Here is a 57,671-nt window from a genome sequence, read left to right on the forward strand (position 1 = left end):
AAACCAACAGCAGAAGACAAAAAACATCTCAAGAATGCAGAAGATTGGGCCAAATATGCTTTTGATAATGATAAAAATTACTATGTCACCTTTTTTAAAGGTGGTGAGCCTATAGCATGCGTATTTAATTATTTTGAAACGATAAGTATTGATTTTCTAACTTATCATAATGGTGAATTGTTTATTTATCTTTTTATGGTCTACGATAAAGGTAAAGATTCACATAATAAGGATGTGGATGGAAAGATATTTTTACGTCAGATTAATTTATATGATGAAGATGCAGATAAAAGAATAACTAATGAAATTTTTTTTAAGGATAATGGCATTATGAATGTTGAGACCATTACAAAAACAAAAAGACCGGAGTTTAGAATGGATTATGAAGAAAAAGAAACCCAAGTAAACTTATCACATAATTGGCTAAGAAAACCCCAAAATTATACAGACTACGAATACTTATTTGATTATCAAAACATTTTAAAACCTGAATATTTAGATTTACCATAATATTTTATTGTGCATTCATGTAGTTATTAAAAACCCCGAGCGTAATGCGGAAAAATTTCCAAAGAAGTTTTAAAATGTGCTAAAAAGAATTAAGAAAATCATTATGATAAAAGTGGAAAATTTAATAGGATTATCCATAACGCAGTTTTTCTGTAAAAAATTTGATTCCAATACTACAGATTATATTGAAATAGTAGTGCAAATATCTAACTATTATTTACAAATTACTGTGAATGATGATACCGATGAACTTATCGTTCACATTCCTTCCCTAATAGAAACTAACCAATATTTTATTCCAGATTGGGCAAATAATTTCACAAAAAAATCCCTCATGCAACTTTGGGGCATTGAAAATGAAAAGGGATATTCTGATTTACTCTGTCTAGGTATTAATGGAGTAATACCTAGTATTGTTTTTTCTTCTTTAGCTTCTGAAATAAAAGTCGGATTAGTCAATTATGGGAAATAATAATAAAAATTTAAAAATTGAATCGTTTATTCTTTTACCGGAATATATAGTAAAAGACTTAAATAAGATAGACCAAACAAAATTTATAAATATAAAAAAACAAGAAGATTTAAGAAATCAAAATTTAGATTTCGAACACCTTGAAGGAGCATTAAGCATACAACACCGAGATAAAATGATATTTGGATTTAAATATTGGGATCTTATAGATCAACTCTGGTTTTGTTTAATGACAGCAATTAAAGAACTGATAAATAATACAAAAACTGAATTTTATTTCCCCGATCAACCAACTAAAGTAATTTTGGAGAAGAAAGATAATCATCTTTCAATAATAATAAATAATGATAAAACAAATTTTGATTTTTACGAATTTATTAAAACATCTATAGATGCTTCTCTTGAATTTTATAATGCTTTAATAAAAATATTTCCCGAAGAAAAAGATTTTATTCATCAGGATATTAAATACATAGAAGAGATAAAAAAACTGTATGAATTTAATTAAAGAATTATATAAAGATTATCCAGAAATATTAAAAAGTTTGGGATTATGAAAATAAAATATAGAATTTTAATAAAGAAGAACAAGATAATTTAGAAAGGTTAGGAATTAATGTATCAGAAGGCTGGGATTCATTTGAAATAGATGAACATAATCAAAATTTTGAACGAATCAAAAATATGCTGAATAAGGATTGGGATAATATAACCCAAAAGAAAAGTTATTTTTCAGAAAAAGATAGAACATTAGCCCCGTATTTAAATATATATTCTAATAAAATGTTAGGATATGCAAAACCAGATGTCGAAGCCGTTATAGATAAATATGAATATCCATTTGATTTATACCCTTATTACAAAGGTGTCTTTGAAATAATTAAGACTGACAAACAATTTGGAATATTAAGAGGGAATCAAAACGGCTATTATTTTTTAGAAAATGAACCTAATTGGGGAGGAAATGACATTGCCTCGGCAAATTACATTGAAGATGCTTTTTTTGTAAAACCAGAAGTTTATGAAAAAATATTTAGACCTTTAAATATTAAATCCTTGCCAGTTATAAACTATAAAACCCAAACCAAATTAGAAAATGTTGTACAAATAGTTCAACAAGGAATCAGTAAATCGCACTTAATTATTAATAAAACTCAAATCAAAGAAAAAACATACATTAAAAATTGGAATATTGATAAATATGTATTAAGCGATGATTCTTATTATCCATCTTTTGATTCTTCACCCGGTGAATTTGATTTTTTTTATACTCATGAGTATTTTGGTACAGGAGGATTAACTCAAAGAAATACAATAATTTCAAAAAAACTTTATAACATATTAAAAACTAACAATATTAAAGGTTTAAATTATTATCCTATGAAAGGATGAATAAAGAAGGTACAGCAAGAATAAAAAACGGAAAAAAACAATTTAAATCAAAAAAAGAAGGAAAATGATATGATATAGATTTGGCAGATATGTCCCATAAAGTAGACGCCGTAAGTTGGTGGAACAGAGTAGGACGAAAATTTGGCGCCAAAAGCAAAGAAGTACGCGAATGGATGCTAGACAGTAAAAATTACGAACTCGAATATTATAAAATTAACCGCAGCAAGGGTGGAAAGTTAAATGAAATCTATAAACCTCCGCTAAAATAAAAAAGAGATAAAAATTATGGCAGTATTAGACAAAAAATTACAGGATGAAATAGATTCATTAACTGAACAAGCTTATGAAAAATTTTTAAACAATGAAATTGAACAATCTTTTAAATTGTATGAACAAGCATGGAATTTATACCCCGAACCCAAAGAAAATTGGAACGAAGCCTTTAATACAGCAAGATATATTGTTGACGATTGTTTTAAAATTAGGGATTTTGAGCGGGCAAAAAAGTGGCTTAATAATATGATTATGGTCAATAATAACTTACATTTAGATGATGAATACTTAGGTTTCTATCTTGGCAGGTATTATTTTGAAACCGGCGACTACGTAAAAGCCAAAGAAGAATGGGATAGTATAGTGCCTATAGCAGGTTATAGATATTTTGAAAGTAAAGACCCTAAATATTTAGATTTTTATCGACATCCAGAAAAGTACATAAAAAATTAAACAGCAAAAAGGTATAAATAATATGGAATTATCAGATGAATTATACGATCAAATCGTTTCCAAATTAGAACAAGGAGACCAATATGCCGAAGCAGGAGAATATAACAAAGCGATTGAAAAATACGAATCTGCTTTAAATTTAGTTCCCCTCCAAAAAGAAAACTGGGAAGTCAGTTTACATATTTACACGGCAATGGCAGATAGTTATTTCAATCTAGGCAATTATCAACAAGCCAGTAACAACTACGAACAAGCCTTAAAATGTCCTGACGGATTAGGAAACGGCTATGTGTGGTTAGGACTTGGAGAAACGTATTATGAATTAGAAAATATGGATAAAGCCAAAGATGCGCTTATGAGTGCTTATATGCTGGAAGGAAAAGAAATTTTTGAAGACGAGGACGACAAATATTTCTCCTTGATACAAGATTCTATTGGATAAATATAGAAGCGGAAGTCATTGCAAGAGGAGGAAAAAAATTAGACGGGCAAATGATTTTAGAAGTACCTAGACAAACAGAAAAAATTTCCAAAGAAGTTTTAGAGTACGCGGCAAAACGTAACGTAACAATAAGAGATGTATCAGGTAAAATATATAAATAAATCAAATAAAGGAAATAAACTATGATAGTAAAGTATTTAGGTTTTTTTATGCAGAAAATAAAAGACCAAACAAGTTCAGTAAGCAGATGGGACACATGGAATAGTACCAAATTTAGAAATAAAGTAGAAAAAGGCAAACTCACCTCTGAGGAAGTAGCTAAATATAACCACGAGCATTTATTGGGATATGAGTTTTGCGTACTACACTCCGAAAAATCACTTTACCCCTATTGTTACGTTACGATAGTGCCTAGAAATAAACATGTTGGCGTTTATTTTATCGATAATGAAGGAAGAACATATTTAAAATATCTTTTCGATGAAGTAAAAGAAGACCGCACCCTATTTTTAGAAGAAGTTTGGTTTTATCAATTTATCCCAGGAAACAGCAGCGAAGAGCAAGAGTACCGTATGCACTTTGCATTTGATCAGGACGGAAACTATGCTGCCCGAAAATATATCGATTCTAAGGGGAAATACGAAGATTACGAAGGCAATCAAAAACTTGACTTTTCAGGCTTATACGAAAAATATCCCGAATTTGGACAATACGAAGGCATAATCCAACTTGAACGTCCGGTATTGAATGATATTATTTCTTGATATAATGTAAATACCCCAAACTTAGTACACAACTCACATAGAAAATTATGCTACTTGTTTTTGTGTTTTAAATTCAATCGGTGTCATGTTATTTAATGCCTCATGCGGTCTTTCGGTGTTATAAATCGTTAGCCATTCTTCGGTTATTCTCCTTGCTTGTGCTAAGTTGTTAAAAAGATATAAATCGAGTACTTCAGTACGATAGGTACGATTAAATCGTTCAATATAGCCCTTTTGATAAGGGCTGCCGGGTTTGATGTAATCTATAGTTATACCATGTGTTTTTGCCCAATTAGTAAACGTGTTTCCGGTGAATTCTGGTCCATTATCGACTCATATTTTTAATGGATAACCATGATATTCGGTCAGTTTATCTAAGTTACAGGTAACGCTCCCTGCCGGTAAGCTTACTGTAATATCAATACCTAACACCTCACGATTAAAGTCATCGATGACATTGAATGTCCTAAAGCGATGTTGATTACGGCTACTGTCACTTATAAAATCCATTGACCAACATTCACCTTGTTTATTAGGCACCAATAGCTTTTCTGGGCATCGTGGAGGAATGCGTTTTTTTCGTTTTACTCTGAGATTAAGCTTTAATTCACAATACACCCGATAAACACGCTTATGGTTCTATTGATAGCCGAGCTTTCTGATACGATTAAAACATTTAGGAAAGCCCCAGCGTAAATACCGGTCTGTGATAGCATTCAACACCGAAATAATCACCGAATCATCCGGTAACTTAGGTTGATAATAGTAAGCACAACGGCTTAAGCCAACGATAGCGCAGCTCATAGCTATAGTAACAGAATGATTTTGTTGTCGTTGCTGTGCCCCCGTTTTACGTGCCCCAGTTGGTACTAAAGCTTTTTTATGATTTCTTCCTGAAGCTGGGATTTTAAGCTCAGTTCGGCAAACATCTGCTTAAGCTTGCGGTTTTCAGCTTCAAGTTCTTTTAAACGTTTGCTATCCGACGTTTCCATACCACCGTATTTTTCCCGCCATTTATAAAAAGTTGAATTACCCATGCCATATTTACGGCAGAGTTCCTTGACAGGAATACCCGCTTCAGCTTCTTTTAAAATAGCGACGATTTGATGTTCAGTCATTTTTTTCATCATTAAATCCCCTTTTACTTTTATCATAGAGAATTTTCTACTTTTTTGCTGTACTATTTTAGGGGGGTAGTTACAATAATAAGTTATAATATTGATATGTTTGCAAAAAAATAAATGAAATTTAATTCACAAAAAGTGAATAAAAATTCATTTTATGCTTGTAATAGCCTCATAAATAACCTACTATATGCACATTATTGCATAAAAAATAGATAAGGGTAGGGTATGTTAAAAGCAATTATTGTTGGTGCAAGTGGTTATGCTGGGGCAAAATTAGCTTATTATTTATACAAGCATTCGCATATACAACTTATTGCTTTAACTGTGTCTGAAAACAGCCAAGACGGTGGTAAGCTTATTTCTGATTATGATTTACACCCTCAATTAAAAGGTGTTGTTGAATTACCACTTATTCCCACTGCTGATTATTCTTCCTATATAAATGATCTTGATATTGTTTTTTTAGCTACTGAACATGCTGTCAGCCATAATATAGCTCCTTATTTTTTAGAACATGGTTGTACAGTTTTTGATTTGTCGGGTGCGTTTAGAGTTAATTCGGCTAGTTTTTATACCGACTATTATGGTTTTACCCATCAGTATCCAAAATGGTTAGATAAAGCAGTTTATGGTTTAGCAGAGTGGAATAGTGAACAAATTAAAAAGGCACAACTTATTGCTGTACCAGGATGTTACCCTACAGCATCACAATTACCACTAAAACCATTAATTGAGGAGGGGCTACTAGATAATTCACAATGGCCTGTTATTAATGCTGTAAGTGGGGTGAGTGGATCAGGTCGAAAACCTTCGTATAATAATATATTTTGTGAAGTAAGTTTACATGCTTATGGACTTTTTACGCATCGACACCAACCAGAAATTGCAACACATTTAGGTCAAGAAGTGATCTTTACACCTCATTTAGGCAGTTTTAAACAAGGTATCCACGCCACAATTACTTGTCGAGTAAAAGAAGGTGTAACATCACAAGATATCCTCAAAGCTTTAAATAAATATTACCAAAATAAACCTTTGATTAGAATTTATCAAAAAGATTGGCCAGCGTTAAAATCTGTCATTGGTCTGCCTTATTGTGATATTGGATTTGTATTGAAAGATCGTCATTTAATATTAATTTCTGTTGAAGATAATTTATTAAAAGGCGCAGCAGCACAAGCTGTGCAGTGTATGAACATTCGATATAATTTTGATGAAACCACATCACTATTATAAAAATGAGTAAATTATTTCTAAACTCTGTACAAAAATTTTTAATGAATTAAAAGTAGGTTAAATTAATAGGAAACTAAAATGAAACCATTAATTATAAAGCTTGGTGGTGTATTACTTGATAACAAAGATGCCTTAAGTAAATTATTTGACGTTATTAGTGAGTACAAAAAAAATTTTCAACGATCATTAATTATTGTTCATGGTGGTGGTACGGTAGTTGATTCGTTAATGGATAGGCTTTCTTTACCCGTAGTCCGTCGCAATGGATTACGTGTAACTCCTGCAGATCAAATTGACGTTATTGTTGGTAGCCTTGCTGGCAGTGCCAATACTACTTTATTGTCAGAAGCAAAAAAACAGCAAATAGCAAGTGTAGGACTTTGTTTAGCTGATGGTAATAGTGTAGAAGTTAAACAAATTTCAGAAGATTTAGGCTATGTTGGTGAAGCTAAAGCTGGCGATCCTACATTAATCAATCTACTTATTAATTCGGGTTACCTTCCCATTATTAGCTCGATTGGTATTACTCAAGCGGGACAAATGATGAATGTTAATGCGGATCACGCAGCGGTAGCGCTAGCTAAGACCTTAAATGCTGATTTAATATTATTGTCTGATGTAGTTGGCGTACTTGACGAAAACAAACAACGCATTGAATCATTAACGCAATCGCAAGCGGATCAACTGATTGCTAAAGGTGTTATTACAGACGGTATGGTCGTTAAAGTGAATTCAGCTTTCGAAGCCGCCAAGGCCTTAGGGCGACCAATTGATATTGCTAGTTGGAAAAAATCCCACCAACTCATCGAATTATTTAACGGGCAATCAGGCTCTACAGGCACAAGAATCATTGCTTAGATATTGAGCAACTATTATATTAAGCTAGTTATCTATATTTAATGATTAATAAAAAAGTTTTTAACTCATTTTTTTCGTCAGTTAATTTAGAAAGGGTATAACATGAAAAAAAGTGGAACAAAAAAGGTTGTATTGGCTTATTCGGGTGGCTTGGATACATCGGCGATTATTCCTTGGTTGAAAGAAAATTATGGTGGATGTGAAGTTTATGCCTTTGTTGCTAATGTAGGTCAAGATCCAAAAGAACTAAAAGATGTAGAAAAAAAGGCTAAAGCATCGGGTGCAATTGCTTGTAAAGTTGTTGATTTAAGAGAAGAATTTGTTAAAGATTACGTATATCCGGTCTTAAAAACAGGGGCCTTATACGAAGGAACTTATTATCTTGGTACCTCCATGGCTCGTCCAATTATTGCAAAAGCGCAAGTTGAATATGCATTAGAGGTTGGAGCTGATACACTCTGTCATGGAGCAACTGGTAAAGGTAATGACCAAGTGCGCTTTGAAACAACCTATACTGCGCTTGCTCCACAACTTAAAGTGATTGCACCTTGGCGTGAATGGGATCTGCGTTCACGCGAAGCATTAATTGATTATTTAAAAGTTCGTAAAATTCCAACAACTGCAACCATTGAAAAAATTTACAGCCGTGACGAAAACGCATGGCATATCTCCACTGAAGGTGGTGTGTTAGAAAGCACATGGAACCAAGCTAATACAGATTGCTGGGCTTGGACTGTTTCGCCAGAAGATGCTCCAAACCAACCAGAATTAGTAACCATTGGTATTGAAAAAGGCGAAGTGGTTTCAGTAAATGGGAAAAAATTATCACCATATAACTGTGTTGCAACATTAAATAAAATTGGTGCAAAACATGGTGTTGGTCGAGTTGATATTATTGAAAATCGCTTAGTCGGTATCAAATCGCGTGGTTGTTATGAAACGCCTGGCGGCACAATAATGATGACAGCATTACGTGGTTTAGAACAATTAATATTAGACCGTGACAGCTTTAAATGGCGTGAACAACTAGGTATTGAAATGGCTTATGTTGTTTATGATGGACGCTGGTTTGCACCATATCGTCGATCAATTCAAGCTGCGGCTGAAGTTTTGGCACAAGACATGACGGGGGAAGTAGTGGTTAAACTTTATAAAGGTAATGCAACTGCCGTGCAAAAGAAATCACCAAATAGTTTATATAATGAAGAATTTGCTACATTTGGTGAAGATGAAGTTTATGATCATAGTCATGCAGGTGGATTTATTCGTCTATTTTCATTGTCATCACGCATACGTGCTTTAAATGAGAAACAGCAAAAACAAACTGCTAAAAAAGCGAAAAACTAAACGCCAATTTGCAAATAAAATAGCGTTAATAATAAATATATACAGGCAACGTCCTGTATATATTATTTTTATTCTTGATTAAATTTAATTTTATTATAAAAATAAATATATAAAACAAAATTGAAATTGTATAGTTAATCATTAAGATAACATTCATTTAAGATAATATTGAGGTAATTATGGCATTATGGGGTGGGCGTTTTAGCCAAAAAGCAGATCAACGATTTAAGCATTTTAATGATTCATTGCGCTTTGATTATCGCCTCGCAGAGCAAGATATCATTGGCTCAATTGCTTGGTCAAAAGCATTGGTGACGGTTAACGTTATATCTTATGATGAACAAAAAAAATTAGAAAAAGCCTTAAATGAATTGTTGTTATTGGTTACACAAGATCCTAACCAAATTTTACAAAGTGATGCCGAAGACATACACAGTTGGGTTGAACAAAAACTGATTGAAAAAATTGGCGACTTAGGTAAAAAATTACACACAGGACGAAGCCGTAATGACCAATCAACAACCGACTTAAAATTATGGTGTAAAGACCAAATTCCTCATTTAATTAATGCGATAAATCATTTACGCCAATTACTAGTTACAACCGCTGAACAGCACCAAAAAGCTATTATGCCTGGTTACACCCACTTGCAACGAGCACAACCAATTACATTTGCGCATTGGTGCCTGGCTTATTTTGAAATGCTAAGTCGTGATGTCAGCCGCTTAGAAGATACATTACAACGTTTAGATGTTAGTCCGTTAGGCTCTGGTGCCTTAGCTGGAACTGCCTATCCAATGGATCGTGAGCAATTGGCTCATTGGTTAGGGTTTGCTCAAGCAACGAATAATAGTCTGGATTCGGTGTCTGATCGTGATCACATCCTTGAACTATTAAATAATGCCTCAATAGGTATGGTACACCTATCGCGTTTTGCTGAAGATCTTATTATTTTCAATAGTGGTGAAGCCAATTTTGTTGAACTATCAGATCGAGTGACTTCAGGATCTTCACTTATGCCACAAAAAAAGAATCCTGATGCATTAGAACTAATCCGAGGCAAAGTAGGGCGGGTTGTGGGTGCATTAACGGGTGCCTTAATGACCTTAAAAGGTTTACCGCTTGCTTATAATAAAGATTTACAAGAAGACAAAGAGCACCTATTTGACGCACTTGATACTTGGCAAGAATGCTTAGATATGGCCACACTAGTACTCGAGGATATTAAGATTAACTACACAAATTGCCAAGAAGCTGCCAAACAAGGTTATTCTAATGCAACTGAACTGGCTGATTATTTAGTTGCCAAAGGCATACCGTTTCGTGAGGCTCACCACATTGTTGGCGAAGCAGTTGTTGAGGCTATTGCAAAGCAAAAAGCACTCGAAGAACTTTCGCTTGAAGAACTACAAAAATTTAGCTCAGTTATTGATAATGATGTTTATCCAATATTATCGTTAGAATCATGCCTAGCTAAACGTTGTGCCAAAGGTGGGGTTTCACCACAACAGGTAAAATCAGCGATTGAAGTTGCCAAGCAACAACTTTTATAAACAGCTATATTATTCTAATAACAACTATACCGGCATTAGCCGGTATTTTTATACTGAAACACATAGTTATCTGAAACTTTTTAACAAAAAATATGATTGTATATCTATTCATACAGTGTAAAAATAGAGTTCTTTTTGAATGGATCAAAGTGAATTGCAATGAATAAAAGTTATAATTTTAGTGCCGGCCCAGCAAAATTGCCTGCAGATGTATTAAAACAAGTTCAAATTGAATTATTAAATTGGCATAATACAGGTGCTTCAGTCATGGAATTAAGCCATAGAGGTAAAGATTTTGACGCCTGTGCTATTGAAGCTACCAACGACCTACGAGAAATCTTAAACCTTCCTAACAATTACAAAATTCTCTATTGCCAAGGTGGTGCCAGAGCACAATTTGCTGCAGTTCCATTAAATATTTTAGGGAATAAAACCAGTGCCGACTATATTAATAGTGGTTATTGGAGCCAATGCGCAATCAAAGAAGCCAGCAAATATTGTCAAGTGAATGAACAAAATGTTGTTATCAAACAAAACGGACTAACGGCTGTTAAATCTATGTCAGAATGGCAATTAAATGATAATGCTGCCTATGTACACTATTGTCCAAACGAAACAATTGATGGCGTTCAAATCTTTGAAGAACCCAACTTTGGTGACAAAACCGTTGTAGCTGACTTATCATCGTGTATATTATCGCAACCTATTGACATAAATCGATATGGCATAATTTATGCGGGTGCTCAAAAAAATATTGGTCCATCAGGTATTACCATTATCATTGTGCGAGAAGATCTAATTGGCCATGCAAAAAAAATGTTACCATCAGTACTAGATTACAAAATCTTAATGGACAACGATTCAATGTTTAACACTCCACCTACATTTGCATGGTATTTGTCGGGGCTAGTGTTTAAATGGATAAAAAGTCTTGGTGGACTAAAAGCAATGCAGCAACGAAACCAAGCTAAAGCACAATCACTATATCAATTCATCGACCAATCTAATTTTTATCGAAATACTGTTGCAGTAGCTAATCGGTCAATTATGAATGTTACCTTCTTATCACCAAATGAAGAGTTGGATAAAAAATTTGTAAGCGAAGCAACTCAAGCTAACATTATCGGCATCAAAGGTCACAGAATTGCAGGTGGAATGCGTGCATCTATTTATAATGCGATGGATCAAGAAGGCGTCAATTATTTAATTGATTTTATGCAGCAATTTGAAAAACAACATGGTTAATTTAAGATCATACTAAGAATTATAAATAATAAAACAGGAGGTCAAACCTCCTGTTTTTTTGTTTAGTTACACATCATTTACAACGATAAACCTCACCAACCATAATTGCATCTGTTGGCGCAATATCTGAAATATACTTCATAGACGTATCTTGAGCATTATAAATTACATTGCCCCCCATAGCAGCTGCATTATTCATTAGTTCTGTTGCTGCATCGCGAATAAGTTCACTATGTGTTTTAAGACCAGAAAAGAAGCTACTACGGCGTCCTTCGGCTTTACCCAATAATTGACAAGAAGCAGCAGGTTTAGTATCGATGAATTGAACATGACTACCGGCAGAAGTAAGTTGATGATTAGAGTTGCTACAAGCACTTAAAAGCAAAGTTGCTGATATCGTAACACCAATAACTAGCGATTTTTTAATAAACATAAAATTTCCTCATCCAATATAACAAATAGCTTAACTTATTGTATCAGTTTAGTTAAACAAAGAATATCAGTAATTAAGTTTGCACAAAATCCAATAAAATACAGGTTAATAAATAATCAAACCAACCTATTTTATTAATTAACTATAGCAAATTCGATTTAACTCTATTATAATCGCAAACCTACTAATTCAGTAGCACATCAAAATGGCCCCTTAGCTCAGTTGGTCAGAGCAGTCGACTCATAATCGATTGGTCACTGGTTCAAGTCCAGTAGGGGCCACCATCAATTACATCGTCAATCTCATGATTTTAATATTTAATAAATTTTTAATTTTTTAAGGGTTAAATCATGAAAAAAAATGCAACTGTGATCACTATAGCCGATACTAAAGGCGGTTCTACCAAATCTACTACAGCAGTTAATATTGCTGCTTTTATAGCTCATTCTGGGTTAAAAACTCTATTATTGGATTTCGACCTAGAGCAACCTACCGCCTGTTCATATTTTCCACTGCAGAAAGAAGCTCCGTTCGGGGTTTATGAATTCCTTATAATGCATGAAACAGATTTAAATAAACTAATATCTGCGACAACAACAAAAAAATTAGATGTTATGTCATCAAACAGTGTTAGGCAAGAAATCGTTTCTCATCTAAACGCGTCGGCCGATGGTATTATCCGTCTAAAATCATGCTTAAAACTTCTCAAAAATGAGTATGATGTGATAGTCATTGATACGGTTGGAACAATTGATCCAACTGTTAACATGGCAGTACTTGCTTCTGATGTGGTTTTATCTCCGCTAGATCCTTCCATGCCAGGCGTTCGAGAATATCTACGGGGAACTATTTCTAATTTGTTTAGAAGTTTGATTCCCTTCACTGATTACGGAATAGAATTACCTCCTGTTTATACGTTTTTTAATCGAGTAGAAGAAAATAATGATTGCCGTCGTATAAAAGAACTTTTTAATCAACAAATCAAATCTCTGCCACCATTACCCTTTAAAATTACTGTTTTAGATAAAGATATTAAAAAGAAAAATAGTTACAAAGTTGCCGCATCCCTCGGTATTGCAGCATTTCAACATTATACCGAACCAACAAATAAAGTAGCACATCCGTACAAAATAACAAAAGCTCAAGCTCAAAGTACCAAAGATGATATTTACTATTTGTGTCAACACCTGTTACCTATGTACCAGTCACAATTTGATGCATTTATGAAAACCGAAATTACTCATTAATCATTTTTATTCCTGCTTACAAAATAATAAGGTGATTATATGAATAAGCAATTTTATTCTAATGATACTGAGCGATCAGTACTGGGTGCATTATTAATCGATAATAGTTGTATTGATGATACATTTGAAATAAAAATAGATGATTTTTATATACCGCAGCACAAATTGATTTTTAATTCCATAGTTTCTTTAATTCAAGCGGGTAAGCATGCTGATATTCTGACTGTATCTCAAGCTCTTTCCGAAGAACAACTAAAAAACTGTGGTGGTTTAGCATATTTAGCAGAGTTGAGTAGAGATACACCAAGAGTAACGAATTTTAAACACTACGCATCAATTTTACGTAATTATACAAAAGCTCGCCATGCCAATAATATTGCAAAAACATTGATAAAAAATCTCACAAAAGCGTCATTTAGTAATTCAGACAGCAGCAATCAGATTATAGCACAAACTGAATCCGAGCTTTTTCAACTGGGACATGCTGTAGATAATCAAGATGAGCAACTTATACCAGCAATGTTGAATAATGTTATGACATTTTTGGAAACTGAACACTCTCCATTTATTTCGACTGGTTTTAAGAATTTAGATTCTAAAATAGGTGGGTTAGAACCCAAAGAAATTACGATTATTGCAGCAAGACCGTCTATGGGGAAAACAGCATTTCTTATTTCATTGATTTACAATCACATAGTAGCTCTTAATAATAATCCTAATTTACAGATACAACCTATTTTTGTTTTTAGTCTAGAAATGGATGCACAATCGTTGATGTTGCGATTATTATCAGCATTATCTCATGTACCATTTATCGATATAAAGAATAAAAATCTGGATGATAGTGATTACGGAAAAATTTCTGATGCGATTGCAATTTTATTGAAATTAAAAAATATTCTGATTATTGATGATAATGCGTATTTAACACCCAGCATTTTTAGACGAAAAGTTCAGCGTTATACACGCTTATATGGTCAACCAACATTTGTTGCAGTTGATTATGTGCAGTTAATGTCATCAGGTGAAAAAAACAATGAAAATCGTGCTGTTGAAGTAAGTAATATTAGTAGACAGCTAAAAATTCATTGTAAAGATTTCAATATTCCCTTAGTTCTGCTTTCACAATTAAACCGATCGGTTGAATCTCGTTCTGATAAACATCCTCTTTTGTCTGATTTGAAAGAATCTAGCAGTTTAGAGCAAGATGCGACAACAGTAATATTGTTATATCGGGATGAAGTCTATAACGAAAACAGTGAAGCTAAAGGAACTGGTGAATTAATTGTGGCCAAAGCTCGTAATGCTGCTACAGGTAAAGTAGCAGTCAAATTTGATGGGCCATACATGCATTATCAAAATTTAGTTTAAGGAAAATATTAATATTATGGTAGAACAAAAATCATCAGTTGATGTTATGCGTGAACGTATGTCTACAGGTTTCCCTGATGGTGATAGGGCAACCACTAAAATTACATTGAATGAAATGCCTATGCGAGTAAATCTTGACGAATTAAGACCTAGCCAGGTATTACCACGCTTTAAAAAAAATGAATCATATGAAGATATTAAAGAATCTATTCGAAAAAAAGGGCTCGATCATGCTCCTGCTATTACAAAAATGCCAGGAGAGGAAGGGTATGTAATTTCAGATGGGGGAAATACACGATTACAAATTTTAAAAGAACTGTATGAAGAAACAGGTGATAAAAAATTCTATACTATTAATTGTCTATTTCGTCCGTGGAAAGGGGAGCTTAAATCCATTATAGGTCACTTAACTGAAAATGGGCTGCGTGATGATTATACTTTTATTGAAAAAGCAATCGGTATCACCAAAAGTAAAACACTGTATGAAAGCGAACTTGGAAAAACGTTATCTTCAAGAGAACTTAGCGAACGTTTGAAACTGGATGGTTATCCTATCTCTCATGTTTTATTAAGTAAAATGCTGAATACGATGGAATATCTCTATCCTTATATTCCAGAAATTCTTAAATTAGGATTAAGTCGAAATCTGGTTGAAAAAATTTTAACGCTAAGAAACGTATGTGAAGATTTATATCACCGATCTGGCAAATTTGAGAGTGATACTCCTTTTATTGAAGGGTTTAATTTAGTGCTAAGTGGTTTTGATTTAGAACCAGAGCTATTTAATTATGACCTTTTGCAAGATGAAATATTTGGTTATTTTTCTAGAGAATTAGGCATTCAATACAATGTATTTGAATTTCAACTGCAAGAAAAAACTCAAAAAGGCAAACCATTACCGCCAATTGATGTAAAACCACAGATTACTATTCCACCTAAAGTCGAACATGTAGTAGCGATACAGAAACCAAAACGTGATGAATCGGCAATGCCATCGATTAATTCAGGATCTCAGTCATCAGAGTTTGTTAATACTATTAATGATCCGTCTCTAAGCTCCTCATCTTTACCTACTTTCAATGCTGAGCGTAATAATGATGATTCCCAATTGTCGTATACCATCTCACCAAGTGGAGAGATCATCGCTAAAAATGGTGTTGATATACAAACAGTTATCAGTGAGTACACTAAAAATACCGATTTTACCAAGATGTTCCCGAAAAATTTCAGCTTAACGGCCAATTTAAACACCTTTGGCGATAGTGAAAAAATGCCAATATTAGATGTCTGGAAACTGACAGAAAATATGACTACTCATGAGTATATTTTCAGTGATATTGCCGGTCATGTGTTCGATATTTTAAGAGAGCTTCGTATAGATAATCAAACAATGGCTCCTTTTTCTATTGATAGAGAACAGAGAAAAACGGTTATTGGGTTTAACCCACTTACAGATGAAGATGATACGGATTTAGTTAAACGAACAGCCTACCGAATTCTGGTGGCTATTTTAACTGATGAAATTGAAAGTAATCCTATAAATTTAAAGTACTTAATTACTGAGTTTAGTGATTTTGTGGTCATTAAGTTTTTAAGAATTATTCGACTAAAACGTGTTTATGACCAACTTTTACAGCAATTTATGAAGGATGAACAATATGATTAACAAAAATAGTAACCTGAATTTAGCTATTTTACATATGGTTCATAACTGCATTAATCATGGGAAAATCCAATCGCTGATTGAAATGGGATTTACTACCGAGCAATTACAGCGTATGAAAGATTTAAGCTATTCACAAATAGTACATATTGCTAATTCACAGGTGCTATTGATTAATGTGAGCATTAATACTCAGATGTTTGATGTTATTTTAGCTAGAGCAGGGGAATATGAAGAGCGTATCCGTATTATTGATAAAGCGATTTCACTCGGTGCTTCTATTGAAACTTTAAATAGTTACTTTGGTCTGTCTACTGCTGATATTAGTTGTTCTCGTAAGCTAAAAGATTTAACTACGTCGAAAGGTCGGCTACGAAAACCCAATGAGAATGAGAAAATCATCATCTGGCAAAAATGGGAAGCACAAAAAGCCGACAATCCCAAAATTGAACAGTTTAATGATGAAAACCGTTTACTTGCTTACATGGATATTACTCAGCATGTTTCAATGCTCAGTGATGAACCCGATCCCTTGACATTAACATCGGTAATTAACGAACTTGAGCCATTAATTAATTTAAAAAAGAATGAGCAATAGAGATATAGAAATGTTGGCAGAGCAAAAGGATATTAAACTTAAAGCATTAAGTCTGGCTTTGATTAAACAAAGAGAAATCAGCTCGTCAACTGATGAGCCAATAGCTGTGTTGTTTATGGGGCAACAATTCGATTCGTTTCCACGGGATTTATTACTTGATGATAGTATCACCTCCGTTGATAAATATGCCTGGCAAAGACTTTATATTGAGCTACAACAAAACCGCAATTATTTTCCAACCTATGACCGCTTACAAAAACTATGGGGAAATCTTGGCGGCTTGTTATCTCGTAAAACAGTGAGAGAAATATTATCACGGTTAGTGTTATCAGGCTGGCTTTCTTTTAAAGTAATTCGTGGTGATAACGGTCAGGTAGTCGGTAATGTTTATATGCTTCACAATACTAAATTAGAGCTTATAGATATTATTACGCAAAATGATGAAAGCGTTACACATATATTAACGTCATTGATGAGCAAAAAAAACATATCTCAATCACTAGCTATATTAACCTATAATCAGGTTAAAGCGTATTTAAATAGCAAACAATCTAACAATCTTTTCTTACAAATGAATCAGGGTAAACCAGAAATGGTTATCACGCATAATATTGATGATATTGCCCCTTCACTACTTGGACATTTAGAAAATTTGCTGAGTTCCAAAAATAAACTTAGTAAAAATAAACTTAGTTCCAAAAAGGAACCGCCTATAAAATCAGATAGTTACAATGCCCCTAGTAGTACTAGTAGTATATATAGTAGTAGTACTACTAGCGATGATAGTCAATTAGTCATACCGAGTAACCTGAAAGCCCGTCTCACAGATAAAGGAATGCGTGATATTACTAACACAATTGCCCGAACAGGTATTGCGATCCCTATGTTTAATAAAATCTGTCAGTCTATTTCAGTCAGCGATATTACTCAAATTAAAAATATGACTGCCTATTTGGTAAGAAATATTCAAAAAGCAGCTAAAGGTGAATATAACTTTGAATTCTATCATAGTAGACAAGAAAAATTATCATCAGGTAATACTATGATGAATCAATTTGTGGTTAATGAGCTAGCTGTTCATAAGAAAGAAAAACAAGTAGTAAGTAAAGAACGGTTGGATGAATTATTTAGTCCACTGAAAAACATGTTAAAACATCCATCTAGTTGTGGTTAAAAAATGGGCGCTGTTACGGGGGGTAACAGTGGTTAAAAAATGGGCGCTGTTACGGGGGGTAACAGCGGTTAAAAAACAAACAACGGCTATAGTGTGGCCAAAGACAAGAGGAGTTTTCAAAATGCAACAGAGTGAAAATAATCAAGTTGGTGTATTACGAAGTGATATTAGAATTGAACTTCATACCATTCCAGCGATTCAACTTTGGCATGGCAGAAAAAAAACTGATGATAAGTATCAAATTCCAAGTATGACAAGAGCAATTTCCTATTTAAGAATTATTGAAATTGCAGTACGACTTGATGATCCATATGCCGATCTTCGATTGACTGAGTTTTATCAACAGATCGAAAAGATTAAAAATTTATTAGATGTTGAAAATCGTAGTATTGATGAAGTGCTGAAATCTGTTCCCACTGGTTTCAAAGCAACTAATGCTACATCAGTTAAGCCAATTGATTTAAATCTTTTTATTAATGTGCCAAGTGGCTATCAATTAGTATTTTTACTTTGTGAGTTTGATTTGTTTATTCGAAAAGTACAGTTAGCTAAACATATCTCATTAATAACAGGAAATGATGCATCAGACAGACAAAATGTGATTGCACATGCACTCAGATCATTAATTACTTACACAACTAAATACAAGCGTGTAGGTGTGACACGAAAAGATTTTGTTGAAAACACACCATTGGCGAGTGAAGCAATTGAACAATTTGGACCTATACCTGAAGCAATTTTAAATGCTGATAAGGATCGGGATAGAATTTTAGCCACTACTGATTAAATGAATGAGGGAACCATTTAATGAATGAATTTTATCATGAAGAATATGCGGACACGCTCTCTCCCCGTGATTATATTTTTGTGAAACAAAAAACCTCCCTAAAAGGCCTTTTAAAGCCTTTTAAAGGTAATAGGGAATATGAAACCTTTATGCAAGAAATTGAGTTCAATATTGCTCAGTTGGAAAAAATTGGTTTGCGATTAATTAATGATACCAAAGATAAGTTACCAATTAAGTATTTACCATTTCATTTGAAAAAGAGACGACTTCAAAATGGAGCGGTGTATTTAACGTGGAAACAATCAAAAACAGTGATCCAAAATGGAAAACCTAAACGTAATGAAGTTGAGGGGAAACGGCTTATATTGGAATTGTTGGAACATAGTAATTTGAGTAAAACTGAAAAATCATTTATCAGAGAACTGGAAATTGACCGATTGACATTAAACATTCAGATGACTGTATGTGTTCGATTGAGACAATTATTCCGTGATACATTACCAAAAATTGATGAATTGGATCAGGCAATGTTGTAAGAGTTTTAAAAATTTAGAGTTTTTATATTTGACTAATTAAGGAGTTAAAAATGGCAAATCGGGGTATAAATAAAGTAATTTTAGTGGGTAATTTGGGACTAAATCCTGAAGTTCGTTGTTTACCTAATGGGGGAGTTGTAGCAAATATTAGTATTGCGACTTCTAAAACATGGAAAGATAAACAAACCGGGGAATCAAGAGATAAAACTGAGTGGCACCGTGTTGTGATCTTCGGCAAATTGGCAGAAGTTGCTGGGGAGTACCTGAGAAAAGGCTCACAAGTCTATATTGAAGGTCGATTACAAACACGTAAATGGCAAGATCAGTCAGGTCAGGACCGTTATATAAATGAAGTGATTGTTAGTGATCGGGGAACATTACAAATGCTAGGTAATGGTAATAGTGGGGGGGATAATAATGTTCCACAGCAGAATTTGGGTAAGAACACTAATAATACCACATCACAACAACCTACTCCACCACCACATAATGAGCCACTAATGGACTTTGATGATGACATTCCGTTCTGAATTCCAGATATAGAGTGGAGATTATATGAAATTTTTTTATATCTTTTTGTTTTTATGGGTAATTCTTATATTTATTGGGTTAATGCCGAGGATTATAAAAAATATTAATTATATTTTAAAAAATAGAAAGGAAAAATAAATGGTAAAAAATAATGAGTTTATTGATTTTAATATAAAACGAGTGGCTACATTTAGCTCCATAATCGTATTTGTTATTTTCTTATTGTGCGTTTTATGGGGCGGATGGTACACAGTAGATGCTGGTGAGAAAGGCATTCAATTAAGAAACGGTGCAGTAACTAGAGTTGTTGATGCAGGATTATACTTTAAAATGCCATTTTTCGATTCTGTTACCAGAATTAGTACCCGAACAGATGTGTCTTATTTTAATAATCTATCTAGTTACAGCAAAGATCAACAAGCTGCCAATGTAGTTGCATCAGTAACATTCCGTATTCCTGCGGGTGAAGCTGAGAAAGTATATTTATCATTTAAAACTATTGAGGAGTTGATTTCTTATACATTGGAAAGGCAATTGCCCAATCAGGTTCAAAATGTGTTTGGTAAATATAGTGCTATTGACGCTGTGCAAAAAAGAGAACAATTTGTTATTGATGTTACGGAAAGCTTGCGTGAATCTTTAAAAGAATTTCCTATTATCATTGAATCTGTACAAATTGAAAAAATAGCATATTCAAAAGCTTATGAACAATCTGTCGAAGATAGAATGAGAGCAGAGGTAGAAGTACAAACACAGATACAAAATTTACAACGAGAAAAAATTAGTGCTGAAATTGCTGTAACAAAAGCACAAGCCATTGCGGATAGCACATTAGCTCAGGCTAAAGCTGCAGCTGAGGCTGTGATTTTGAAAGGGGAAGCAGAATCAAAAGCTATTTTAGCTAAAACTGAAGCATTAAAACAAAATGCCGCGTTGATTGAATTAACTAAAGCTGAACGTTGGGATGGGAGGTTACCACAAACCATGCTGCCAAATACAGCTATTCCTTTTATTGATGCAAAAAAATAAAATAATATGCAGGAGAAGATTATGATTTACTATAACCACTATTCAGAATAGGAAATAATTTGAGTGCCGGTTCTCCGGCACGGGGGATAACTCATAGGATAAGAAATGGAACAATTTCAGCAAACAGCATTAATAGTAATATTTTGAGCATAGGTTTTTCTTGTAACACCAAGTTGTTCTGATGCAATTTCTTGACACCAACCGCACCCACGCTGCCAAATTTTCAATTCATAACCAGTCATCGTTATTATTCCAAGAATTAAATAATAATATTTTTAAAATTGGTAAATTCTACTCATTTTTTATTTTAAAAATACTCATAAATCAATTCCTGTGATTTCAATTAAATTCAATAAATGAATGTTGGTTTGTTGCTATTCGCCTTCTATTAGTTTTGTTAGGCTTATTCCAATTAATTTGTTCATGTAAATTTTTGTATCTATTTAAATTTATATTAAAAAGGAATCATTATAATGCGATTATTTATTTGCGAAAAACCCAGTCAAGCAATTAGCTTAAATGCAATTATTGGTACAACCGTTCGTAAAGATGGCTTTAATCAAAGCACTGATGGAAAAACAATAATAACGTGGTGTGTGGGTCATTTACTTGAACAAGCACCGCCAGAGGAATATGGAGAACAGTATAAGTCATGGAATGTGTTACCCATTATTCCTCAAACATGGAAAATGTCTGTTAAGAAAACGACGTCAAAACAGTTCAATGTGATTAAAGGATTGGTAAAAAAAGCGCAAGAAGTCGTTATTGCAACCGATATTGACCGTGAGGGTGAAACCATTGCCTGGGAGCTGCTTAAACTATTTAATTGGCAAGGTAGAACGTTAAGGCTTTGGTCATCATCAAATAATAATGATGCGCTACGTAAAGCAGTTAGCAATATTCAAGAAGCAAGTAAAACTTATCCAATGTATTTGTCGGGCCTCGGACGTTCTCAAGCAGATTGGCTGGTAGGAATTAATTTTACTCGTCTTTATACCACATTAGCTAAACAAAATGGTTTTGCAGGTAAAGTCTTATCGGTTGGTCGGGTGCAAACACCAACATTAAATTTAATTGTAATGCGTGATAGAGAAATCAAAAATTTTGTACCGAAGCCATTTTGGACAATATCGTTAATGTTAGCAAAACAGCAACAATCATTTATCGCTAACTGGCAACCCGATGAGTCACTATGTGATGAAGATGGGCGATGTATCAATCAACCTATTGCTGCTCAAAAATTAACGTTAATGAAACAGCAATCTAGTGCAATGGTTATTTCTGTTGAAACAAAGCTTATTAAGTCACAACAACCGCTTTGTTTATCTCTAAATGAGCTACAAAAACAGTGTAGCCGATTGTATGGTATGGAATTACAGCAAACACTTGATACCGCACAAGCCTTGTATGAAAAACATAAAGTAACAACTTATCCTCGAACTGATTGCGGTTATTTACAAATAGCTATGTTAAACGAAGTGCCTCAGATCATGGCAACGCTAAAAGCTTCAGATCCTGAAATTATTAATACAATAAATGAGCTTGATATGACAATTAAATCAAGAGTATGGAATGATGAGAAGATCACAGCTCACCACGGTATTATCCCTACTACCCAAGCATTTAATATTGGTACATTAAATCAAACGGAACGACAAGTATATGAACTTATCAGGTGCTATTATTTAGCACAGTTTTTACCAGTTTATGAAGTAAATAAAACCGTTGCAATGTTTGAGTGTGCTGGTGAACACTTACAAAGTAGGGGGGAACAACTGGTTACGTTAGGCTGGAAAAAATTATTTACTAAAGCAACAATAGATAATGAAAGTGACGTTGAGCCAGATAATTCACAATCTTTACCAAAATTGGTTCAGGGAGAACAATGTACAATCATTAAAGGTGATATTTCACAAAAACAAACAACACCGCCAAAACCCTATACTGATGGTTCATTGCTTAATGCTATGATAAATATTAATCGATTTGTTGAAGATCCTAAACTCAAAAAACTGCTTAAAGATAATGCTGGTCTTGGAACTGAAGCAACACGTGCATCGATTATTAAAACATTGGAACAGCGAGGTTATATTGAACGCAAGAAAAAAGTATTGGTTTCAACTCCAGTTGGTCAAAGTCTAATTGATACATTACCTGATATTGTAAAACACCCAGGTATGACAGCACTGTGGGAACAAGCCCTAAAAGAAATTGAATTGGGTCAGCAATCACTTGATGTATTCATGGATAAACAAAGTCAGTACATACAGATCGTTATTAATGAGGCTTCTAAACAAACTGTGAATATAGCTCAAGCGAGTGACGCAAAAAAATGTCCTTCATGTGGTGCGTCTATGATTAAGCGTAAAAATGAACATGGTACATTTTTGGGGTGTTCTGCTTATCCAAATTGTAAGCAAGTCATTAATGTTGGTAATAAAAAGAAACGAATTACAACAAAATCCGCAAAAAAAGAGTGAGTTCAGGTTGAGACTGGTTAGATATTGAAATACAACTCAAATTATGCCAGAATTAGACTCATTAGACTCTACTCCGGTGTTTCTTGATTTTGCGGTCATAAAATCAAACCACTCGCCAAGATTAATTTTTCATTAACCCGAATTAATTAAGGCACCCAAAGTCCATAAACTTGATATGGCTGCTTGTAACAACTCCGTGTAAGTTGCAACATATGCATAAGGAAAGAGGGCCTAGTGTATATCGGAGTCGATTATACCATAATAATATTGACATACTTAACCACAAGGAACAAGGTAGTACTTGTTCCTTCCTTATATCATTATTGAATAATTAGGGTAAATATCGTTGTGATGATAAACATGACGGATATGAAAACAACGGTATTTACCTTGATTATTTGAAAATAACGACACCAATGACTGAATGGTAAAAAATCAGGAGCCTTTAGTGCGTTAACGCGTGCCAGAACAAGTTTGTTTTAGTTTGACAAACATTGTTTTTCGGTTCAACTCAGCTAACTATATAGCGAACCGAGGATGAGATAAGAAAATTGCATAATATTATTTTGAGGAATAGAGTGCGTTTTTGACACTATCTATTGAGTCATATTTAATCCTAATTAATTATTTATTTATTATTATACTAAAAAACAAAAAAGTCACTCTGGAGTGGCTTTTTTGTTTTTTGGTTTTTTCAATATTGATTTGTTTATTTACTAAGCCGTTATTCATTGGCATTTTACCTTTCTCTTTCTCAATTTAAGGTAATTGTAATGAAAATTTTTCTATTGGCTATGTTTCCACTGCTTACGCTAACTGCGTGTGCAAATAAATCTGAACCAATTGAGCAAAACAAAAATCCTATACGGTATACCATGCCCAACGGAAAAACTACTCAAACCGTACAGGCTGATCGCTACACGTTAGTTGAACTTGAAGATCCAACGCAAAAATATGTACTGGATCAAATTATTGATACATCACTTCCCAAAAACCTCTCATTAACCGTCAAAGACGGTATGGATTATGTTCTGAATCAATCGGGATTTACATTGTGTAGCAATGCTAAGGTAGATGTTCTGTATGAGAAAAAATTGCCCAAAATTCATTACAAAATAGGACCAGTTAAATTAAGTGACGCTTTACAAATTATGGCTGGTCCAGCGTGGCATCATCTCGTTGATGATGTTGAGCGTATGGTATGTTTTGACTTAAATGAGGGTTATCAAATTAGTTTAAAACCTAGTGTAACAGATGTAACACCAACATTAATGCAAGCAGATAATAACCAGAAAACAGCCGAAACTTACCAATTACCGCCCAAGTCAATAAAATCAGGATTGTTAAATACTAAGAAATTAGTTGAACCACAGCAAACTAAAAACGAAGGAAACGTTCATGAGTAAACTCAATATTAACCAATCAATTATGATAACTAAAAAAAATATCATTATTTTCGGCGTTGTAATTTTATTGCTATTTTTGTTTACCATTATCTCGTTGATTGTCTCATTATCTAATAGTTCAAGAATTAGCAGTAATTATCAAACTATAGTCAGTCATAAAGTTAATGTCAGTAATAATGTCAGTAACATAATGGACAACGTTACTGTATTAGAGCAACGAATTAATTCAGTTGAATTAGAACAAAAGAAAATGACCATTGATTATGACAACCTGAATTTACGTTCAGCTCGTAATGAACAAGACATTGTATTATTGCAAACGGTTGTTAATGATAAAAATCTTGATAGTCGATTAGATAATATTGAAATAAGTATGAAAAATAATGAAATTGATATTGATTCAATTAAAAATATTCAGCGAACTCAACAAATAACATTAGATGATATTGCTAACGCTTTTACTGAGTTTAAGTCTCAAATCATTCAGAAAATCACAACAATGCTATCAGGTAGTAAAAACACTACTCCAAACAATACTAAAAAAAACATTAATGTCAGTAAAGTAGATAATTTTAACTACACATTATCAAGTATTGAATACCGTTCAGGTGAATTATGGGCAGTCGTTTGTCCCAAAAAATTCACCTCATTATCTGAGCTGAAATTTTTAAATGTGGGTGACTCTATCGATGGGTGGAAAGTCATGAATATTGAAAATAATTTAGTGAAATTAATCAATGGTAATCAGGTTTATACTCTGAAACTTACGCAATAAATAACGTAAATTGGGAAACGAAAATGACATTAAAATTATTCAAAACGCTCACAATTTTATTGGTATTGATTCCGCTTTATCAATCTCAGGTTATGGCTAAGAATATGCCATTGACTGATGAAAAACTCACTGAACAAGATACAAAAAACCAAAATACAGATATTTCTCTCCAAAAAGAAGAAACAATCAAAGAAAAAGCCAGTTTTTGGGGCCTTACTGTTGAAGAGTGGCATAAATTTGAAGCAATCAACGAAAAAGGTGGGCGAGGGTACTGGTCCCCCAATCTAGATCCTTTAACAACGTTGGGTGTTGAAGCAGAGACACAAGAAGAGCGAGAGCGTTATGCAATGCTTTTGGCTAAAAAAGAATTTGAACGCACTACGAAAGAGCTCGAATTTCAGCGTACTTATAACCAAATGTTTAAACGTCTCTATCCTGATGTTTTACCTGTTGAACTTGATGATAATCCCAATTTTGTTGCTCCACTTAATTACGAAGGTGAGCGAATGGTTCTATTCCTTGATGTTAATGACAGTGTTAGAGGGGCTAATTTATTAAATAAAGCCTTAAAAACAGGGAAAGAAATGGATATTTATTTGCTAAATACTGCTGATGATAATGCACTTATTCAAAAATGGGCGAATATTAATTATGTCCCAATTGAACGAGTACAAACAGGTTCCATTACGCTTAATCATAACAAGGGGCAGTGGGAACAAATAGGTAAGGGCATTTCACCAATATTAGTGCAAGAACAAAATGACGGTAAATGGCGACAAATTGAATTAGGTGATTAACTATGAAATTATTAAACCGAATACTAACCTTATCTGTTTTTGTTATTTCAATGAGCACAATATGTACGACAAATGCTGAGTTAAATGTTGTTAGTGATTATGGTGGCAATTCAATGGGAGGGTATTATGATATGTTAGATCCTCAAGATGAATATAGCGAGCAAAAACAACAATTTTTAGCTCCAGAGAATATGAGAATTGACGAGGGTACATATTTACCGGTTCATAGTGATCGTCTTTCACCTGCCAGATTCGAATCCTATCAAATTGATTATCCAACATTACAACCGTTTATTATTATTGGCTATGATGAGCTTTCAATCGAGTGGTTAAAAGCTCGATATGATGATTTAGAAGCTATGCCGAGTTTAGTTGGTGTTGCTGTCAATATTGATGATATCAATCAGCTTAATACCTTAAAATCCTTAACACATATTCCTCTATACGCTATGCCTGGCAATGATTTAGCCGATAGATTTTCTATTCACCATTATCCTGCCCTAGTTACGGCAACAGGGGTTGAACAATGAAGGTATCTGACGTTTTTTGTATAGCTAAAAATATTATTAATGATGCATGGAGTTAAGTTATGAGTAACGAACATGGCATTGAAGCTATATTTAGACCAGCATCTGAGATGTACAGTAGTATCACTTCCATAACTTGTGGGGCGATCTGTCTAGTTGCACCGTGGGCGGTAGCACTTTCATCTTCTGTTAATATTGGTGTTGCAGGTGCTTTTTTATTGTTTGGCATTTACAGAGCCAAACAAGGTATTACCATTATTCGTTATAAAAGAAATATAAAACGTTTACCATTCTATTCTCTGACTAGTGAACAAATTCCTGTTAGCCAAAAATTTCTTTTTCTAGGGAAAGGGTTTAAATGGGAACAAAAACATTTACAACGAATTATCTTGTGCCGTCGAGAGGAATATAAGCGTTTTGTTCAACCATCAGCCATATATAGAGCTGCTAGGCAATGGGAACAAAAACATGAAAAAAGCATTATAGCAAAGTGTACCAGTGCAAATCGTTGGTTTAATCCGCTGAAACCATTACCTCCAGTCGGTGGAAACCCATTTTTACATGGTGTCGAAATTAATGAGGTCGATATTATGATGCCATTTGTGGATAGGGGCGGTCATACGTTAGTATTGGGAACTACAGGTGTCGGAAAAACAAGATTATTAGAAGTTCTGGTTACACAAGACATAGCAAGAGGCGATCCAGTTATCGTCATTGATCCCAAAGGAGATGCAGATTTATTAAAAAGAATGTATGCAGAAGCTAAACGTAATGGTAGACAAGACGAATTTTACATATTTCATTTGGGTTACCCTGAAATTTCAGCTAGATATAATGCTATTGGTCGTTTTAGTCGAATTACTGAAGTTGCTCAGCGTGTTTCAGCTCCTCTTGCTGGAGAAGGCAATTCCGCAGCATTTAAAGAGTTCGCGTGGCGATTTGTTAATATCGTTACCAAAGCATTAATTGAACTGGGCCGTCGTCCAGATTACATTCAAATTAATCGTTATACAAACAATATGGATACCTTATTTTTAGAATATGCTCAGCACTATTTTGATAAGCACGATCCAAAAGCTTGGATCACTATTAGCGAAATGGCAACAAAAGTTAATGACAAAAATGTTTCATTAGCAATGCGTGGAAGAGACAAGCTTGTCGTTGCTCTTTATGATTATATTGCTGCTAAAAAAATTCGTGATGATGTTCTAGAAGGTTTACGTTCAGCTATTCAATACGATAAAACGTATTTTGATAAAATTGTTGCCTCATTAATGCCATTTTTAGAGAAGTTAACAACAGGAAAAACAGCACAATTATTAGCACCCGATTATTTGGATATCAATGATGAAAGGCCAATTTTCGATTGGGAACAAGTCATTCGAAAAAAGGGTATTGTTTATATTGGGCTTGATGCTTTGTCCGATGCTGTAGTTGGTGCTGCCGTTGGAAACTCAATGCTAGCAGATCTGGTATCAATAGCTGGGTATATTTATAAATATGGTGTTGATGATGGGTTACCAGGAGAAAATAGATCTAAGATTAATGTGTGTTTGCATACTGATGAAGTAAATGAAATCATGGGAGATGAGTTTATTCCACTTGTGAACAAAGCACGAGGGGCAGGAATAAATGTTACTGCATACACACAAACCATTTCAGATATTGAAGTCAAAGTGGGGAGTGCCGCAAAAGCAGGGCAAGTACAGGGGAATTTTAATAATATAATTATGTTACGTGTTCGTGAAACCAAAACAGCAGAACTTATTACATCACAACTTCCTAAAGTTGATATATACAAAAATACGGTAGTATCAGGTGCAAGCGATACACCGAGTCCAGATACAAAAACGGATTTCACTTCGAGCACTCAAGACAGAATTAGTACTGAGTCAATGCCATTATTAGAGCCTTCGGAACTAATACAACTGCCTAGAGGACAAGCGTTTGTATTAACGAATGGAGGGGTTTTATATAAAGTTCGTATGCCACTTCCGTCCCAAGAGAAAGATATCATGATGCCTGATTCAATCAATACACTTTCTAAAGAAATGGCAAAAAGTTATTCAACAGGTGAACAATGGTGGGTAAATTCAAATTCAGTATGGGAAAAGCCTGAAATAGATAATGATTCAGATATTAATTGTCCTGAGGAAAATGAATTACCTCTTCATCTAGAATTGGACATTGATGATGATGAAAAAGCCTTTTTAAATACTTTACAAGAGGAGAAATATGAATAATGGCCAATGCTGAATCTGATTCAAATTCAAATAAGCCCAAAAAAAAGGGATTTATTTCATCTATACTTTCTACACTTTTTTTTTCACTTCTTATAAGCATTGTTATTGAATGTATTGGCATAACGTTTTTTTGGACTGAACTCGGTGATAGTCATAGCGAAGAAATGCTCAATGTTGAGTTTAGTTATCTTGAACAAGACTTTGTCAATAGCTTTATTTTGTCTGAGCCTGTAGTTTTTGCTGAAAATATTATTACCAATACATATCAATTCATTGCTGTTAAAACGGGATTGATTGAAATAGTAGATGGAACTGTGAACGATGAAAGCTCGACTGTTTATAAATATATTAATTCGGTTGGCGTTTATGTAAAAGCCATTATTAATATTATATTGGTTTTTTTGGTTCGCTTAGTTATTTTGACTCTTTCAATACCGATTTTTATTCTTGCTGCTATTGTTGGTTGTGTAGACGGTCTGGTTCGGCGAGACATTCGGCGATTTGGAGCAGGTCGTGAATCAAGTTTTCTATATTATCATTCTAAAGCATGGATAAAACCCTTATTGATCCTGTCATGGCGATTCTATTTGTCAATTCCCTTTTCCATTCATCCTAATATTGTATTTATTCCAATGGCATTTTTATTTGGATTAAGTGTAAGCATTACCTTCGGTTCGTTTAAGAAATATCTGTAATGATTTTTGGGTACTGAAATTTTTTTGAAAAATTGTAAACAGATTTGATTGATGTTTTTTTAAATTTAATCCCTATAGTAGGAATCCGGTTCAAAAACTGGAGAAAATATATGCGTCAATCGCATTCTAAACTGATTCTTTTGATGGTTGGCTTATCTTTGTTACTAGGCTCCAATTTGAGCGTGGCAACGGAGAAAGATGAGCTTGCGTTAGTGTTAAAGCAATTGACGCAAGTTAAGCAATCCCTGTTGAAAAGTGAGATTGTATCAGGAACCGAACAAACAGAACGCTATCATTTTAATTATCAAACAGCACAAAACGATATTAATCAAATCATAAAGGGTATCGAAAGTTACCTATCTCCAACAAGATCTCAACCTCGTTCACTTGATTTTCCTGTGATTAAAGGTGAATACAGCGACGATATTAGTTATGAGTAATATTGCACAAAAAACCCATGATGCATATTTAGCTGGCGCAACATTCTCAATGGATGATTCGTTTAATCTCTTTGGTGCTATCTGTATTGGTGCCGTTATTTTGCTAGTTGCCTACATCATTTTATGCGTTTTAAAAGGATTAGGGGATGACAGCATAAGAATGGTGGATGCACCTTCCATAATTATTAGAGCTGTCTTGATTGTTCTAGTGCTGAGTTCTTTTTTTTATTTCCAATAATATTTCATATTTCTTTTTTAGGAGAAAAAAGGTCATGTTCAAAATCAAAACTGTAAGTAAATTATTTCAAATAAAAAACACAGTAAAAGGGACGTTAATGTCATTAGTTTTCTTTGGTGGTGAGGTTTTTGCAAAAATGCCTAAAATTGAAGATCCATCACAAGGTAAACAAAATGGGATTATGGCTAATATGCAGGCATATATCTACGATGGTTTTGTGGTCGGTGGATTGGTTGTTGTTGCTGCCTGTCTCTTTGTTGCTGCTAAAAATATTTTAGTTGAATACAACAATATCGGGGAAGGGAAAGGTTCGTGGGCAAAATTTGGTACGTTAGTTGTGATTGGTGTTGTATTAGTGGTTGCTTGTATTTGGTTTGCAACATTAGCGGCAGATACATTATCAAGTTAATCGATTAACTAAAGGTGAATAAGATGAGTGATAACGATACAGATGACAATATTAAGATGTTGCCCGATAGACTAAATCGAATTCCGGTTGTGTATAAAGGGATGACAATTAATGAGTTAGCAATGATGGCCGGACTTGGTACTGTTATTGGGCTTGGCGTTGGACTTATCTTGTTTGTTATATTTGGGAAATGGGTGCTTATTGTGTCAGCAATAGTTTTTATGCCGTTACCCACTCTGTATTTTGGCGGTAATAAAGTGGCTAAACTAAAACGAGGTAAACCGGATGCCTGGTTTGCAAGATATGTTGACTTATTTTTTGCTAAACGAGGGTTTAATGGAAATAAGCTCATTTTTAATGATCAGCCATTCATTGTTAGACGAAAAGAAAAGGTAAAACGTAAATGAGTAAATATTTATATGCACTCACCGGGAGAGATAAACACATTCAGTCGCTTCGATTTGTCATTGTTGTATTGCTTGTGATTATTTTAGCAATGGCCTGGGGGTGGAAGTCAGCGCCAAAAGATTTAACCATTCATATTCCCCCTGATACCAGAACGGGTAGCACAAGACTTTGGTCAGATATTGATCCAAGTAATATTTACAGCTTTGCATTTTATATCTTTCAGCAACTAAATAATTGGCCAACGAATGGTGAAGTTGATTATAAACGTAACATCAATACGCTTACTCCGTTTTTGACACCTCAATGTAAATCACAGTTATTGAATGAATATGAGGAAAGAAGGCAGGGTGGTGAACTAAGAGAACGGGCTCGAAACATTGCTGAAATAGATGGCAGGGGCATTAATTCAGGAATTAAAAATTACGAAACAAATCAACTTGAGCCTCGAGTAAAAATTTTATCAGATAAAGCATGGATTGTGACATTCGATTTATACATTGATGAATATTACAAAGGGGAAGCGGTTAAACGAGCAATAGTTCGTTATCCACTTAGTGTTGTTAAGAGTGATACAAATCCAGAAGAAAATCCCTGGGGTTTAAAGCTTAATTGCTATGCAAGTCAACCACTTAAACTCACCTCAACTATGGGAGCTAATGATGAATAAGGCAATCATAAAGTTAACAAAATGGCTAGTGGCTATGCCTATTTTGATGTTATCGCTTAGCGCCGGCGCAATTGAATTAGTTAATTGGGATAAAACACCGATTAAGATAAGAATTAACCAGGACGATGAACGTATGGTGATTTTAGAGAAAAACATATCAGTTGGATTGCCGACTTCATTGCAAGACAAACTCCGAGTACAGAGTTTAGGTGGTGTTTTGTATCTAAAAAGCAAGGCGCCATTCCCTGAAACAAGGTTAATGTTAAAGGATTTAGAAACTGGTGAGATTATTTTAGTTGATCTAACGGGAAATAGTCCGTCAAAGAAAAAACTGGAAACAATTAAGATTGTTACCGGTCAGATAACAGGGGAAGATCCTTCCACAGTGAATAAACAAACATTACCTGTTCCTGTTTTGCTTACGCGCTATGCCGCACAAAATTATTATGCACCAATGAGGGCTATCGAAAAAGTACCAGGTATCAAACAGATTTCAATGTCTTTACCACAAATGTTAACAAGGTTAGTTCCGCAATTACCTGTGATAGCTATGCCTCAATCGATTTGGCGTTTAAAAAATTATGACGTCGTTGCGGTTAAATTAGTAAACCAGAGTGAGAATTATATCAACCTTGATCCACGGCTATTGCAAGGGCAGTTTTACTCAGCAACATTTCAGCACAACACATTAGGACCTAAAGGGCAATCAACAGATACAACTATGCTCTATATTGTTACTGAAGGTAAAGCACTTAATGCGTTTTTACCTGAACCTGTTATCCCTTCAGTTAAAGCTGATATGAAAACAAGCAAAAAAGAAGGGAAGGGGGAGTAATATGGCCAAGATCAAAGGTAACAAATTACTACCATTAATTGTCGGCGGTGTGATTGTAATCGGGATTATTGTGGTTATTATTGCAAACAAAGGTAAAAAGCAAGAATCGTCGTCAGGTCGTGATGAGATTGTTGAAATTGCTGATCTGAGTGATGACGACCTAGCCGTTTTAGGGATAGCCGGTGATACAGAGAAGGATACTGTACAAACGTTAATTACATTAGTTAAAGCAGTAAGAAAAGAACAAACTGATATAAAAGATGAAATAAAGAAATTGAAATCCGAAAATGAGCAATTGAAAAAAGGTGTTGGACAGCATAAGATTAATCCAGTAAATAAAAATGCTAATGGTACAAACTCTAACGAACCGTCAGCATTAGAACAACAAGTTGCAGTACTATCAGACCAACTTAATAAGTTGGCATCAAAACTACCTACATCAAGCAGTGATAACAGTTCTGTTAATAATTCAGCTTCGATGCCTATTGGTAAAGGTAAAGTATCATCTCATCAAGGTAATATGGCGGATGCCGCTATTGATGAAGTTCTATGGGTAGCACCGTCAGATCAAATCGTGATTTATAGCAAAAATAAAAATAACGCAGGATTTCAGTTTCCAACCAGTTTTAATGGCAATGATCCCATTCATTCTAAGCTAAAAGAGCATAAAGATAATATTAATCAACCTATCTACGAAAAAAATGGAAAAGATCGTGAACCTGTTTATACATTACCGGTTAATTCAACATTAACCGGCTCGGTTTCTATGACGGCATTGCTTGGGAGAATTCCTATCGATGGTGTTGTTTCCGATCCTTATCCCTTTAAAGCCGTAATTGGTCGGGATAATTTAATTGCGAATGGCATTGAGTTACCTCATGTCGAGGGCGCTATCGTTTCAGGTACCGCATCTGGAGATTATGTTCTTTCCTGCGTTAGAGGTACGGTTAACTCTATTACATTTGTTTTTGATGACGGACGAATTACGACCATTCCAGAGCAAAAAAATAATAGCTCTAATGCTAAAGGAGATATTGGTTGGTTATCCGATGAATATGGTATTCCTTGTATTTCAGGTGAAATTAAATCCAACGCCGCACAATATTTAGCATCCGTTATTGGTCTTGGTACCGCTGCCGCTGCTGCTGATGCAATGGCACAGCAAAATACCACAGTGGTGACTGATGGGGGGAATGTCACAAATGCCGTGACGGGTAATAACAGCCAATATGTTTTAGGTAAAGGACTCAGCGGTGGCATTAATCAAACTATTGATTGGTTTAATAAACGTTATGGCCAAACATTTGATGCCGTCTATGTACCGCCAGGTCAAGAAATTGCCATTCATATTACTACGGAACTTGCTATTGATTATTTATTCAATGGTCGGCTTGTGGATTATGAGGTGAACACTAAAAAATTAGGAGTACTTGATTAATGAAAAAGACACATAAACTAGCTGTATTGTTAACAATCACTGCGGTCACTTTGTTATCTGGTTGTAGCACCTCTAAAGATGAGATGTTTCCACACAGCGGTGAGACGATGAACGATATTTACAATAAAAAAGCTGGCAATCGTTTTGAGCTTAGACGAGAAACAGATGATACAACGCAAAGCCTTGAAATTATTACACATACAAGAACAGCTGAAAAAGAAATTAATAATCTTTTTCAGCGTTTACCTAATCCTGATCTAGTGATGTATATCTACCCACACTTAACTGGTGATGGAAAATTACCTGTACCAGGTTATTCAACCGTATTTTGTTTTTATGGTGAAGTACAATATGCGATGCCGGGTGAAAGAGTGGAGCGCTATTAATGGTATTTTGGGGCAAGAAAAAGAACTCACAAACAGAGCATTCTGATCATGTAACTCATGACGAAAGTGTAGTGAGTGAAAAAAAACAAAGACTAAAACGTCAAGGTAATTTAACTAAGCGTGATAAAAACAACTTTCTTTATGACAAAAATGGACAAAAGTCGATTATTGATTATTTGCCTTGGCTTGAATTTGATGATGAGCAACGCTCTATTTTACTTGAAGATGGTCGTTCCGTTGGTGCAGTATTTGAAATTATACCCTATGGTACTGAAGCTAAACCGATGTCAAAATTGCGCTCTATCAGTGACATCGTCACGAATAGTATTCAGGATTCATTTGATGAAAGAGATAACAACCCTTGGGTTCAGCAATATTTCTGCCAAGATGAAGATAATTTAGAAGATTATATCACGCAATTAAGGCAGTATCCAAGGTCACATGCTAAGGGTACAGAGTTTACCGAAAAATGGCTTGATATTATGGAAGAACATCTTCATGGGATCACGAAAGAAAATGGCTTATTTTTTGATAATACGGTTACCAAAACGCCGTGGCGAGGGCAAATAAGGCGAACTCGTATGGTGATCTATCGTTATATTGATGCTAAAGAACGATTTGATGATCTAACGGAGCAAGAACAGCTTGATATTGTATGTAACAATATAGAATTTGCCTTGAAAGGGGCTGGTATTGTTGTAAAGCGACTTGGACGAGACGATGTCACACGTTGGCTGGCACCGATATTTAATCCGCAACCAGTCCAAGGCAGGCGAGCGTTCATGAAACAGTTAAAGATTGCAGAGCAAAATCAAGCTGATGAACTTCCAATTATTAATGATTTTGCAGAGAACCTTTTTTATAACGAGCCTGAAATAAAAGAGGGCTACTGGCATTTTGATAATATTCCTCACGCGGTTGTTATGGTGGATCGATTAAAAACACCACCCCAAATTGGTCATATTACAGGTGAGACAAGTAAAGCGGACGGAATAAATGCACTTTTTGATGTATTGCCTGAATCAACAATGATGAGTTTAACAATTGTAACTCATCCACAGGACAGGTTAGAAGAACATATCAATTTTGTGCGAGGTAAAGCCATCGGTGAGAATGCTGAATCGTTGTCTGTCAAGGAGGATTGTGACGAAGCAATGGAGTATATCAGGCAACGAGAAAAAATGTATTACAGCTCTATTGCATTTTATGTGAAAGATTCAAGTATCAGTGGATTGAAACGTAAAATACAGGGGCTGAGTTCAGTACTTAATAATAATGGGCTTGTTACTGTAGCTGAAGCTAATGAAGTTGCTCCCGCATCGTCATTTTTAAGATGGTTACCTATGAATTATAACCCTCAAAATGACATAAAACGACTGTATGTTAAATTTAATTGGTGCAAGCATTTAGCCAATTTATTACCTGTTTTGGGTCGAAGTAGTGGAACAGGTCATTCTGGTGTGACATTTTTCAACCGAGGTGGAGAGCCGTTGAGTTACGATCCTATGCTCGATAAAGCACAAAATGGTCATAAACTTATTTTAGGGCCAACAGGGGCGGGTAAATCAGCAACTCTGAATATCGAAATAGCACAGCTTGTTGCTATGTACCGTCCTCGAACAATTATTGTTGAAACAGGTAATTCTTTTGGTCTTCTTGTCGATTTTATGGAGCGGTTTGGGGTCAGTGTTCATCGAGTAAGTTTAAAGCCTGAAAGCGGTGTAGTGCTTAATCCTTTAGCTGATTCTCATTTAATTTTACAAAATAAAGATATTCAGTTTGAAATTGATGAAAACAATTTGAGCGATGACATTGTTAATGAAGCACTGGAACAAAATGAGGAAGATGATGCACAACGAGATGTACTCGGTGAAATAGAAATTTCTATACGTTTAATGATTACTGGAGGAGAAGAACGGGAAGATGAATTACTTCGTCGTTCAGATAGAGCAATGATTAGACACGCGATAGTTATGGCTGCTCAAGTTGCGTATGATGAAAGACGGCAAGCTGTTCCCAGTGATGTTCAAGAGGCATTATTTACCTTAAGCAAAGATGCTCATTTACCTGAAGCTAGGCGTGCAAAGGCATATGAAATGGGTGAATCATTAAGTATGTTCACTCAAGGATTTGAAGGTGAAATATTTAATAAACAAGGTACACCTTGGCCAGATGTTGATGTCATTCATGTCGATTTGGCAACTTTTGCAAGGGAGGGTTATGAAGCTCAATTATCAATTGCGTATATTTCTCTTATTAATCATATCAACAATATGGGCGAACAATATCAGCACCACGGCAGAGCTATCGTTAATATTACCGATGAGTCACATATTATTACAGTAAAACCACTAACAGCAGCATACTTAACAAAAGCGTCGAAAATGTGGCGAAAATTGGGCGTCTGGTTGTGGTTAGCTACTCAAAATATGGAAGATTTTCCCGATGCAGCTTCAAAATTATTATCAATGATTGAATGGTGGGAAATGTTAGTAACAGAATCATCTGAAGCAGAAAAAATACGTCGTTTTAAAGCATTAACAGATGAACAAATTTCAATGGTCACTTCTGCGTGTAAAGCTGCTCGTCAGTACACGGAAGGCGTTGTGTTATCAAAAAATGTGGAATGCCTTTTCCGAATTGTTCCCCCAAGTCTATTTTTGGCGTTGGCAATGACAGAAAAAGATGAAAAAGCTGAACGAATGGAGTTGATGAAAGAGCATGGTATAAGTGAGCTTGATGCTGCGATTAAAGTAGCTGAAAAACTGGATAAAGCTCGTGGTATTAAGGTGTTAGGTTAGATAAATAAGGAAAGTGAATAGTGAATGTAATGAATGATAAGACCTTTTTGTTTGATGCAACTTCATTAAGTAAATCCAAGATTAATGTTCACTACCAAGATCAGTTTGAACAATTTTGTTTTGCTCTGTTTAAAAAATTGGGATTTATTGCTTCCAGGCGATTACGCTTATGCCGGGTTCCGACAGATGAGTCATTTGGATTTCCTTATAAACAATATGCTCTAATTGCTTTACAGGGCGAAAAATCAGATTGTTTAATTGAAGTGTCATGCAACACAGCGTTAAAAGAAGTGAAATGGCCACAATTAGCTGAAATTGAAACAGGCAAGCGACTTTGTATTGAAATCGTTGATTGGATAGATGCATCTTTGTTAATTAATCATTTTATGGCTTTAAAAGGAAGTTAAATCATGAAAAAACGATTATTGGGATTGATTGTGTCAGTCATAAGTTTTCAAAGCATTGGCATTGGTGCAGATATTTATCATATTGATGTTTTTGTCAATCATGAGCAAACGAATCAAGTGAAAAATTGTAATGACAATTGTCAGATTTATGATCTGGATAAAGTAGAAGTTCTTTTACAGTCTTTCTTCGGTGAGTTACCGAATGATATTGATGAAGCTTATTTAGTTGCTCAAGAAAAATTAAATTCACCTGAATGGAAAGAGTATGAAACACAAATCGTTGAAGCGCAAAAAACGATTACAACCGCGTTTGAGTTTGGAATTGAAAAATATCCGGCAATTGTTATTAATGGAACAGATGTGAGTTATGGAGCAACGGATGTAATGCAAGCAATCAATGATTTTATTAATAATAAGGAGGGTGAATGATTAAAAAAATAAAAATTAGCTTGATCCTGTTGGCTGTTATGCCAAGTTTTGCCGATACAAGTACAAGCATTAATACTTTACAAATAACGCAATCAGTTCTTTCTCCAAGTTGTATTGAATATAAGACGGTAGGAACGTGTTTTTGGCTTTTTTGCACGTATGGTGGGTGCAAAGTCAGAACTTCCGTAAAAGTTAAACATTATATTCCTGATGTTGTGGTGTCTACATACGCAGAACCATTTAAAAATCCATGGAAAGAGATTAATTCTATAACATCATTAGCCAGCGGATTAGTTGGTTCAAATGTGCAGGGGGGGGGGGATACCAACAATCGGCAAGCAAATAATCGGACCAAAGTACGATTTAAAGATGTTCAGGCAATTGGACATCCCGGTGGAGCGTTATTTTCTCAAATGCTATCTGGAATGGGGTACTACTGTAATAATGGCGTGACACCAATGTTCCCTTATTTTGTGAGTGAACTTGATTTTATTGCTTGGCGACTTGCGTTAATTGAATCTTCTTATCCTGAAGCACTTGTGCCGGGGATGAGAGAAGTCGGTAACCAAGACGGTGCAAATATGTGGGGTAATATTTACCCAAGAGCCGGTGCAGTGACTCAAAATGACGATTACAAAGCTGGCGCTGTTGCTGTTCAGCGTGGTGCTGATGTATTAACAAATAGCAATTCATTTCATATATCACAAAATTACACCAAATCAAAAAGTGATGGGTTTTGGCCTCCTGATCCGGTTAAAGAAAATTCAAGCAATCATAAATGGCAACAACTTGCACCTAATTTAAAAATGTATTGTGGGATTTTCCCCATTCTTAATGATACGCCTAGTGTTGATGGTGCTTATGCGTTTGCATTGTGGCGCCCATACAAGTGTTGTAAGAGACGTGGGCAAAAATTTTTATATAGTATCGATTATGGAGGATGACCATGAAAAATAAAATAATAATGAGTAGAAAAACACTATTATCACCTATTGCCTCAGCAGTTCTGTTGGTTCTTAGTTCATCGAGCCATGCCGATTCAACCTATTTAACTGGTGGTATATCAGATGGACTTTACTATAAAGTGGGTGGTGGTTCAGTGATTGCATCTAATTATATGTTTAGTAGACCAAACTCAATAGGGCTTGGGGTTAAATGGAATGCAAGTGCAAATTTAATGTGCGGAAACTTTGACATTAAATCAACGGTTGCTAATCAACTTAATGGCGTTACAGATGGGTTTAACAACATGATGGATGAGGTGATTAGTAATGCCAAAGGTGCAGTGGCCAGTTTACCCGCATTAATCATTCAGCGAGCTAATCCACAGCTGTATGATCTACTTACCAACGGTGTCTTGCAAGGAAAACTTGATTTTTCAGATATCAAAATGAGCTGTAAACAGATGGCCAACAAAATGGCTGATTATGCCGATGATGCCGGTTTAGTACAGGCAGCGAAAGCTGAAAATTTTTCGAATATGCTTAATAGTAAAGTTGATGCGATTCGTATTGATAAGCAACTTGAAGAAGAGGGGGGTAAATATGGTTTAACTTGGTTAGGCGGAAAGAAAAAAGGTGGCAATAACCAAGAGTCAATTAAAATCACGAGTGATGTAGCACTTGCTGGTTATAACTCATTAATTAATCGAACCGTTACGGACACATCGTCGGTGAGTAATGCCAAAGATAGAGGGGGAATTTATCAAACTTGGCAACGGCCAGCTGATGCACAAACATGGATCATTGATGTTATTGGTGAGCGAGAAATGGTAACATCTGGAAATGCCAGTGGCAATAATAGTGGTAAACCCGGTCGTGGTTTAAATCCAAAAACGCAAGAATACTACGAATTTTATTATGAGAAATTGGTTGATCTCATCAATGGCGCTGCCATTAATGGTAATTCACTTGAATCGTTAAATAATGGTTCATTAAATGTCACTCGTGGAGTGATTGAGACATTAAGAGAGGATAACGAAAGAGGCATCCTTGCTAATCGATTGGCCAGCGAAATGGCGCTATCTCGAATCATTGAGGAAGCACTTATGGCAAGACGTATTCTGTTGGCTGGGCGTAAAGAACCGAATATTGCCGCAAACGAGCAAGCTCAAGCGAAAATATTTGCTCAGATTGCAGAGCTTGATATGGAACTTAGTCAGATTAAATTAGAGTACGATATGCGAAAATCGATTTCAGGCAATACATTATCTGTTATTCATGATCGTAAATTAGAGCGTCAGAAAGGGGTGGTTTTACCTCAAAATAGTAATGAATCTTTTGATGCCAACAAATAAATATAGAGCTAAATCATGAATACAGAAACAATAATAAGCGATGGAACCAAAAAGCTAAGTAAAAAATATTTTGTTTTTAGGGCAACCATTGCAATTATAACGGTGATTGCACTTGGTGTGTTATTCCTTTTGTCAACAGAGCAGCGTATTCATTCTATGAATGAATTTTTATCAGATGGATACTTGTACTTTCTTTTAATGCGCCTGATCATTTATGGGGTTGCCACTGTATTTATTTTGAAGATATCAAGAAAAATCAGATCAACTCTTTACTATAAATCATTTCTTCGAACCTGTTTTGTTTGTATCGTTTTTGTTTGTTTGAACGAAGTAATGCTTTATATCAGGTTAATGGGGTAATAACATGGCAGCAATGAGTTTTTTTGACTATGTTACGTTGAGTTTAGGGTGGCTCATAAATAATGGGCTTTGGAATGTGATTTCTACGTCAGGAATTGTGATTTTGCCCTTTATTTTCAAAATAGTAGGGATATTCATTAAGGTTAGAGAGCAAGGAACATTTGAAGGTAATCATGCGCCGATGATCATAAGTCGGTTAGAGGATTACATTTACATTAGTATGGTTGTGATTTTCTTTGTATGTTATCCCTCACTTCCGTTTGATGTAAGAGTTTTACATTATGAAAATAGCGGTTATTCATCAGTTGTTGAACAGGGCAAGATTGTTAAACAAAGTACCAGTTGTTCTTATGCGGAAGTATCACCAAAAGATTCAAAGTTTCAGCAAGCTAAAGTGATCATTGGTGGGCAACAAATCTATGTTCCAATCTGGTGGTATTTTGTCCATTCTTTATCTTCAGGGATCACACAAGCAGCGGTGACAACAATACCTTGCAACACCGATTTACGAGAAGTTCAAACAACTATTTCAAGTTTAGCTATAACCGATCCTCTGCTTATGAACGAAAGTCAATCATTTTATACATCATGCTTCAATCCTTCAGTTAATAAATTGCAAAGAGAAGCGAGTACTGTGTCAGAAAATTTAATTGATGATGTCACTTGGCCTGGTTCAACGTACTTTTTAGAAACACCAGAATATTACGATACGTTTCGGGCGCAGACCCCACAAAAAGACTGGCCATATGATCCACATCGAGATGTTGGATTATCACCTGGTGAATATAATACAGGCTATCCATCATGCAAATCATGGTGGAGTGATAGTCGCGTGGGATTAAAGAAAAAACTGATCTCAGACATTGAGATGCAAATTAAGCGAGCAGAAAATGAGAAATCACGTACAGGAACTATAAATCCAAATATTAATAAGTTTTCATTTTGGGATCATTTGACAATGAGTAAGGATGAACGAAACGAAATCGTTTTACGTTCTGTTTTAACTCCCCGAAAAATGTTAGGTAATGCAAATTATATGTTTATGGATTATGGTAACAAAGACGCTGGTATCTCTCAACAAGTTGGTAGTTTTATTGCATCAACCGGTGCATTTTTTAATTCACTCTCGACTTTTGTTGAAATGGATGCTGTCAGGCAAGCAGCACCTATGATTCAATCTGTGTTATTGATGAGTATTGTAGTTCTCTTACCTATTATTATTACATTAGGTGGGTTTGAACCAAAAGTTGTGATCACATTAACGTTTGTCATGTTTACGGTAATATTTTTGACGTTTGTGTGGGAGTTAGCTCGTTTCTTAGATTCCAAGCTCATTGAGATTATGTATGAAAACAATGCGGTTGGATTTATGAATAATAAATGGTCAATCGGTAACAAGTCGTTAATCAATATTATTACATCTATTGTATTTATTGGATTTCCAATTCTATTATTGGGTGCCCTATCTTGGGCTGGGTATAGGGTTGGTGCAGGAGTTAATGATATATTAAAACAATCCGCAAGTTCTATGCAACAAGCTGGTAGCGAGGGAATTAATAAAGTTAAACAAGGAGCTTCAGTACTGAAAAAAGTAGCAACAAAAGGAAAGTAGATACTACAAATGGTACTGTTTATTTATAATAACCGGTACCATCTACTTGGCTTTCACCATCAGTTTTTGTAATATCAGTTGAAACAAAATTATCATCATAGTTTACTTTTTTGGAGTTAGTCTCACAAAAAGCAAATAAAACTTTCACAAATACTAATGCAACGGCACCTACTATTTTAAATAAAACGGTCATAAACTTAACTAAAAATTCAAAGCCATCGCTGTTAAATAGCATTTTAGGTTTTGCGTCAGTCTTCAATGATTCATTTTGATTTTTCATATTCACCTAAAACAATAGGGTTTCTCTTGGGAATAATACTGCATATTTTATTCAATGTCAATAAATATGTTGTTTTTTTCAACATAAAGCAGGGGTTAAGTTAAGTACAGTACAATAATATATTGATAGTTAAATAATAAATATAAATTGTTTAAAAATATCTCAATACCAGTGTTTTATAGTAGTTAACCAGTTCTTAGATTTGAATTGGGATGGCATTATGAAGTTGAAGCAATCGCAAGCAAATCATCACTAAACTCAACGAAATGGCTAAAATCTCCTAAATGGCGCACAACAAGGGTAGCAAGTAATAATGGTAAATGTATCAATAGTAAGAATAGTAAGGGGTTATAAGGGTAAAATTTTAATGGTAATGGGCCATAATGGGAATGGCCCTACCTTGAAAAGGCTGAAAAGGCTAAAAGTAAAAAGGGCATAACATAACTAGTTGTTGATTTTTAATTTAATGTTGAATTTAGTGAATAATTTGCATTATAATGAAACCTGTTTCCCGCTACTTTTAGTAGCAAACAACGAGAAGATGATCGTTAATTCTCAGACGTTGCCAATAAAATGGGACGTTCCTTTTTTAAGGTGATCACGCCCTAACAACCAACAAACTCACTGTTTCTTACAGGTTGGTAACATCTATTGGATGTTGAGTTCTTATAAACTTACCTTTTACTCACCCATAGGGGAATTTAATCCCTATTGGGCATAAATTCTCCTTTTTTATTCAACTTTTAATTAGGAGGATATCCATGTTAACTAACGAATACATACTTCTTTCGACAGAATATTTTACAGCTTTAATTAATTACGAAGCAACTATTCCTGAAGATGTATCATTAAGTTCAATCATTCAAGAATACTTACATAAGTCTTAATTTTAATGTCAACCGAGAGGGGGATTTTCACTCCTCTTGAGTGATACCTCCTGATTTTGTTTGAGGAGTTTTATTATTATGAGATGGTATTCAGAGCATAATATTCATACTAAATCTGAGTTAATTAATTTATTAATTGCTCCTGTTAAACGATTATCGAAACATTTTACTGGCAGGTAAATACCGTTACATAAAATGTAATTTGATTAAAAAAATTGATGAGGCTTGGAGCTATTCATATTATTGTGAATTATCTTTTCCTCCTTATTATTCATGTCCACTTAATTACCTTGAATTAGCTAATTTTGAAGTAAATTAAGAATGGCGAACTCAAGTTAGAAATTATCATCAACTACAAAAATAGTTTTCCTATTTCTATTTAAACCAGCTTACTTTATTACGCATAAAGTAGTTGGTTTTTATTTTTACTTTTTATACTGGAGCATTAATATGATTTCAATACCTGGTGAATTAGTCATTACAACCAGAACGGGTAAATACGGTAATTTCAATGTCGCCAAGCTTTTTACGTCCATTGGTGAATTTTCTTTAAAAGATAATAAATTATTGGATCAGTATGAAGCTGGAAAATATGAAGGATCGTTTGTGATTAAACAAATCAAATCTTCTTCATATAGTTATGGCAATCGTGTTGTTATTGAATGTTGTGCTTATATTGAAGATATGGATCTAGTTAATTCATCTAAATTAGATGAAGCAGATTCAGAAAAAATACATGTATCAGAAGACCCTATTTGTCAGACTGAGTCATCTGAAGTTCAGAAAGTTAATACTGAGCATCAACATGAAGAAACTATGGCTACCTTAGATTCAGATGATTCTGAACTGTTTGGTATTTTATGGCCAATAGGTGATCAAGTTAAACTAGATTCAACGGAGGATCGCTTAAAAATACGTTCCCAGAAAAAACGTTTAATCGAACTTGGTTACCATTTTGACTATAAAAGCCAATGTTGGAATAAATTGCCAGAACAATTTTAACTTAACTTATTTATCTCTGGGGAGAAACAGGTCTCCCTAGAGATCGTTTCTCCTTATGTTGATTATTAAGGAGAAACTTTAATGAGTAACATTCTTACATTACAAGATATTCCAGATTTGAAATGTGATTGTTGTATTGCGAATAATGACTCCGAACTGATTTTTTTATCTGTATGGGGGAAAGATACCGCAATGCAGGAGCTTTGTGCAAAACTTACGATCGGTGAAACAACTAAACATGGTTTAACAGATATTAAGTTAAATCATCATCGAGTGTTTTTAGCCGAAGGAAAGCATTATGCAAAGCGCACATTGAAAGTAACTAAAACGTTATTTGGTTCGTTGATTCATGCTTTTATTTTTGATAAACGCATTATTGAGCCAAACCGAGATTCAAATTCAATGATTTCTATTTATAAGGTAGAAGATGTTTCCACTAGACATAATCGTTACTTTGATGCAATTAAAACACTTTCATCTGTACCCATTTTAGAACATTGGGCTGACGAAATTGTATCGATTGCTAAACAACAAGGAATGATTAAGGAGCACAAAGCGATTGTTGGTGATGTTGATGCAACAACAATTATTGTAAATGACACAATATTAACTCAAATCATGAGCCAAAAAATTCGTGATGGTATTTTAACTTTATCATAATCATAAGGAGTATTTATGGTTGCACTTGTATCGCCACGAGTGGCGCATAATTTTGCGAAAAACGGCTATTATCCAACGGATGATGCTACAACAAATGCAATTATTAGTCATTTTGTAAGAACTGATAATACTGTTATTCGGGTTTTAGATCCCTGTATAGGCGAAGCTCGAGCAGCAAGTAATATTGCGTATTCAATTAGCCATAAAGCATGGCTATATGGTATTGAATACAATCGACATCGAGCAGAACTAGCTCAAAAATATTGTGATGTTCTATTAAGAAGTGACTTATTTGATACCGTTATTTCACCTAATTCCTTTGGTTTATTATTTTTAAATCCACCATATGGAAATTTAACTGGTGAACATAATGGAGCAATTACAAATTATCAGAAAGACTACAAACGACTAGAGAAAATATTCTATCGTTTTACGATCCCGTCTCTGCAGTATAACGGTATTTTAGTATTAATAATTCCGTTTACTCAGCTTGATGAGATGCTTTCAAATTGGATTGCACTTCAGTTCACTGATATTTCAATATTTACAGCTTGTGATAAACAATTCAAGCAGATTGTTATTTTTGGAAGAAAAGTTCGACAAAATGATATAGCACTTCAGGAAAAAAATGATGTGAAGGCCAAATTTAAGGCTATTTTTGAAGGAAAGGTTGTTCCTGATGAGATAGCTGTTACAAATAAGCCAATATATCAAATTCCTGAGCCAGAAAGTGAAATTAAATCGTTCTATAAATTATCATTTACAGATGAAGAGTTAGGTCAGGAAGTTCAAAAGATTGGTGGACTATGGAATGACTTTAATCTTTTTTTCAAAAAAAGTTGTGAACGCAAACGCAAACCGTTGTGTAAGATGTCCGACTGGCATTTATCACTAGCATTGGCTGCTGGTGAAATCAATGGTATTGTAAAGTCTAACACAGGTAAAACCTATATTATTAAAGGTGATACTTATAAATCAAAGTCGAAAAATGTTGAAAATACATTGGATGATAATGGATTTATTATTGAATCAAAAACAATTTTGACTGATAAATTTGTTCCTTCAATTAAGGCATGGGATTTCACTCCAAATTCAGAAACATTTGGTTCGTTATTTCTAATTTCGAACCGAGATAATGAACCTGATGAATTGTGTGAAAATGATGGATGTCTTGAAAATAATCAATACAATTTGGTTATCACTGGAGAGATTTATTTTACACAAGGAGTTAAGTCCTTAACAGATAGTGATTTTAATATGGCACTTGCTGTTTCAAAAGCTCTCAGTCGTTATGAAAAAGGTGATTGGGATAATGATATGGATGATAGTGACAAAAAATTAAATGATCGAGTTTTAAGGCAAGGACAAAAAAATGATCGCTTATTTGCAAGTTATAAGCTTTCTGATGATAAAAAACTATGGATTATTACAGAGTGGTATGATTATAAGCAAGCTTTTATGACTACACTAATGCTGCCGAATGAGTATTAATTCTGTATTAATTAAAACATTAACCCATAAGGGATACAATCCCTTGTGGAGCTTGTATCCCTTTTTATTTAAGGATTAAAAATGGAACAAGTAACATCAAATATACAAATTGATTTAAATAGTTTTATTAACGAGTTTAAAGATTCATTATTGGATAGTTTGAATGCATCTAATCCTCCAGTTTACCTTCAGGATGATATGTCATTTGAACGACAATCAATTATGGAACAGTTAAAACGTAAACCATTTAGTGAACAAGCTAATGTTGTACAGGCTGTTACAAAATTGTTATTAGATCAGAATGAACCTGCAGCGATTATCAATGCTGAAATGGGAACAGGAAAGACAATGATGGCAATTGCTGTGGCAGCAGTACTTCACTATGAAGCCCAGTATCGACGTAATCTGATAATTTCGCCACCTCATCTTGTATATAAATGGCGACGAGAAATTTTAGAAACGATACCAGGTGCAAGAGTATGGGTTTTAAATGGCTCAGATACACTTGTGAAGCTATTAAAATTGAGGCAAGAGCTTAAGTTAGGTATTACATCTAATGTGCCTGAATTTTACGTTTTAGGACGTGTTCGAATGCGAATGGGATACAACTGGAAACATGCACTGAAATCAAAACCTATTTACCAAAAGCAAAATATTCATGAACGTGGGGAAGTTAAAACAAAATACATAAAAAAAGACTGTGCTGCTTGTCCCGACTGTTATAATTTTTGTCGTGATGACGAGGGGGAGTTAATTCTTTTTAGCGATTTTGTTTTGAAAGAACATCGAACAACTTGTGTGAATTGTGGCAGTGCTTTATGGACTTTGATTAGACCATTAAATAACTCGAATTCTAGTTTTAGAGACAGAGTTAAAAAATCGATGTGTCAAATTCCGACAGTTGGGCCAGTGAAAGCTGAATCTCTAATTAATAAATTTGGTGACGATTTTCTATCTGATCTGCTTGCGGATAATGCATCAGATTTTGTTAATCTTATGAATGAAAATGGTGAGTTTATTTTCACTGACAGACAAGCAATAAGAATGGAAAAAGCTTTAGCTAAACTTGAATTTGGTTTTGGCGAAGGTGCTTATCAAGCTACCGAATTTATCAAAAGATATTTACCACAAGGATTTTTTGATTTATTGATTGTTGATGAAGGTCATGAGTATAAAAATCAAGGTTCTGCACAAGGGCAGGCGATGGGTGTGCTTGCTAGCCAAGTTAAGAAGATTTTACTTTTAACAGGTACTCTTATGGGAGGATATGCAGATGATCTATTTTTTTTACTTTTTCGTGTATTAACGTCTAAGATGATTGAAGACGGTTATAAACCGAATAGCAGAGGTTCACTTGGTACCGCAGCAATGGAGTTTATGCGAGATCATGGAATCATTAAAGACCTATATACGGAAAGGCATGGAAATAGTCATAAAACAGCCAAAGGTAATCAGATTTCTCATCGAACACAAAAAGCTCCAGGTTTTGGACCAAAGGGTATTTTACGATATGTATTACCGTATACAGTATTTCTAAAGCTTAAAGATATTGGTGATAATATTCTCCCGAATTATACTGAAGAGTATATTGATATTCCAATGTCATATGAGCAAAGAAGTTATTACGATGATTTATCGAATAAACTTAAGAGTGAGTTGAGAAGTGCATTAGTGAAAAGAGATACAACATTACTTGGTGTTGTACTCAATACCTTACTTGCATGGCCAGATTGCTGTTTTAGAGCAGAAACAGTCACTCATCCAAGAACACGAGATAAGTTGGTTTTTGTGCCATCTGTATTTAGTAATGGTGATGAGGGTGATAGTTTTATTGAATGTTCGCCAAAAGAGCAATCTTTAGTTGAACATTGTTTAGCTCAAAAAATAGATGGTCGTAAAGTGTTAGTATATACAACGTATACTGGTACTCGAGACATAACTGGACGGCTTAAGCTTATTTTAGAACAAGCTGGTTTAAAAACAGCTATATTAAAATCAAATGTGTCGCCAGAAAAGAGGGAGGATTGGATCTTAGACAAAGTGGATAAAGATTATGATATTGTCATAACAAATCCAGAACTTGTTAAAACTGGTCTTGATTTACTTGATTTTCCGACCATTATTTTCTTGCAAACTGGTTTTAATGTTTACACATTGCAACAAGCTGCAAAACGCTCGTTTAGAATTGGCCAAAAAAATGATGTAAAAGTGATTTATTTAGGCTATGAAAATTCAGCTCAAACAAGCTGTTTAAAATTGATGGCAAAAAAAATAGCAGTTTCACAAAGTACATCAGGAGATATGCCTGATTCGGGATTAGATATACTTAATTCTGATGAATCAGATGAATCAATTGAAATGGCTTTAGCTAAACAGCTGATTGCATCATAATAAAACAGTTATTCCATAAAAAAACGCAACATTTGTTGCGTTTTTATTGATTTTTAAAGGGTTTTATTACATATTCGGTGACCCAATTAGGTATGTTTTTAGCCTGTTTAACTAGTTTATTTCGAATAATAAGAAGGACTAAATCATGAGGTTTAGCTACATTAGTATTGTCCATGACTTTCAATTGATCGACGACAGAAAAAAGACATTGTATATTGCTTAAACTTTTAAAATATCTTCGTTCAATATCACTTGGATCAATATAATGCCCACCATTTAGTACACGCTCAGCCACTCTTGCCTTGTGTAATTCGCAGTTATCTAGGCCAATAAAATAAGCTTTAATAATATAACCGTGATTTTTTGCACAATGGATTCGTTTAAGCATAGATAAATCAGACAAAGTTCCTTCAAAAAGAAATGAGTTTTTATTTGCTAAACATTGTCGAAATAGTGTAATAGCTTTTTTCCCTGCAGAAACAGAATTTAGAGAAAATTTTTTTGCTATCTGATCTGGATCAATCACTGTAATATTTTTTTCTATATTTAGCTGATAATCTCTTAGTGTTGATTTACCACCGCCATTCACACCCAATATAAAATAAGCATATTTACGAGCATTCTCCATATTTAACAATCCTTTTTATGAATTCACGAGATCCATCAGGCTTAACTCGCCAGATTTCATTTCCGACTTGTTCAACGTAGCTTTGAGTTTTAAATAGCTCTTGAATTCTTCGTTTAGTTAATTCGTTAAATGTATCATCATCAAGTAGACCATGATCAGTATTTTCATAGCGTAAATAATCATCTTCAGAAGGGTTCTTAATTGCCCTTGCTTTAATGTCTGGATAAATTATTAAATGCCTCATTTATTTTTTCCTTAGTCGAAAAACAAAGAATTATAACTTATTTCTTAGTATGTATTACATCATAGTTGTAAAAAAAGCAAGTTTCCTTGTTTTCTTATTGTGAATGATTTAACTAGTTAAGAGACAGATATGATCAATAATTTCACCATCAATACTTAATACAGCTTCGGAATACAAATCAAAATAGGCATTATGGCCTAATTCTTTTAAATGCTCCAAAAAGCAAATCAAAAAACATTGTGTATAATCTCCTGATGATAAAATTTCTTTGTAAGATGAATTGAAACGGCTAGCAATTTTATGATTGAAATCATTTAAATTGTTACATTGCCATTGTTTTATCAACCAATCTTCCATTTCTGATAGATAGAGATTAAATTCAACACCTTCTCCATCAGAGAATGAATTAATCAAATCATATCGTTTAATATTAGATAATATATCGTCATCAATTTTTATAATATCATCTCGAAGATATAATCTATTAATTTTGTGCATAAGTGTTCTCCTATAGTTTAAGTTTAATTGAAGGAGAACCTCCATTAGGAGTATTCTCCTAATGGAAATTTTTCAAATTGTATATAATCTTTATAAGGCTAATTCATAACGAGTTAGATCAATGAGTTTAGCTATTTCAATATTACGAACAATAGGTAATTTGCGTTTCAGATATTCGAGTAAATTAGTTGTTGGGTTTAACTGCCAATGAACTAATACTACATTTACTAAGCCACTAATTACTATGTTCTGGGAATTGTCTACTATTGATGCACGTTTAACTTTACATGGACGATTATTAATTTCACCATCAACCCAAACATTACCAAGAATGTGAGTAATCTCATTTTCAACCTCAATAATTGAATTAAAACTACGCTCAGAAGTGATAATTTCTACCTGATTATTGTCAGTAAAAGTGATCTCTAGTTTAAATCCATAATTATTATTATTTGTAAATAAGTCTTTAATGTAATTAATTGTCATGATAATTCTCCAAAATTAAATCAATAAAAAAGGAGAATTTATGCCCAATAGGGATTAAATTCCCCTATGGGTGAGTAAAGTTGAAGCAACTGATTTAACAATTAAAAAAGCAAGTTTCCTTGCTTTTTTGAGTTGTTAATTGTTATGCAACATTACTGAGTTCTTCTTGAGGTTCACTTTGATTTTCTAAATGTTCGATTTTATCCGAATATTTAAGCTCACCATCAATTTTAATGCTGGAGATTTTTAGTAATCGAGCTTTTAAATTGATTCCAACATCTCCTTTTTTAACCCCAGTGCTGTATACAAATGTTTCAGCATAGATATCACCGACGCAAAAACTGATTAAGATTTTTTTGTTGGCTTTATTTGCTTCAATGCATTTTTCAACTAAGCTTTTTGCTTTTTCACCAGTAACGTTACAGTTAATGTAGGTATATTCGGCGTTTTGGCAATTTCCTCTTAGTGCTGCGATTGTACATGATAAATAAGGTTTACCATTTTTGACTTTAACTTCACGGATTCGGTTTAAATAGCCAATTCCAGTTGTATGTAAATCAAAAAATTGTTTATTTACTGTGTTATTAGTTAAGTTAGTCATAATATTCTCCAAAATTAAGTCAATAAAAAGGAGAATTTATGCCCGATAGGGATAAAATTCCCCTATGGGTGAGTAAAAGGTAAGTTTATAAGAACTCAACATCCAATAGATGTTACCAACCTGTAAGAAACAGTGAGTTTGTTGGTTGTTAGGGCGTGATCACCTTAAAAAAGGAACGTCCCATTTTATTGGCAACGTCTGAGAATTAACGATCATCTTCTCGTTGTTTGCTACTAAAAGTAGCGGAAACAAATTAATTATACTAATTAAGTAAAAATCCGCAATAAAATATTATGATGAATATTTATTTTTTTATATTAAATATGGTTTCCCAAGTTTATATTGATAACTATTGATAAATATACAGGTATCTAAAAATTTTAGTGATTATGTTTCATTTCATAAAAAATTTAATTGTTAAAAATAAACATATCAGTACTAATGAAAACACCTCATCATTAAAAGACTGGTATATTCCAAGATCGGCAACAGAATTGCTTGATACACCTTCTCGAAAAAAGCTGATCTCACTAATTTGGCAACGAGTATCAATTGATCAACAACGGTTTAATAAATTCTATATGGATGTTATCAATAATTATGTTGAAATAGTGCAATTACTGCCCGCTTCGGAGGCACACCATCATTCGTATACAGGTGGTATGATTGATCACGGACTGGAGGTGGCAAATTATGCATTGAAGTTGAGGCAATCTTACTTACTTGGAGCTAACGCAGAAGATATTCCAAGACAAGCTCAGGCTTGGAGTGCCGCAGTTGTATACGGTGCATTGTTACATGACATAGGTAAAGTTGTTGTAGATGTTCATGTTGAAATGAACGATGGCAAAATTTGGTATCCGTGGAAAAGCAATTTAGATTTACCGTATCGGTTTAATTATAAAAAAGATAGGGATTACTCTCTTCATCCGAGTGCTGCAGCATTGATGATTAAACGAATTTTACCAGATGAAAGTATCATTTGGTTATCACAATTCCCTGAATTGTTTAAATCTTTTTTAAGTTTATGTTCAGGTCATACTGAAAAAGCTGGCGTATTATCCGAAATTATACAAAAAGCAGATATGTTTTCTGTATCGAATAATCTAGGTGGAGATCCGACAAAAATACTAAGTAAACCAGTATCACTAATGAGTAAAATGATTGTTTCGATAAGGTATTTAATTGAATCAGAATTAGTGTTGAATGGCCCAAAAGCCTGTGATGGTTGGTTTGATGGAAAAGATGTTTGGGTTATTAGCAAATCATTTACCGATAAAATGAAAGCTAATTTGCTGCAAAACGGTATAACTGATATACCTACTGATAATGCAAAAATATTTAATATACTAAAAGAGCACGGGATAGCAATAGCAAATGAAGATAAAACTATTTGGCCGTGTAAAATTGAATCTGATAGTGGTTGGGTTGCTGAAAAACTAACACTTATCCGTATACCTGCCAATGTGGCTTTTCATAATATTACTAATGCTCCAGAACCATTCAAGGGTTCAATCACTCCACTGTTAACAGAAGCAACAGAAGCAACAGAAGCAACAGAAGCAACAGAAGCAGATAATCTTAACTCCATACCTGATAATATTTCAACGGAGGAGGTTAAAGAAGAGTCTAAATTAAACATTGCGCAAGATACAATATTGAACCTATTTTCTAATGAACAAACAAATACTGAGATATCTGAAACAGATATGGCTGATAATCATGATGATTGCGACAATTCCAAAAAGAACAGTCAGATAGTAAATAATTCAAAAAATAATGATATTTCTATTTCAAATGAGTGTATTTCTAACACATTAGATAATGATGATATCTATAATCACCCATTTTTTAAATGGGTTAGACGTCAAATTATTGATAAAAAATTGCCTGTTAATAACCAAAATGCATGCATTCATACTGTTGACGGTAAAATATTCATGATAACTCCTAAAATTTTTAAAAAATACAGTTTATATATACATGGTAATGATGATGATAGTAACTGGAAACAATATCAACGTGAATTTCAAGAGTTGAAAATTCATACAAAATTCAGTGATGAAGGATTTAATATCTGGAAGTGCCTAATTTCTGGGAAAAGAAAAAGCCATACTTTTATCAAAGGTTATTTAATTGATAACAAACCATTATTTGCTATTGAGAATAATTTCCCTGATAATCCGCATCTAACATTAATTCATGATGTTAGTGTTTACAAAAACAATTAGTCAGAAAATGAGAATCAGGAGTATTTATGGAAATAAAAAAAGAAAAAATGTCTTGGCAGGAATTGCTCATAGTATATTTAGAATTTAAACAATTGCGTAAACAAACTATCTATAATTATAGAAGGTATATTGAAGCATTTACTCGATTTTTTAATAGTGATTTTACAAATATTAACTCAATTAACCATAAAACAGTATCAAATTTTAGACGCCATATTTTGGACTTCAGACAATGTAAACATGTAACGTGGAATAGTTATTGTCGTCATTTTAAAGCGTTAATGGGATTTGGTATAGAACAAGGCTTAGTTATTCAAAAAAAAATCCATTTGATAAAATGTTAATAAAACCAGGTAAGAAAGCCAAAAAGACTATATCACAGGCAGATATTGATATTTGTTTACGTGTTCTTAAAGAAAAACAGCTAAAAGAATCACCACGAGATTTTTGTTATCCAGCCCAATTTTGGATAACACTGATTAAAATTTTGCAATATACAGGTATTCGACGTAATCAATTGTTGCATATTCGTATTTGTGATATTAATGATAAAGATAAAACACTCTTTTTAAGAGAGGCTGGCTCGAAAACTCATAACGAACGAGAAATTCCTCTGATTGACGATGTTTTTCACGATATTGTTGAATTAAAGAAACAATTAAAAATGTTAAATAAAAAACCGACCATGCAGCTATTTAATATTTATCATTTTAAAAATGATAAATGTGATTTTTACAAAGAAATGAATTTTGATCGAATAGATGCATTTTTTCAGCGATTATCAAAAGTTTGCAATGTTAAAGTTAGCCCACATAGGTTCAGGCATACATTAGCAACAAATTTGATGAAACAGCCAGATCGGAATGTAACATTAGTAAAGGAGTTATTAGGGCATTCATCGTTGTCAACAACATTAGAATATATAGTAACAGATCATGATCAATTAAGATCGTGTTTAGATGAGCATTTTAAATTAAAATAATGGTCAAGTAATTAATAATGGCTTACTACTAGTATTCAATGTAATTGATATAGAATACTAGTAGTAATACATACAGTAATTATACAATAATGGATGATTATTAATGTTGACAAAATTTTTAATTTATTTATTATTTGTTAACAATATCTATCCCTCTATTATGAGATTTTGAGATTTATTGTTGGTTGATTCGACTCATAATCGATTGGTCACTGGTTCAAGTCCAGTAGGGGCCACCAAAAAATCGCTAATAAAATCTTTCATAATCACCTTTATAGAGCAAAATAGTTATTGTTTTCTATAGTGCTTTTTATTTTTGTATTAACTTGCACATTGAGATTAATCTAATGGTTCAACCTTTTTTATTGATTAAGTGGTTATGTAAAATGAAAGGCTTTTATTATTATATGGTTTTAGCTAGGTTAAAAGAATAAAATTAAAAGAATCTATAAATAGGTTTAATTTGTCATTTTTTAATTTTTTTATTAAGATAAGTGAAAGTTGTTTTATAATATTATTCAATATGTTTAAATATATTTCTATTATCAAATTCTTGCTCACTCACGATTTAACAAATTTAAAAAATTACTGGGTAGTTGAATATATTCATAAAGATTTCACTTGGATAAGATTATTTCGAAAACTTTTAAGAAAAAATAGCTTTTTAGCTTGGTATCGTCTTGCTTATTTTATGTATAGGTTAGGTGATGAAAGCGAAAGAACATGTGCCAAAAAAATTATTAATAAATTAAATCAAAAGCATTGTCTTGATATTTCAATTAAAGCAGATATTGATATTGGATTACATATTTGGCATTTAGTCGGTATTGTTATTACGCCAAGAGTTAAGATTGGTAAAAACTGTAATATTTCAAGTAATGTTACCATTGGTTTTAAAAGCTATTATCACGATGGTTATTTACAAGTAGGAGATAATGTCACTTTTGGTACAAATAGTATGATGTTTGGGCAGAATACTAAAATTGGTAATAATGTCGTAATAGGGGCGATGACTTTTGTTAATAAAGATATTCCTGATAATTGTACCGTTTATACTCAAAAGACCAATATTGTTATTCAAAGTTAATCTTATTTACTTTGAAATTTAAATTTTTCATTTGGCTATTTTAAGATTTATCTTCTTAAAGTCAGTTTCATCATTAATAATTTTATACTATTCTTTTTGCTATAATTGTCTGCACAAATTATTTGAGCAAGAAATAGGTTCAGGGACCATCATTTAATCGCTCTTTCATTCTTTATTAAAAAGAAATATATGAAAATAATATTCTATTATTTTTTATATATTGTATTTATTTATTCTTTTATATGTTCTCATTTATGGTTTTAAAGACTAATATTTAATAGCTATAATAAATGCATTTAAAAAATAGGAAATTTGAAATAACGAAATCTTATTATTAATAAATTTGTTAGGTCAAGTGGCTTTACAACACCTATTATGTCAATATACACAAAAATGATTTATAAAGGTAAGGGGAAAATCAATAATATTGCTAGTTGTATTTTTTGTAAAACTATAAGAAAAGTGATCTAGGGTTATAAAGTCTTTTTAAGATACTAAATGGTGCCCGGGGCGAGACTTGAACTCGCACGGCCAAAAAGGCCGAGGGATTTTAAATCCCTTGTGTCTACCGATTTCACCACCCGGGCTTGAAATTAATTACTAGAAAGTAATTGTGTTTTGAATGATAGCATTTTACCTATGCTATCTTTTCAGTCAATAAAAATTTGATATTAACTGTGTAATTGTTCAATGTTTAATTAAAATGAAAATTTCTCAAAGCATTTCATTGTACACTAGCTTGCTATTAAATCTGTTTAAAGCTTTTATTTGCTATCTAATAAATCGCTATGAGCAACGAACAAATATTGTAACATTGATATCAAAGTTAAAATGGTTGCAAGTATTAAAGCTGCAAGACCAGCATAAATAACCATATTACATGGTCTCCATAATAACCATGTCAATGCTGTCATTTGGGAAATAGTTTTTATTTTTCCTAGCGATGAAACAGCCACATTATTGCGTTTCCCTATTTCAGCCATCCATTCACGTAGAGCCGATATTATTATTTCACGTGAAATAATGATAATTGCAGGAATAGAGATCCACCAAGCTTGATAGTATTGAGTTATAAGAATAAGTGCTATAGTTACCATAATTTTATCTGCTACAGGATCAAGAAATGCACCAAATTTAGTAGTTTGTTTCAACCTGCGAGCAAGATAACCATCAAAGACGTCTGTAACAGCGGCTATTAGAAATAATAGTGCAGAAAAAAAACCTGACCATTCATAAGGTAAGAGATAGAACGCCAACACAAAAAAGGGGATTAAAATGACTCTAAATAATGTTAAAAATGTAGGGATATTGATTTTCATGTGACATCAGCTCTTTTTTGTTTTATTAATCAAATAATTAGTGATAATTAAAAAAAACAGGTTTTCTTAACGCTTATGTTGCCTCAAATATTTTAATTTTTCAATGCGTTATTGCCGTAAATTTAAATAAATTTTTTCGGCTAAAGATTTAGAAATACTTTGCACTTGTGCGATCTCATCAATACTAGCATTTT

At 33.8% G+C, this 57,671-nt stretch carries 62 protein-coding genes, 3 tRNA genes and 1 pseudogene (1 of these 66 running past the window's edge); 54 read left to right on the forward strand and 12 right to left on the reverse strand.

All coding sequences use genetic code 11. The annotated features are described in order from the left end of the window. From A9G48_RS11550 to A9G48_RS04650, 8 genes are all read left to right on the forward strand, one after another. Positions 1-510 (forward strand): hypothetical protein (locus A9G48_RS11550; RefSeq protein WP_176701991.1); only part of this gene is annotated, 510 nt, incomplete at its 5' end. Positions 511-613: 103 nt separating this feature from the next. Next, the gene (locus A9G48_RS04620) at positions 614-982 is read left to right on the forward strand and encodes a DUF6334 family protein (RefSeq protein WP_037408490.1); all 369 of its coding nucleotides are present in this window, start codon (positions 614-616) and stop codon (positions 980-982) included. Beyond that, complete coding sequence (locus A9G48_RS04625; protein WP_065575824.1) at positions 972-1,490, forward strand: hypothetical protein; 519 nt, start codon at positions 972-974, stop codon at positions 1,488-1,490. Before A9G48_RS04620 ends, A9G48_RS04625 begins: the two co-directional genes overlap by 11 nt. 176 nt (positions 1,491-1,666) lie before the next feature. After that, on the forward strand, positions 1,667-2,374 hold the full coding sequence (locus A9G48_RS04630; RefSeq protein WP_065575825.1) for a hypothetical protein: 708 nt from the start codon (positions 1,667-1,669) through the stop codon (positions 2,372-2,374). A gap of 89 nt (positions 2,375-2,463) precedes the next feature. Further along, positions 2,464-2,643 (forward strand): GH-E family nuclease, encoded by a 180-nt coding sequence (locus A9G48_RS04635; RefSeq protein WP_065575826.1) that lies wholly within the window; start codon positions 2,464-2,466, stop codon positions 2,641-2,643. Between the two features lie 16 nt (positions 2,644-2,659). Further along, the gene (locus A9G48_RS04640; RefSeq protein ID WP_065575827.1) at positions 2,660-3,100 is read left to right on the forward strand and encodes a hypothetical protein; all 441 of its coding nucleotides are present in this window, start codon (positions 2,660-2,662) and stop codon (positions 3,098-3,100) included. A gap of 22 nt (positions 3,101-3,122) precedes the next feature. Beyond that, a complete protein-coding gene (locus tag A9G48_RS04645; RefSeq protein WP_065575828.1) occupies positions 3,123-3,542 on the forward strand; it encodes a tetratricopeptide repeat protein in 420 nt (139 codons plus the stop codon). A gap of 182 nt (positions 3,543-3,724) precedes the next feature. Then, on the forward strand, positions 3,725-4,306 hold the full coding sequence (locus A9G48_RS04650) for a hypothetical protein (RefSeq protein ID WP_065575829.1): 582 nt from the start codon (positions 3,725-3,727) through the stop codon (positions 4,304-4,306). Positions 4,307-4,351: 45 nt separating this feature from the next. On the opposite strand, the pseudogene A9G48_RS04655 reads toward A9G48_RS04650, so the two are convergent. Continuing rightward, positions 4,352-5,436, reverse strand: a pseudogene (locus A9G48_RS04655) (IS3 family transposase). Positions 5,437-5,658: 222 nt separating this feature from the next. On the opposite strand from A9G48_RS04655, the gene argC reads away from it, so the two are divergent. The 5 genes from argC to serC all read left to right on the forward strand — a co-directional run bounded on the left by argC (position 5,659) and on the right by serC (position 11,672). Then, positions 5,659-6,669 carry an N-acetyl-gamma-glutamyl-phosphate reductase gene (gene argC / locus A9G48_RS04665; RefSeq protein WP_065575830.1) on the forward strand — a complete coding sequence of 337 codons (1,011 nt, stop codon included), beginning with the start codon at positions 5,659-5,661 and terminating at the stop codon, positions 6,667-6,669. 78 nt (positions 6,670-6,747) lie between these two features. Continuing rightward, complete coding sequence (argB, locus tag A9G48_RS04670; protein WP_065575831.1) at positions 6,748-7,527, forward strand: acetylglutamate kinase; 780 nt, start codon at positions 6,748-6,750, stop codon at positions 7,525-7,527. Positions 7,528-7,629: 102 nt separating this feature from the next. Then, positions 7,630-8,874 (forward strand): argininosuccinate synthase, encoded by a 1,245-nt coding sequence (locus A9G48_RS04675; RefSeq protein ID WP_034945466.1) that lies wholly within the window; start codon positions 7,630-7,632, stop codon positions 8,872-8,874. Positions 8,875-9,053: 179 nt separating this feature from the next. Next, positions 9,054-10,427 (forward strand): argininosuccinate lyase, encoded by a 1,374-nt coding sequence (gene argH, locus A9G48_RS04680; protein WP_034945469.1) that lies wholly within the window; start codon positions 9,054-9,056, stop codon positions 10,425-10,427. 159 nt (positions 10,428-10,586) lie between these two features. Continuing rightward, positions 10,587-11,672, forward strand: coding sequence for a 3-phosphoserine/phosphohydroxythreonine transaminase (gene serC / locus A9G48_RS04685; RefSeq protein WP_034945472.1), 1,086 nt, complete (start codon positions 10,587-10,589; stop codon positions 11,670-11,672). Positions 11,673-11,745: 73 nt separating this feature from the next. Here serC and A9G48_RS04690 read toward each other — a convergent pair whose 3' ends face one another. Next, positions 11,746-12,105, reverse strand: a complete 360-nt coding sequence (locus A9G48_RS04690; RefSeq protein ID WP_051825187.1) for a DUF4156 domain-containing protein — start codon at positions 12,103-12,105, stop codon at positions 11,746-11,748. A 207-nt stretch (positions 12,106-12,312) separates the two neighbouring features. On the opposite strand from A9G48_RS04690, the gene A9G48_RS04695 reads away from it, so the two are divergent. From A9G48_RS04695 to A9G48_RS04740, 10 genes are all read left to right on the forward strand, one after another. Beyond that, a tRNA-Ile gene (locus A9G48_RS04695) sits at positions 12,313-12,389 on the forward strand. A gap of 66 nt (positions 12,390-12,455) precedes the next feature. Further along, positions 12,456-13,352 carry a ParA family protein gene (locus A9G48_RS04700; protein ID WP_065575832.1) on the forward strand — a complete coding sequence of 299 codons (897 nt, stop codon included), beginning with the start codon at positions 12,456-12,458 and terminating at the stop codon, positions 13,350-13,352. Between the two features lie 39 nt (positions 13,353-13,391). Beyond that, positions 13,392-14,723: a replicative DNA helicase gene (locus A9G48_RS04705; RefSeq protein WP_065575833.1), complete on the forward strand. Its 1,332-nt coding sequence runs from the start codon at positions 13,392-13,394 to the stop codon at positions 14,721-14,723. A 16-nt stretch (positions 14,724-14,739) separates the two neighbouring features. Next, positions 14,740-16,389, forward strand: coding sequence for a ParB family protein (locus A9G48_RS04710; protein WP_065575834.1), 1,650 nt, complete (start codon positions 14,740-14,742; stop codon positions 16,387-16,389). Beyond that, positions 16,382-16,984, forward strand: coding sequence for an STY4526/YPO1902 family pathogenicity island replication protein (locus tag A9G48_RS04715; protein ID WP_065575835.1), 603 nt, complete (start codon positions 16,382-16,384; stop codon positions 16,982-16,984). The genes A9G48_RS04710 and A9G48_RS04715 overlap by 8 nt, the downstream gene beginning before the upstream one ends. 10 nt (positions 16,985-16,994) lie before the next feature. After that, on the forward strand, positions 16,995-18,158 hold the full coding sequence (locus A9G48_RS04720; RefSeq protein WP_065575836.1) for a hypothetical protein: 1,164 nt from the start codon (positions 16,995-16,997) through the stop codon (positions 18,156-18,158). Positions 18,159-18,279: 121 nt separating this feature from the next. After that, positions 18,280-18,945, forward strand: a complete 666-nt coding sequence (locus A9G48_RS04725) for a PFL_4669 family integrating conjugative element protein (protein ID WP_218057805.1) — start codon at positions 18,280-18,282, stop codon at positions 18,943-18,945. Between the two features lie 20 nt (positions 18,946-18,965). Then, the gene (locus tag A9G48_RS04730) at positions 18,966-19,481 is read left to right on the forward strand and encodes a DUF3158 family protein (RefSeq protein ID WP_065575838.1); all 516 of its coding nucleotides are present in this window, start codon (positions 18,966-18,968) and stop codon (positions 19,479-19,481) included. Between the two features lie 50 nt (positions 19,482-19,531). Beyond that, the gene (ssb, locus tag A9G48_RS04735) at positions 19,532-20,011 is read left to right on the forward strand and encodes a single-stranded DNA-binding protein (RefSeq protein ID WP_065575839.1); all 480 of its coding nucleotides are present in this window, start codon (positions 19,532-19,534) and stop codon (positions 20,009-20,011) included. A 139-nt stretch (positions 20,012-20,150) separates the two neighbouring features. Next, positions 20,151-21,041, forward strand: a complete 891-nt coding sequence (locus A9G48_RS04740) for a prohibitin family protein (protein ID WP_065575840.1) — start codon at positions 20,151-20,153, stop codon at positions 21,039-21,041. A gap of 116 nt (positions 21,042-21,157) precedes the next feature. Here the strand turns inward: A9G48_RS04740 and A9G48_RS11940 are convergent, their stop codons facing one another. Beyond that, positions 21,158-21,283: a hypothetical protein gene (locus A9G48_RS11940; protein WP_255309146.1), complete on the reverse strand. Its 126-nt coding sequence runs from the start codon at positions 21,281-21,283 to the stop codon at positions 21,158-21,160. A 231-nt stretch (positions 21,284-21,514) separates the two neighbouring features. Here A9G48_RS11940 and A9G48_RS04745 point away from each other — a divergent pair, with 231 nt between their 5' ends. From A9G48_RS04745 to A9G48_RS04845, 22 genes are all read left to right on the forward strand, one after another. Further along, positions 21,515-23,521 (forward strand): DNA topoisomerase III, encoded by a 2,007-nt coding sequence (locus tag A9G48_RS04745; protein WP_065575841.1) that lies wholly within the window; start codon positions 21,515-21,517, stop codon positions 23,519-23,521. 773 nt (positions 23,522-24,294) lie between these two features. Next, the gene (pilL2, locus tag A9G48_RS04750; protein WP_065575842.1) at positions 24,295-24,927 is read left to right on the forward strand and encodes a PFGI-1 class ICE element type IV pilus protein PilL2; all 633 of its coding nucleotides are present in this window, start codon (positions 24,295-24,297) and stop codon (positions 24,925-24,927) included. After that, positions 24,920-25,702, forward strand: coding sequence for a hypothetical protein (locus A9G48_RS04755; RefSeq protein WP_065575843.1), 783 nt, complete (start codon positions 24,920-24,922; stop codon positions 25,700-25,702). The genes pilL2 and A9G48_RS04755 overlap by 8 nt, the downstream gene beginning before the upstream one ends. A gap of 23 nt (positions 25,703-25,725) precedes the next feature. Then, a complete protein-coding gene (locus tag A9G48_RS04760) occupies positions 25,726-26,499 on the forward strand; it encodes a TIGR03759 family integrating conjugative element protein (protein ID WP_065575844.1) in 774 nt (257 codons plus the stop codon). 2 nt (positions 26,500-26,501) lie between these two features. After that, positions 26,502-27,029 carry an integrating conjugative element protein gene (locus A9G48_RS04765; protein ID WP_065575845.1) on the forward strand — a complete coding sequence of 176 codons (528 nt, stop codon included), beginning with the start codon at positions 26,502-26,504 and terminating at the stop codon, positions 27,027-27,029. 59 nt (positions 27,030-27,088) lie between these two features. Further along, positions 27,089-29,269, forward strand: coding sequence for a type IV conjugative transfer system coupling protein TraD (traD, locus tag A9G48_RS04770; protein ID WP_065575846.1), 2,181 nt, complete (start codon positions 27,089-27,091; stop codon positions 29,267-29,269). Further along, positions 29,269-29,964 (forward strand): TIGR03747 family integrating conjugative element membrane protein, encoded by a 696-nt coding sequence (locus A9G48_RS04775; protein WP_065575847.1) that lies wholly within the window; start codon positions 29,269-29,271, stop codon positions 29,962-29,964. Before traD ends, A9G48_RS04775 begins: the two co-directional genes overlap by 1 nt. Positions 29,965-30,074: 110 nt before the next feature. Further along, positions 30,075-30,404, forward strand: a complete 330-nt coding sequence (locus tag A9G48_RS04780) for an integrative conjugative element protein, RAQPRD family (protein WP_065575848.1) — start codon at positions 30,075-30,077, stop codon at positions 30,402-30,404. After that, entirely contained in the window at positions 30,397-30,642 is a 246-nt protein-coding gene (locus tag A9G48_RS04785) for a DUF3262 family protein (RefSeq protein ID WP_065575849.1), read from the forward strand. The genes A9G48_RS04780 and A9G48_RS04785 overlap by 8 nt, the downstream gene beginning before the upstream one ends. A 34-nt stretch (positions 30,643-30,676) precedes the next feature. Further along, the gene (locus A9G48_RS04790) at positions 30,677-31,051 is read left to right on the forward strand and encodes a TIGR03745 family integrating conjugative element membrane protein (protein WP_081299239.1); all 375 of its coding nucleotides are present in this window, start codon (positions 30,677-30,679) and stop codon (positions 31,049-31,051) included. A gap of 23 nt (positions 31,052-31,074) precedes the next feature. Then, the gene (locus A9G48_RS04795; RefSeq protein WP_065575851.1) at positions 31,075-31,458 is read left to right on the forward strand and encodes a TIGR03750 family conjugal transfer protein; all 384 of its coding nucleotides are present in this window, start codon (positions 31,075-31,077) and stop codon (positions 31,456-31,458) included. Further along, positions 31,455-32,126, forward strand: a complete 672-nt coding sequence (locus A9G48_RS04800; protein ID WP_065575852.1) for a PFL_4703 family integrating conjugative element protein — start codon at positions 31,455-31,457, stop codon at positions 32,124-32,126. The genes A9G48_RS04795 and A9G48_RS04800 overlap by 4 nt, the downstream gene beginning before the upstream one ends. Further along, positions 32,119-32,961 carry a TIGR03749 family integrating conjugative element protein gene (locus A9G48_RS04805; RefSeq protein ID WP_218057807.1) on the forward strand — a complete coding sequence of 281 codons (843 nt, stop codon included), beginning with the start codon at positions 32,119-32,121 and terminating at the stop codon, positions 32,959-32,961. Before A9G48_RS04800 ends, A9G48_RS04805 begins: the two co-directional genes overlap by 8 nt. Before the next feature lies 1 nt (position 32,962). After that, positions 32,963-34,399: a TIGR03752 family integrating conjugative element protein gene (locus tag A9G48_RS04810; RefSeq protein WP_065575854.1), complete on the forward strand. Its 1,437-nt coding sequence runs from the start codon at positions 32,963-32,965 to the stop codon at positions 34,397-34,399. Further along, positions 34,399-34,785, forward strand: a complete 387-nt coding sequence (locus tag A9G48_RS04815) for a TIGR03751 family conjugal transfer lipoprotein (protein ID WP_065575855.1) — start codon at positions 34,399-34,401, stop codon at positions 34,783-34,785. The genes A9G48_RS04810 and A9G48_RS04815 overlap by 1 nt, the downstream gene beginning before the upstream one ends. Beyond that, positions 34,785-37,586, forward strand: a complete 2,802-nt coding sequence (locus A9G48_RS04820) for a conjugative transfer ATPase (protein ID WP_081299241.1) — start codon at positions 34,785-34,787, stop codon at positions 37,584-37,586. Before A9G48_RS04815 ends, A9G48_RS04820 begins: the two co-directional genes overlap by 1 nt. Before the next feature lie 20 nt (positions 37,587-37,606). Beyond that, positions 37,607-37,993 (forward strand): hypothetical protein, encoded by a 387-nt coding sequence (locus A9G48_RS04825; protein ID WP_065575856.1) that lies wholly within the window; start codon positions 37,607-37,609, stop codon positions 37,991-37,993. 3 nt (positions 37,994-37,996) lie between these two features. Continuing rightward, entirely contained in the window at positions 37,997-38,422 is a 426-nt protein-coding gene (locus A9G48_RS04830; protein ID WP_065575857.1) for a TIGR03757 family integrating conjugative element protein, read from the forward strand. Then, positions 38,419-39,366 (forward strand): TIGR03756 family integrating conjugative element protein, encoded by a 948-nt coding sequence (locus A9G48_RS04835; protein WP_065575858.1) that lies wholly within the window; start codon positions 38,419-38,421, stop codon positions 39,364-39,366. Before A9G48_RS04830 ends, A9G48_RS04835 begins: the two co-directional genes overlap by 4 nt. Positions 39,367-39,368: 2 nt before the next feature. Beyond that, the gene (locus tag A9G48_RS04840; protein ID WP_176701992.1) at positions 39,369-40,718 is read left to right on the forward strand and encodes an integrating conjugative element protein; all 1,350 of its coding nucleotides are present in this window, start codon (positions 39,369-39,371) and stop codon (positions 40,716-40,718) included. Between the two features lie 15 nt (positions 40,719-40,733). Then, positions 40,734-41,078, forward strand: coding sequence for a hypothetical protein (locus tag A9G48_RS11365; RefSeq protein ID WP_141672957.1), 345 nt, complete (start codon positions 40,734-40,736; stop codon positions 41,076-41,078). Positions 41,079-41,082: 4 nt separating this feature from the next. Continuing rightward, positions 41,083-42,690, forward strand: coding sequence for a conjugal transfer protein TraG N-terminal domain-containing protein (locus A9G48_RS04845; RefSeq protein WP_065575859.1), 1,608 nt, complete (start codon positions 41,083-41,085; stop codon positions 42,688-42,690). 19 nt (positions 42,691-42,709) lie between these two features. Here A9G48_RS04845 and A9G48_RS04850 read toward each other — a convergent pair whose 3' ends face one another. Beyond that, positions 42,710-42,970 (reverse strand): hypothetical protein, encoded by a 261-nt coding sequence (locus tag A9G48_RS04850; RefSeq protein WP_065575860.1) that lies wholly within the window; start codon positions 42,968-42,970, stop codon positions 42,710-42,712. 1,337 nt (positions 42,971-44,307) lie between these two features. On the opposite strand from A9G48_RS04850, the gene A9G48_RS04855 reads away from it, so the two are divergent. The 4 genes from A9G48_RS04855 to A9G48_RS04870 all read left to right on the forward strand — a co-directional run bounded on the left by A9G48_RS04855 (position 44,308) and on the right by A9G48_RS04870 (position 49,401). Continuing rightward, on the forward strand, positions 44,308-44,859 hold the full coding sequence (locus A9G48_RS04855; RefSeq protein WP_065575861.1) for a DUF3275 family protein: 552 nt from the start codon (positions 44,308-44,310) through the stop codon (positions 44,857-44,859). Positions 44,860-44,940: 81 nt separating this feature from the next. Further along, the gene (locus A9G48_RS04860; RefSeq protein ID WP_065575862.1) at positions 44,941-45,519 is read left to right on the forward strand and encodes a hypothetical protein; all 579 of its coding nucleotides are present in this window, start codon (positions 44,941-44,943) and stop codon (positions 45,517-45,519) included. Positions 45,520-45,534: 15 nt separating this feature from the next. Continuing rightward, a complete protein-coding gene (locus A9G48_RS04865; RefSeq protein ID WP_065575863.1) occupies positions 45,535-47,010 on the forward strand; it encodes a DUF6094 domain-containing protein in 1,476 nt (491 codons plus the stop codon). A gap of 81 nt (positions 47,011-47,091) precedes the next feature. Then, positions 47,092-49,401, forward strand: coding sequence for a DEAD/DEAH box helicase (locus A9G48_RS04870; protein WP_065575864.1), 2,310 nt, complete (start codon positions 47,092-47,094; stop codon positions 49,399-49,401). Positions 49,402-49,444: 43 nt separating this feature from the next. Here the strand turns inward: A9G48_RS04870 and A9G48_RS04875 are convergent, their stop codons facing one another. From A9G48_RS04875 to A9G48_RS04895, 5 genes are all read right to left on the reverse strand, one after another. Then, complete coding sequence (locus A9G48_RS04875) at positions 49,445-50,029, reverse strand: zeta toxin family protein (protein WP_065575865.1); 585 nt, start codon at positions 50,027-50,029, stop codon at positions 49,445-49,447. Next, positions 50,013-50,273, reverse strand: coding sequence for a hypothetical protein (locus A9G48_RS04880; RefSeq protein ID WP_065575866.1), 261 nt, complete (start codon positions 50,271-50,273; stop codon positions 50,013-50,015). The genes A9G48_RS04875 and A9G48_RS04880 overlap by 17 nt, the downstream gene beginning before the upstream one ends. A gap of 108 nt (positions 50,274-50,381) precedes the next feature. Then, positions 50,382-50,771 carry a hypothetical protein gene (locus tag A9G48_RS04885; protein ID WP_065575867.1) on the reverse strand — a complete coding sequence of 130 codons (390 nt, stop codon included), beginning with the start codon at positions 50,769-50,771 and terminating at the stop codon, positions 50,382-50,384. A gap of 90 nt (positions 50,772-50,861) precedes the next feature. Further along, positions 50,862-51,257: a hypothetical protein gene (locus A9G48_RS04890; RefSeq protein WP_065575868.1), complete on the reverse strand. Its 396-nt coding sequence runs from the start codon at positions 51,255-51,257 to the stop codon at positions 50,862-50,864. Positions 51,258-51,399: 142 nt separating this feature from the next. Continuing rightward, positions 51,400-51,858: an STY4534 family ICE replication protein gene (locus A9G48_RS04895; protein ID WP_065575869.1), complete on the reverse strand. Its 459-nt coding sequence runs from the start codon at positions 51,856-51,858 to the stop codon at positions 51,400-51,402. Between the two features lie 389 nt (positions 51,859-52,247). On the opposite strand from A9G48_RS04895, the gene mobH reads away from it, so the two are divergent. The 5 genes from mobH (at position 52,248) to A9G48_RS04920 (ending at position 56,158) form a co-directional block, all read left to right on the forward strand. Next, positions 52,248-54,089 carry a MobH family relaxase gene (gene mobH / locus A9G48_RS04900; RefSeq protein ID WP_065575870.1) on the forward strand — a complete coding sequence of 614 codons (1,842 nt, stop codon included), beginning with the start codon at positions 52,248-52,250 and terminating at the stop codon, positions 54,087-54,089. A 26-nt stretch (positions 54,090-54,115) separates the two neighbouring features. After that, positions 54,116-54,433 carry a phage integrase SAM-like domain-containing protein gene (locus A9G48_RS04905; protein WP_065575871.1) on the forward strand — a complete coding sequence of 106 codons (318 nt, stop codon included), beginning with the start codon at positions 54,116-54,118 and terminating at the stop codon, positions 54,431-54,433. After that, positions 54,427-55,071, forward strand: coding sequence for a site-specific integrase (locus A9G48_RS04910; RefSeq protein WP_065575872.1), 645 nt, complete (start codon positions 54,427-54,429; stop codon positions 55,069-55,071). The genes A9G48_RS04905 and A9G48_RS04910 overlap by 7 nt, the downstream gene beginning before the upstream one ends. A 175-nt stretch (positions 55,072-55,246) precedes the next feature. Continuing rightward, positions 55,247-55,310, forward strand: a tRNA-OTHER gene (locus A9G48_RS04915). 284 nt (positions 55,311-55,594) lie between these two features. Next, the gene (locus A9G48_RS04920) at positions 55,595-56,158 is read left to right on the forward strand and encodes a DapH/DapD/GlmU-related protein (RefSeq protein WP_051825205.1); all 564 of its coding nucleotides are present in this window, start codon (positions 55,595-55,597) and stop codon (positions 56,156-56,158) included. A gap of 499 nt (positions 56,159-56,657) precedes the next feature. Here the strand turns inward: A9G48_RS04920 and A9G48_RS04925 are convergent. From A9G48_RS04925 to uvrC, 3 genes are all read right to left on the reverse strand, one after another. After that, positions 56,658-56,745, reverse strand: a tRNA-Leu gene (locus tag A9G48_RS04925). 177 nt (positions 56,746-56,922) lie between these two features. Then, on the reverse strand, positions 56,923-57,477 hold the full coding sequence (gene pgsA / locus A9G48_RS04930) for a CDP-diacylglycerol--glycerol-3-phosphate 3-phosphatidyltransferase (RefSeq protein WP_034945562.1): 555 nt from the start codon (positions 57,475-57,477) through the stop codon (positions 56,923-56,925). Between the two features lie 108 nt (positions 57,478-57,585). Next, positions 57,586-57,671, reverse strand: the 3' portion of a protein-coding gene (gene uvrC / locus A9G48_RS04935) for an excinuclease ABC subunit UvrC (RefSeq protein ID WP_034945564.1). 1,750 nt of this gene lie beyond the right edge of the window; the window shows 86 of its 1,836 coding nt (coding positions 1,751-1,836); its start codon lies off the right edge, out of view; the stop codon is at positions 57,586-57,588.

The organism is Gilliamella sp. wkB18 (assembly GCF_001690875.1).
GTDB classification, from domain to species: domain Bacteria; phylum Pseudomonadota; class Gammaproteobacteria; order Enterobacterales; family Orbaceae; genus Gilliamella; species Gilliamella apicola_A.

Bases quoted from the DNA above. Each gene is read 5' to 3' on its own strand.
- A9G48_RS04840 (WP_176701992.1), top strand. From the start codon at position 39,369: ATGAAAAATAAAATAATAATGAGTAGAAAAACACTATTATCACCTATT.
- A9G48_RS04775 (WP_065575847.1), top strand. From the start codon at position 29,269: ATGGCCAATGCTGAATCTGATTCAAATTCAAATAAGCCCAAAAAAAAG.
- argB (WP_065575831.1), top strand. From the start codon at position 6,748: ATGAAACCATTAATTATAAAGCTTGGTGGTGTATTACTTGATAACAAA.
- A9G48_RS04880 (WP_065575866.1), bottom strand. From the start codon at position 50,273: ATGAGGCATTTAATAATTTATCCAGACATTAAAGCAAGGGCAATTAAG.
- A9G48_RS04640 (WP_065575827.1), top strand. From the start codon at position 2,660: ATGGCAGTATTAGACAAAAAATTACAGGATGAAATAGATTCATTAACT.
- A9G48_RS04625 (WP_065575824.1), top strand. From the start codon at position 972: ATGGGAAATAATAATAAAAATTTAAAAATTGAATCGTTTATTCTTTTA.
- argC (WP_065575830.1), top strand. From the start codon at position 5,659: ATGTTAAAAGCAATTATTGTTGGTGCAAGTGGTTATGCTGGGGCAAAA.
- A9G48_RS04705 (WP_065575833.1), top strand. From the start codon at position 13,392: ATGAATAAGCAATTTTATTCTAATGATACTGAGCGATCAGTACTGGGT.
- A9G48_RS04790 (WP_081299239.1), top strand. From the start codon at position 30,677: ATGTTCAAAATCAAAACTGTAAGTAAATTATTTCAAATAAAAAACACA.
- A9G48_RS04835 (WP_065575858.1), top strand. From the start codon at position 38,419: ATGATTAAAAAAATAAAAATTAGCTTGATCCTGTTGGCTGTTATGCCA.
- A9G48_RS04920 (WP_051825205.1), top strand. From the start codon at position 55,595: ATGTTTAAATATATTTCTATTATCAAATTCTTGCTCACTCACGATTTA.
- traD (WP_065575846.1), top strand. From the start codon at position 27,089: ATGAGTAACGAACATGGCATTGAAGCTATATTTAGACCAGCATCTGAG.
- A9G48_RS04860 (WP_065575862.1), top strand. From the start codon at position 44,941: ATGAGTAACATTCTTACATTACAAGATATTCCAGATTTGAAATGTGAT.
- A9G48_RS04620 (WP_037408490.1), top strand. From the start codon at position 614: ATGATAAAAGTGGAAAATTTAATAGGATTATCCATAACGCAGTTTTTC.
- A9G48_RS04630 (WP_065575825.1), top strand. From the start codon at position 1,667: ATGCTGAATAAGGATTGGGATAATATAACCCAAAAGAAAAGTTATTTT.
- A9G48_RS04795 (WP_065575851.1), top strand. From the start codon at position 31,075: ATGAGTGATAACGATACAGATGACAATATTAAGATGTTGCCCGATAGA.
- A9G48_RS04910 (WP_065575872.1), top strand. From the start codon at position 54,427: ATGTTAATAAAACCAGGTAAGAAAGCCAAAAAGACTATATCACAGGCA.
- A9G48_RS04820 (WP_081299241.1), top strand. From the start codon at position 34,785: ATGGTATTTTGGGGCAAGAAAAAGAACTCACAAACAGAGCATTCTGAT.
- A9G48_RS04905 (WP_065575871.1), top strand. From the start codon at position 54,116: ATGGAAATAAAAAAAGAAAAAATGTCTTGGCAGGAATTGCTCATAGTA.
- A9G48_RS04810 (WP_065575854.1), top strand. From the start codon at position 32,963: ATGGCCAAGATCAAAGGTAACAAATTACTACCATTAATTGTCGGCGGT.
- pgsA (WP_034945562.1), bottom strand. From the start codon at position 57,477: ATGAAAATCAATATCCCTACATTTTTAACATTATTTAGAGTCATTTTA.
- A9G48_RS04690 (WP_051825187.1), bottom strand. From the start codon at position 12,105: ATGTTTATTAAAAAATCGCTAGTTATTGGTGTTACGATATCAGCAACT.
- A9G48_RS04845 (WP_065575859.1), top strand. From the start codon at position 41,083: ATGGCAGCAATGAGTTTTTTTGACTATGTTACGTTGAGTTTAGGGTGG.
- A9G48_RS04710 (WP_065575834.1), top strand. From the start codon at position 14,740: ATGGTAGAACAAAAATCATCAGTTGATGTTATGCGTGAACGTATGTCT.
- ssb (WP_065575839.1), top strand. From the start codon at position 19,532: ATGGCAAATCGGGGTATAAATAAAGTAATTTTAGTGGGTAATTTGGGA.
- A9G48_RS04635 (WP_065575826.1), top strand. From the start codon at position 2,464: ATGTCCCATAAAGTAGACGCCGTAAGTTGGTGGAACAGAGTAGGACGA.
- A9G48_RS04645 (WP_065575828.1), top strand. From the start codon at position 3,123: ATGGAATTATCAGATGAATTATACGATCAAATCGTTTCCAAATTAGAA.
- A9G48_RS04800 (WP_065575852.1), top strand. From the start codon at position 31,455: ATGAGTAAATATTTATATGCACTCACCGGGAGAGATAAACACATTCAG.
- A9G48_RS04785 (WP_065575849.1), top strand. From the start codon at position 30,397: ATGAGTAATATTGCACAAAAAACCCATGATGCATATTTAGCTGGCGCA.
- A9G48_RS04850 (WP_065575860.1), bottom strand. From the start codon at position 42,970: ATGAAAAATCAAAATGAATCATTGAAGACTGACGCAAAACCTAAAATG.
- A9G48_RS04675 (WP_034945466.1), top strand. From the start codon at position 7,630: ATGAAAAAAAGTGGAACAAAAAAGGTTGTATTGGCTTATTCGGGTGGC.
- A9G48_RS04765 (WP_065575845.1), top strand. From the start codon at position 26,502: ATGAAATTATTAAACCGAATACTAACCTTATCTGTTTTTGTTATTTCA.
- A9G48_RS11365 (WP_141672957.1), top strand. From the start codon at position 40,734: ATGAATACAGAAACAATAATAAGCGATGGAACCAAAAAGCTAAGTAAA.
- A9G48_RS04700 (WP_065575832.1), top strand. From the start codon at position 12,456: ATGAAAAAAAATGCAACTGTGATCACTATAGCCGATACTAAAGGCGGT.
- A9G48_RS04830 (WP_065575857.1), top strand. From the start codon at position 37,997: ATGAAAAAACGATTATTGGGATTGATTGTGTCAGTCATAAGTTTTCAA.
- A9G48_RS04755 (WP_065575843.1), top strand. From the start codon at position 24,920: ATGAGTAAACTCAATATTAACCAATCAATTATGATAACTAAAAAAAAT.
- A9G48_RS04805 (WP_218057807.1), top strand. From the start codon at position 32,119: ATGAATAAGGCAATCATAAAGTTAACAAAATGGCTAGTGGCTATGCCT.
- A9G48_RS04760 (WP_065575844.1), top strand. From the start codon at position 25,726: ATGACATTAAAATTATTCAAAACGCTCACAATTTTATTGGTATTGATT.
- A9G48_RS04875 (WP_065575865.1), bottom strand. From the start codon at position 50,029: ATGGAGAATGCTCGTAAATATGCTTATTTTATATTGGGTGTGAATGGC.
- A9G48_RS04730 (WP_065575838.1), top strand. From the start codon at position 18,966: ATGAATGAATTTTATCATGAAGAATATGCGGACACGCTCTCTCCCCGT.
- A9G48_RS04720 (WP_065575836.1), top strand. From the start codon at position 16,995: ATGTTGGCAGAGCAAAAGGATATTAAACTTAAAGCATTAAGTCTGGCT.
- A9G48_RS04870 (WP_065575864.1), top strand. From the start codon at position 47,092: ATGGAACAAGTAACATCAAATATACAAATTGATTTAAATAGTTTTATT.
- A9G48_RS04865 (WP_065575863.1), top strand. From the start codon at position 45,535: ATGGTTGCACTTGTATCGCCACGAGTGGCGCATAATTTTGCGAAAAAC.
- A9G48_RS04725 (WP_218057805.1), top strand. From the start codon at position 18,280: ATGCAACAGAGTGAAAATAATCAAGTTGGTGTATTACGAAGTGATATT.
- A9G48_RS04745 (WP_065575841.1), top strand. From the start codon at position 21,515: ATGCGATTATTTATTTGCGAAAAACCCAGTCAAGCAATTAGCTTAAAT.
- A9G48_RS04740 (WP_065575840.1), top strand. From the start codon at position 20,151: ATGGTAAAAAATAATGAGTTTATTGATTTTAATATAAAACGAGTGGCT.
- A9G48_RS04895 (WP_065575869.1), bottom strand. From the start codon at position 51,858: ATGACTAACTTAACTAATAACACAGTAAATAAACAATTTTTTGATTTA.
- A9G48_RS04780 (WP_065575848.1), top strand. From the start codon at position 30,075: ATGCGTCAATCGCATTCTAAACTGATTCTTTTGATGGTTGGCTTATCT.
- serC (WP_034945472.1), top strand. From the start codon at position 10,587: ATGAATAAAAGTTATAATTTTAGTGCCGGCCCAGCAAAATTGCCTGCA.
- argH (WP_034945469.1), top strand. From the start codon at position 9,054: ATGGCATTATGGGGTGGGCGTTTTAGCCAAAAAGCAGATCAACGATTT.
- A9G48_RS04815 (WP_065575855.1), top strand. From the start codon at position 34,399: ATGAAAAAGACACATAAACTAGCTGTATTGTTAACAATCACTGCGGTC.
- A9G48_RS04650 (WP_065575829.1), top strand. From the start codon at position 3,725: ATGATAGTAAAGTATTTAGGTTTTTTTATGCAGAAAATAAAAGACCAA.
- A9G48_RS04715 (WP_065575835.1), top strand. From the start codon at position 16,382: ATGATTAACAAAAATAGTAACCTGAATTTAGCTATTTTACATATGGTT.
- mobH (WP_065575870.1), top strand. From the start codon at position 52,248: ATGTTTCATTTCATAAAAAATTTAATTGTTAAAAATAAACATATCAGT.
- A9G48_RS11940 (WP_255309146.1), bottom strand. From the start codon at position 21,283: ATGACTGGTTATGAATTGAAAATTTGGCAGCGTGGGTGCGGTTGGTGT.
- A9G48_RS04855 (WP_065575861.1), top strand. From the start codon at position 44,308: ATGATTTCAATACCTGGTGAATTAGTCATTACAACCAGAACGGGTAAA.
- pilL2 (WP_065575842.1), top strand. From the start codon at position 24,295: ATGAAAATTTTTCTATTGGCTATGTTTCCACTGCTTACGCTAACTGCG.
- A9G48_RS04890 (WP_065575868.1), bottom strand. From the start codon at position 51,257: ATGACAATTAATTACATTAAAGACTTATTTACAAATAATAATAATTAT.
- A9G48_RS04885 (WP_065575867.1), bottom strand. From the start codon at position 50,771: ATGCACAAAATTAATAGATTATATCTTCGAGATGATATTATAAAAATT.